The sequence below is a fragment of the Cupriavidus sp. 05L411 genome (assembly GCF_056398045.1).
The window spans coordinates 331,751-389,421 of the sequence record NZ_JBFTOQ010000001.1; the positions used below are offsets into that span (position 1 = coordinate 331,751).

The window sequence follows — 57,671 nt, forward strand, 5'->3', positions numbered from 1 at the left end:
CCGGGCGCATCCGTGGCCGCTACTACGCCTACGGGTTGCGAGCGCACAAGTCAATCACGCCCAACCCAGTGAGCGGCCACGCGCAGATGCCGCAGGAGTTGCGCGAGATGTTTGACAGCGCCTTCGCCGGCTCGCCGGACAGCCGGCCAGCGCCTGCCGAGTGGGCGCGTGTGCTGCGCGAATACGCGCTGCGCAGCAGCCAGCGCCTGGCGGTCTGCACCGCCGATCCCTCACACCAGCACTTTGCAGGGCTGGCTTGCGCGGCCTGCGCACGCAGTGCGATGATCGCTGGCGCCGCCACGCAGGCCGGCGGCAAGCGCAAGTCCGGGCGGGGCAAGCGCGCGCGCCAGGCAGCCGCGCGGCCACCCTTGCAGCAGCCATTCCAGCGACCGCTGGCTCAGGCCGCCGCCGTCAGTGCATCGATCTCCACCACCATGCCGGCGAGCGGCGGCAAGAGCGGGACCTTCGCGATTGCCGTTGCCGTCGCGCTCACGCTGGTCGTGCTGGTGACGGCATTCATGTCGTCCGGCGGTGGCGACAGCGATAGCGCGGCTGCGACGCCGGCCATGGCAAACGGCACGGCCGGCGGGCAAGCGCAACCGCTCGAATGGAAGCGTGGTGCGGCTCCCGCGCCGTCCCCGACGCTGGCAAGCACCCGCCCCGAGATCCGGGCAACCATCGCTGCCGTCGCCGCAGGGCAGTTCGACACTTACCGCTACAACCTGTTGCGGCTAAAGCGGATGGCGCGCCCCAGCGTCTACAGCAGCATGCGGGAGTTCAACCGCATCCAGCGCGCCTACGGCGATACGCTGCGCCAGGCTCGCACGGCGGCGGCCAAGCCGGAGGGCGGGGCGCGCGCCGCCGAGGCGGAACTCGAAGCCCACTATGACCAGCACCGTGAATTGCTGGCGCGTGACGCCGGCGCCTATTACTCCGCCAACGAACTGGGCGAATATCACCTGCGGCTCAAGGAGCCGGTGACCGCGCGCCTGCTGTTCGAGCAGGCGATCTGGGCAAGCGCGGACGATCCCAACGCCTGGTACGGCCTGGGCGCGGTCGCGCTGCGCGAGCAGCGCGACAAGGACGCGGTTGCCAGTTTCGCCATTGCCCAGCAGCTGCAGGCGCAGATCACCGACAAGTCCGGCGAGCTGAGCGCCATCCTTGCCACCCTTCGTCTTCGTATGGTTTCGGACCCAAAGCGCTGGGAGACGTTCAGCCAGGCCGGCAAGGCGCTGGGCACCCGGCTGGCTGAACTGCCGCTCCTTGCCGATCAGCCAGCCAGTGTGGATCCGGCCTCGCAGCAGCGTCATCCAGCCATCTACCCGGCCACGCTGGATCCGGGAGCGGGCGGCAAGGTCGATCTGCAGGTCATGGTGGATGCCAGCGGCGATCCAAGCCAGATCGCGGTGGTCCGGCTGGCCGGACCCGGTGAATTAGGACGGGCCGCCATCGAGGCCGCCCGGAAATGGCGCTACCAGCCGGCCGTGAGGAAGGGCGAGCTGATCGGCGAAACCGTCATGATTCCCGTGACCTTCGCCCCGGAACGACGCGTCGAGCAGCCATGATGCCGACCCTATTCCCAATCCGATGAACGCAGCGCCGCCATCCCGATCCTTGCTGGAAGCCATGCAAGCCTACTACGGCCTCAGGCCCATGCCGCTGCCGTGGCTGGGCCCCAAAGGCCCGTAGGCAGCGCCCGGAGCTTAGTCGGAAGACAGCGATTGCGAAGCCGCGCCCTGTGGCTGGCATTGCGCGGCCTGGCTGGCCGCCTGGTACAGCACGGGTTCGAGAATGCCCAGCCGCGCGCGCGCCGCCTCGAGCGGCTCATGCAGCAGCGTCTCGTAGTCCTCGGCCATCAGCCACTTCGCCTTGCGTCCATGCCGATATCCCTCGACGACGGCGCGCAAGTACGCGGTGTTGCCAGTCTTGCGCAGGCTCTGCAAGGCGGTAGCAACGGCGATGAATGCCCAGCCGAGGGCGCCGGTCTGTGCGTAGCTGAACGCCACCAGCGCCGCTTCGCCCATGGTCTCGTTGGCCTTGTAGCCGGTCAGCACATGCCAGATGTCGTGGATGTCACGGGTTCGCCTGCCGAACCAGGCGTAGGGATCCTCGACCAGCGGCTCGCTGTTGAGGTTTGAAATCGCGGCAAGTCCGGCGGCGCTGTAGCCCGTTTGCTCCAGGAACGCGCGGTAGGCGGCGCCGAGCGTGCCGGGCGCGAAGCTGGCGATGAACGCCGGGTCGGAGAAGCGCTCCGTCAGTTCAACGCGAAGATAAGCCAGCCGCCGCCCGCTCGTGGTCCTCAGGAGCCGCGCGTAGTTCTTTGGCGCGGACGGGCCGTTGAGGGCGCGCATGATGAGAAACACTTGCGTGGTGTCGTCTCCGTTTGCCAGCAGCTTGCGGATCGCACGGAATGCGGCTGGAAAGTCACGCTTATAGAGAGCGGGGGAGGTCGCTACGTCCATTGCCTCGTTCCTCTTATCGGGGTTGTTGCCGGGGTTGTTGCCGGGATGGCGAAGTCGCCGGTGCTTCGGGTCTTCAGGGTTTCCAGGGTTTTCATTCAGGTCCCTGATCGCAATGAGCGATCTTTGCAGGGAATGGCCGACTACAATGTCGTCTTCCTGACATAAGACTACGATTGGCGCTGTGTCAAAGTCATCCACCCCCGAAGACCACCTCGCTGCCCTGCGATCCAGCGTATGGTTCGCCGGTCTTGCCGCTGATTTTCAACGGTGGATCGTGGCGCACGCCAAGCTCAGGTCGCTAGCTGCGGGCCAGCGACTGTTCGCGCACGGGGACCCGGCGGATGGCCTGTACTTTGTAGTGGCTGGCGCCATCCGCATGACCAGTTCCTCCGCCGATGGCAAGGAGGCACTGCTGGCTTTTGCGGAAACGCCGCAATGGTTCGGCGAGGTTGCCTTGTTTGACGCCTTGCCGCGCGCCCACGATGCCTGGATCGAGTCCGACGTGGTGCTGCTGCATATCGACCAGCAGGATGCGGTGCGGTTTCTCGACGAAAATCCGGTGCACTGGAAAGCGGTGGGCCTGCTGATGGCCCCAAAGCTCAGGCTGGCGTTTGAAGCGATTGAGTCGTCCGTGCTGATGCCTGTGCCGGTCCGGCTGGCGCGCCGCTTGCTGGCCATCGCAGGCGGCTATGGCGAGCGCCATGGCCTGAGCAAGCGGGTGATCAACGTGCAGCAAGAGCAACTCGGCTTGATGCTGTCGGTTTCCCGGCAAACGGTGAACCAGATTCTCCGGGATTTCGAGGCGCAGGGCCTGGTGCAGCGCACGCGCGGGTCCATCGAGATCCTGGATCTCGCGTCGCTGCGAAGATTCGCGGAGGTCGGCTAGGCCATTTGCCGGCCCGCCGCGATTGCACTCAGGCCACGATCAGCGTCAACCCCGCTGGCAGCGACTCGCCAAAAACTCGTCCTTCATCGGCCTCATCGAGTTCCACCGTTGCGCGCACCATGTCGATCCAGCTACGTGGCGCGTTGGCGGCCTCGAGCCGGCTGACCACGCGCATGCGGATCTCCAGCGGCAGGTCCCGCGACCGGTCCCCTGTCATGCGGGCGATCTGCACGGCGGCGAACGCGGCCGGCTCGACCTTCTTCCAGTCGAGCGCAAGAATCGCCTCCAGCCATTGCGAGCCAACCTCTGGCGGCACGACACTGTGCGCGCTGCCGTAGAACGGCCGGCGCGCGCCGATGCGGCCCACGGCCCACCAGCTTTGAAGGTTCTCCGAGGGCTTCTTGAGCCGGGCGAGCAGCCACTCGGCGACTTCGATCTTGCGCTCGACGGGCACGCGTTCCAGCGATCCCGCGAGTCGCACCATGTCGGCGTAGCCGGCCTTGGCGGCGCCGCCGGGGCGCTTGTAGCGCGCCGTGCCCGGGGGCTGCAGGTAGAAGGCGATGTCGTCCAGCAAACGCAACTGCGCGCTTTCGTCCAGGCCGCCGGCGGTGCGGCGCCACAGCGTCCACCATTCCGACCAGATCTGGCTCTCGTTGACGTACTGGATGCCTTGCTCGAACAACGACCAGAGCTGCCCGGCGCGCCACTCGTCCAGCGGGTAGCCGAACCCCGGCCGCATGCAATAGCCGGCAAGGTTGAGCCAGAGGCGCTCATGGTCTGCCGTGCGGCGGCGCCGGCGCGCGCGTTCCCACAACGTGCCGAACAGGGCACGCAGCAGCGCGCTGTCCCATTGGTCGCGCGCGCCCAGCAGTTGCTCCAGTTGCGCGCGCAGGCGCTTGACTTCCTTGGGGCCAACGTCTTGCGAGCGGGCGCCAAAGGTGCGGTCGATGCATTCGATGGCCTGGGCCAGGGAGGGATGCGGCGCCTGTGTCGCCGTGTCTGCCGCTGGGGCATCGCCGCGCAACTGGAACTCGAGCAGCCAGCGCTGCGAAGGATTGGCGATCTCGCTGCAGTGCACTTCCAGCGTGCCGACTTCGGTGAGCGATGTGGTGAGTTGCACCAGCGTGTCTCGCGCGTCGCTGGCGCCGCGCGGTTGCACCACGGTGGCGATCGGCGGCAGGCGGACGAAATCGCCGCTGGCGAGGTCGGCCAGTTCTCCCGGCTGATAGGGCGTGTCGGCGACGGAGGAGACCAGGTGGAAGCGTACCGGATGCCCGAGGCGCAGGGAGAAGGTGCGATCCTTGAGATGGATCTCCTGGCCGTCTTCGGTGCCGCGCGGCAACAGGCAAATGCCGCGCTGTGCCTGCGCGGCATCACCGTTGTCCAGCACGAGGAAATAGCTGCGCGGCGAGCCCCCGCCGATGCGCGGCGCATGCCCGGCGCGGGCCAGCGCGAACGCCACCGCGCCACGGGCGACCGCCACGTCGGGGTTGTCGTTGTGCAGCACATGCAATGGCGCCCGGCGCCAGGCGCCAAGCGTGCACGACAAACGCCCCGTCAGCGCCGCGGCGCGGAACACGCCGCCGTTGAGCAGCAAGGTGTCGGGCATCGGTGGCGCGTCGTCTGGCGCTTCTGTTGCATCCTGTGCGTTCGCGATGCGCGACTGGGCCGCGTGCTGGCCCAGGAAGGCCGCAACGTGCCGGGTGATCGCCGGGTCGGCCGCATAGGGCAGGCCAAATTCGACGATGCCACCCCGTGAGCGCCCCGGTCTTTCGCCGGCCGAAACGGCTGGGAAAAACCCCTCGACAATGATCTGCTCGATCTCCTGCCGGGTAACTTCGACGGAGCGCGCGCCGCCGATCAGCCGGGAGCCCGAACCGAGCAGTGTGATCGTGACCGCGTCCGGCGCCTGCGTGCTGAGTAGTTGCTCCTTGGCGGCACGGCATCGCTCGACCAACTGCGACAGGCTGCCCGCCGACAAGCGCGAGTGCGCCGTGGCGATGCGCGACTCGACCAGATGCGCGAGGGCGAGGTCCATGTTGTCGCCGCCGAGCATCAGGTGATTGCCAACCCCGATCCGGGTCAATTGCGGCTGGCCGTCCTGCACCTCCACCTTGATCAGGGTCAGGTCGGTGGTGCCGCCGCCCACATCGCAGATCAACACCAGCCGCGTTTGCGCCAGGTCGGCCGCTAGCGTTTCGCGATGATGGAACACCCAGTCGTAGAATGCCGCCTGGGGCTCCTCCAGCATGCGCAGCGCGGGCAGTCCGGCCATGCGCGCGGCTTCCAGCGTGAGGGCGCGCGCGCCTTCATCGAACGAGGCGGGCACGGTGAGCACCACGTCCTGGTTCTCGAGCCGGGCATCGGGGAAACGGTGGTTCCATGCCGCGCGCACATGCGCCAGGTAGCTGGCGCTGGCCGCCACCGGCGACACCTTGCCGACTTCGTCGGCGGCGCCCCACGGCAGGATCGGCGCCACGCGGTCGACCGACGCATGCGACAGCCAGCTTTTGGCGCTGGCGACCAGCCTGCCGGGCACTTGCGCGCCCAGCGTGCGCGCAAGGCGGCCCACCACGACCTGGCCCGATGCAGTCCCGTCCGTCCCCTCGGCCCCATCGGCCCCATCGGCCCCATCGGCAACTTGCCACGGCAACTGCAGATCGCTGGCATTCAGCTCCCCCGGCGCCGCGTGGTACCGCACGGACGGCAGGAGTGGCCGCGTGGCCACCTCGCCCAGGCTCACCAGTTGATCGATGTCGAAGACGCGGATGTCCTCCACCCCTGCCTCGCCATAGGCGACGACCGTGTTGCTCGTGCCCAGGTCAATGCCGACGCTATACCGCTTCATGCATGGCACTCAGGCATTCGCGCTGCCGCGCACGTCGAACTCGACCTTCCAGCGCTCGCCCGTGCCACGGGGCACGGCTTCCAGCTCCAGCGTGCCGGCCTCCGTGATGCGGGCATGCAGCTTCACCGGCACGACTTCGCCAGGCGTGCGGCCTTCGGGCGGCAGCGTGGCCTGGATTTCATCGAGCTCTTGCAGGTCTTCGGGCCCCCAGAAGTCGAGCAGGGTGCCTACCTGGTCCTGGCGGCGCACCGACGAGCCGAAGAAGCGGAAGTGCACGGGTTCGCCGACCACGAGCCCGAATTCCTGCTCCGGCAACGGCGCCTCGGTGCCTTCCTCCATGCCGAAGGGCGCCACGCACAGCGCCTGGATGGGCGGCTCGAAGCCCGGGATGGCGGGCATTGCCGATTCCACCGCAATGTAGTAGGCCCGCGCGGTGCCGCCGCGAATGCGCACGCCCTTGCCGCGGCGCACGTAGCCGTAGTAGGCGGCGCCACGCGCGACAGCCAGGTCCAGGTCGGCGCCCCCCAGCAGGCGCGCGGGGGCCGAGCCTTCCGCGGCGAGCCAGCCGTTGAGCGTCTGCAGGATGCGCTCGACCAGCAGGGCGGACTTGAACACGCCGCCGTTGAACAGCACCGCCGTGGGATGCAGGAAGGTCGCGCCCGGCGCCGCCTTGCCTGCCAGGCCTTCCATCTCGGCCAGCGCTGCCACCTGGCGGCCCAGGAACGCCGCCAGATGTCGTGTGATGGCCGGGTCCTGCGCGTACGGCAGGCCCAGTTGCGTCAGCCCGGCGCGTGCCCGGCTGACCGGGCGGGCAGAGCCATCCACCTGCGGGAAAAAGCCTTCCAGGATGATCTGGGTGAGCTCGGCGCGGGTCAGCTCCGTGCGGATCGAGCCGCCGATGAGCTTGGAGCCGCGGCTCGGCACGACCAGCGGCACCGCGTCCGTGGTTGGGTCGCTGAGCAGGGTTTCCTTGGCGCTGCGGCAGGCATAGGTGAGCGCGCGCAGTTGCCACGGGTCGGCCTGCGTGCCTTGGGCCGCGAGCTTGCGCGCCACCACGTGGGCCAGCGCCAGGTCCATGTTGTCGCCGCCAAGCAGGATGTGCTCGCCGACGGCGACGCGGTGCAGCTCCAGGTTGCCCTCGCGCTCGATCACGGCGATCAGCGAGAGATCGGTGGTGCCGCCACCCACGTCGACGACCAGGATGATGTCGCCCACCTTGACCTCTTTGCGCCACTGGCCGCCGCTCTTCTGAATCCAGCTATAGAGCGCGGCCTGAGGCTCCTCCAGCAGGGTCATGCGGGCATAGCCCGCGGATTCGGCGGCTTCTGCCGTCAGTTCCCGCGCGGCCGGATCGAACGACGCCGGAATGGTGACGGTGATGTCCTGCTCACCGAACGGGGCATCGGGATGCGCGTGGTCCCACGCTTCGCGCAGGTGCGAGAGATAACGCACGGAAGTCTCGAGCGGCGACACGCGCGGCACTTCCGCCGGCGCGTCGTTCGGCAGGATCGCCGCGCGGCGGTCTACTCCGGGGTGGCACAGCCAGCTCTTCGCGCTCGATACCAGCCGGATCGGCGTGGCCGCGCCACGGCTGCGCGCCAGCTCGCCCACGGCGAAGTCCCGCGCGGCGTTCCACGGCAAGGCCAGGTCGCCCGGAGCCAGCTCGCTCGGATGCGGCAGGTACAAGAACGACGGCAGCAGGTCGCTGTCTTCGATAGCGCCTGGTGCGGTGAGCTGCGTGATGGGCAGGACGCCCTGGGTGGTCTTCTCGCCGTCACTGGCGGTGAGGTCGACGTAGGAGAGGGCGCAATGCGTCGTGCCCAGGTCGATGCCGATCGAGTAGCGCGGGTCGCTCATAGCTCCACCTCGGCCGGGGCAATCACGGTGGCGTCGTGGCGCTCGGCCAGCCGGGGCAGGCGGACTTCCGCCACGCGCCAGCCACGGTGGCTGATGTTGCCGTTGAATGGCGCGCTGCCGACCACGTTGCCGGTCAGCCGGATGGCGGTGGCATCGAACCCGTCGGGCACCGTTACGCGGCTGCCCTCGGCTTCCTCGCGCACCGGCCGGATGGTGAAATGCTCGCGCAGCACGGCGCGGCAACCGTCATGCACCAGCCGGGCGGCGGCACCAATTTCCGTGTCGGAATAGCCGGCGATGTCTTCCTCGACAAAATCGATGAAGCGCGCGTCGCGCTGGAGCAGGCCCAGCAGCTGGAGAGCGGCCTCCGGGCTCGCTTCCTTCAGCGCGCTCGGGGCCGGTGCCGCGGCCACGGGGGCAAGGGTGGGGACCGGTGCAGCGGGCGCTGGACTTGCGCCAGGCCCCGTGCCGTCACGCAGGCGCCGCACGCCCGCGGCAAGCTCGCGGTCGCCCAGGATGTTGAAAAACGTGCCCATGGCAAGAGAAATCCTGCCTAGGAAAGACATGTTCGAGTCGGTCATCAATGGCTCCAGATGTGCTCTGTTGAAGGACGAGCTGTCCCCTGGCGATGCTGTACTGGGCCCGCCCTGCCGCAGCGCAGGCGCTTGCCGGCAGGCAACGGCGTGATGCGCGCAGGTGCGGGCTCGCCCGTCAGCATCTTGTTCTTCGGGCCCGGCCGGGCCGCTCAAGGCGGTATTTTGCCCTAAGGCGCCCATGATCCGGCCAATGCGGCTCACAAAGCGCCAGGACTCTCACCAATACCCTCCCATGATGCCCGCCATGACTCGCCCTTACGCAGGGCGCTGGAGTAGCCTTTAATAGAGCAAAATAGAGTAAATGCCCGTCACGATCTGCATTGGAGCTGGGATGAAAGCGCTTTCCACCAAAGAACGGACGCGCAGGCGCCCGTCCGACAAGGTACTGAACGTTCTCGCGGCGCTCGTAGGCCTGGTTACGCTCGCAGCCGGCATCGCCTGGCTCATCTACAAGTGGCGCGTAGATCTCGAAGTTCCGTACTTTGCCATTCCGCTGGTGCTGACGGTCCCCGTGATCGCTGCCGCCGCGTTCCGCAGTTTTTGGGACTAGCGCAGCGGTTTTGTGCTTGTTAGCTGGCTTTGGGCGCAGATAGGCCCGTTGGCCTGCCAGATGGGCGCAGCGAGGCGGCAAATCCGGCGCGCCGTCCGCCCCCGCACGCGCCACGCGCCGCGCGCCTTGCCCCACGCAAAACTTGCATTTTGCGATTGCGAAGCAAAAACCCCGTGTGGTTCAGACCCCCCTGGAGAAAATTCAGGCAAAATTCGGGCATTCCTGCCGGGCTGTGACCCAGCCGGTGGCGTTCTCCAACCTATTTCTTGATCCTGAGATAAGCAATGAGTACCCAGCAACCCACCATCATCTACACGCTGACCGACGAAGCTCCGCTGCTGGCGACCAGTGCCTTTTTGCCCATCATCCGCACCTTCACCGCCCCGGCCGGCATCAACGTGACGACCAGCGACATCTCGGTGGCGGGTCGTATCCTGGGCGAATTCCCCGAATTCCTGACCGAGGCACAACGCGTGCCCGACAACCTGGCCGAGCTGGGCCGACTGACCCTGCAGCCGGACACCAACATCATCAAGCTGCCCAACATCAGCGCCTCCGTGCACCAGCTGGTCAGCGCGATCAAGGAACTGCAGGCCAAGGGCTACAAGGTTCCGGATTTCCCGGAAGACCCGAAGACCGATGCAGAGAAGGCCATCCGCCAACGCTATTCGAAGTGCCTGGGCAGCGCCGTGAATCCGGTCCTGCGCGAAGGCAACTCGGACCGCCGCGCGCCGGCAGCCGTCAAGAACTACGCACGCAAGAACCCGCACAGCATGGGTGAGTGGAGCATGGCTTCGCGCACCCACGTGGCGCACATGAAGCACGGCGACTTCTATCACGGCGAAAAGTCCATGACCCTGGACCGTGCCCGCGACGTCAAGATGGAGCTGGTCACCAAGAGCGGCAAGACCATCGTGCTCAAGCCGAAGGTGTCGCTGCTGGATGGCGAGATCATCGACAGCATGTTCATGAGCAAGAAGGCGCTGTGCGACTTCTACGAAGAACAGATGGAAGACGCGCGCAAGACCGGCGTGATGCTGTCGCTGCACGTGAAGGCCACCATGATGAAGGTCTCGCACCCCATCGTGTTCGGCCACGCCGTGAAGATTTTCTACAAGGAAGCCTTCGAGAAGCACAGCAAGCTGTTCGACGAACTGGGCGTGAACGTCAACAACGGCCTGGTCAACCTGTACGACAAGCTGGAAAGCCTGCCGAGCTCCAAGCGCGAAGAAATCATCCGCGACATGCACGCTTGCCACGAGCACCGTCCCGAGCTGGCGATGGTGGATTCGGCCAAGGGCATCTCCAACCTGCACGCGCCCAACGACGTGATCGTGGACGCCTCGATGCCGGCCATGATCCGCATCGGCGGCAAGATGTGGGGCGCCGATGGCCGTCCGAAGGACACCAAGGCCGTGATCCCGGAGAGCACGTTTGCCCGTATCTACCAGGAAATCATCAACTTCTGCAAGACCAACGGCAACTTCGACCCGGTCACCATGGGTACCGTGCCCAACGTCGGCCTGATGGCGCAGCAAGCCGAGGAATACGGCTCGCACGACAAGACCTTTGAAGTACCCGAGGCCGGCGAAGCCCGCATCGTTGACATCGCCACCGGCGAAGTGCTGCTGGTGCAGAACGTGGAAGAGGGCGACATCTGGCGCATGTGCCAGGTCAAGGACGCACCGATCCGCGACTGGGTCAAGCTGGCCGTCACGCGTGCGCGCAACTCCGGCATGCCGGCCATTTTCTGGCTGGACCCGTACCGCCCGCACGAAGCCGAGATGATCAAGAAGGTCGAGACCTACCTGAAGGATCACGACACCACCGGCCTGGACATCCAGATCATGTCGCAAGTGCGCGCCATGCGTTACACGCTGGAACGCGTCATCCGCGGCCTGGACACCATCTCGGTGACCGGCAACATCCTGCGCGACTACCTGACCGATCTGTTCCCGATCATGGAACTGGGCACCAGCGCCAAGATGCTCTCCATCGTCCCGCTCATGGCCGGCGGCGGCATGTATGAAACCGGCGCGGGCGGCTCGGCGCCGAAGCACGTCAAGCAACTGGTGGAAGAAAACCACCTGCGCTGGGATTCGCTGGGTGAATTCCTGGCGCTGGCGGTGTCGCTGGAAGAACTCGGCATCAAGACCAGCAACGAAAAGGCCAAGATCCTGGCCAAGACGCTCGACGCCGCCACTGGCAAGCTGCTGGACAACAACAAGAACCCGTCGCCCAAGACCGGCCAGCTGGACAACCGCGGCAGCCAGTTCTACCTGGCCATGTACTGGGCCCAGGAACTGGCGGCACAGACCGACGATGCGGCCCTGGCAGCGCAGTTCGCGCCGCTGGCCAAGCAACTGACCGACAACGAGCAGGTCATCGTTGGCGAGCTGTCGGCCGTGCAAGGCAAGGAAGCCGATATCGGCGGCTACTACAAGCCCGACTTTGCCAAGCTGGACATCGTGATGCGCCCCAGCAAGACGCTGAACGCCGCGCTGGCAGCCGTCAAGGCGTAATCGATGCAAGCCTGGCCGCCCTGTCACGCAGGGCGGCCATCGGCGGCAGGCACGCCTTGGGAAAGGCGAGCCGCCATGGAAGCCCCGGGTACCTGGTAACAGGTACCCGGGGCTTCTGCTATTCGAGATTCACCCTGCCGTCCTTTGCGAGCCGACGATATTGCGTTATCTCGCCCTGCACGCGCCGGCGGAAATCCTCCGCGTTGCCGCGCATGACCCAGATCGACTGCCGCTGGAAGACTGCCTCCACGGAAGGGTCCAGAAGCACCCCCTGCAATTCCTTTTCCAGCCGCTCCACCACCGCTTGCGGCGTGGCGCGCGGCGCGGCAATGCCGAACCAGAATGCATTGCCGGGCATGGCGATGCCGAGTTCGGCAAAGGTTGGCACGCCCGGATACCGCGGGGAGCGCGCCCCGGCACTGATCGCCAGCGGGCGCAACTTGCCAGACTCGAGGTAAGGCTGGGCAACGGCGATGGGGTCGAGGCTCAGGTCGATCTGCCCGCCAATGACGTCGGCGAGGATCTGCGTGCTGCCGCGATATGACACGGGGGTGATGTCCGCATGGAGGTCGGCCTCGATCATGGCGCCCACAATGTATTGCGCGGTGCCCGGGCCGGTGGTGCCGTAGGTGACGGTGCCCGGTTGGGCGCTTGCACGCGCCAGCATGTCCGCAAACGACTTGATGCCGGAGTCCGCGCGGGTGGTGAGCATGACCGGCGCCTGCGCGATGATGCCGATCGGCGCCCAGGCGCCTTCCGCCGGGATGGGCAGGCTGGTGCGCAGCGCGGGGAGCATGCTGAACGTGGTGGAACTGGCGAGTAGCAGCGTGTATCCGTCGGCGGGCGCCTTGGCGACCAGCTCCGCCGCGATCATCGTGGAAGCACCCGGCCGGTTGTCGACTACCACGGGCTGGCCCAGTCGGGTGCGCAGTTTATCGGCAATGACACGGGCAATGATGTCGGTGGTGCCGCCCGCCGTGAAAGGGACCACGAGGTGCACGGTCCGCTGTGGGAATGCTTCGGGGGCGGTCTGTGTCTGCGGGCTGGGCACCGAGGCGGCCACCAGCAGCGAAGTGGTGACCAGCCGGCGCAACGGGTCTAAGGAAAAAAGCAGGTCCATGGGCAGGTCAACTGGCGTCGGGTAGCAGCAGCTGCAGGCTGGCGTGAGCAGATAAAAACACGTTAAGCATCAAAGAATGGCGGGTATGTCGGGACTAGATGGCTTTGCCGGGCTATCGCGTCGATTCTACGTCAGATGCTGCGCTGCAATATGTGCGCCTGGCTGTGCTGTTGGTTGCACTAATCATTTTCAGCATCATATAATGCGAACCATTCTCATTTAAGTTTGGCCGTGCCAGACACTTCACTACGCAAGGGAAGCGATGGCCGCCGCCGAATCCGCGTTACAGCAACATGTCCATGCCCTCTACAGCGATCACCATCGCTGGCTGCAGGGATGGTTGCGGCGTCAGCTTGGCAACGCGTTTGACGCCGCCGACCTGGCGCAGGATGTGTTTCTCCGCTTGCTTCATCGCGAGCCGTGCGATATCAGGGAACCGCGCACCTACCTGAGCACGATCGCGCGCGGCCTTGTCATCGAGCACTGGCGCCGCCGGGAGCTGGAGCTGGCCTGGCTGGAGACGCTGGCGCAACTGCCCGCGCCGCAGGCGCCGTCGCCCGAGAGCCGGCTGCTTTTCCTGGAAACCCTGATCGCCATCGACCGCATCCTGGATGCGCTGAAGCCGCAGGTGCGCAAAGCATTCCTGTGGGCCCAGCTCGAAGGGCTGACCTGCCGGCAGATCGCGGAGCGCCTCGGCGTGTCGCTGGCTACCGCCGAGCGCTATGTCGCGGCGGCGCTGCGCCATTGCTACAGCTTGCGTTTCGGTGGTTGATGCCCGTGCGTGATCCAGCCAGGCCAGGCGAGCCGACGGCGACGGCCGGGCCGCAACCCCCGATCCCCGCGCGCATCGTCGACCAGGCCATCCACTGGATGGTCAAGCTCGACTTCGGCGAGGCCAGCGCCAGCACGCGCAAGGCATTCGCCCAATGGCACGACGCCAACCCGCTGCACGCGGTTGCCTGGCAACGCGTGCAGGCACTGCGCACCGATTTCTCCGGCATGCCGCCGGCACTGGCGCTGCGTACCCTGCAAGCTGCCGACGCCCGGCGTGGCGTGGGCGGGCTAAAGCGCAGGCAGGTGCTCAAGGTGCTGGCATTGGCCGGCATCTCGGTGGCCACGGCGGCAAGCGTGCGCGAACTGGCGCCATGGCAGCGCCTGGTCGCCGACGCGAGCACGGCCACCGGCGAGCAGCGCACCCTGCGCCTGGCCGATGGCAGCACCATCGTGCTCAACACCGATACCGCCATCAGTACCGCGCTGGGCACTGAGCGCCGTTTGGTCACGCTGCGGCGCGGGGAGATCCTGGTGACCACGGGACATGATGATGGCTTCGCGGCCAGCAGCGCAGCGGTGCGGCCGTTCTGGGTACAGACGCCGTTCGGCAGCCTGCGTGCGTTGGGCACGCGCCTTGTGGTGCGCATCGAGGACGAACGCGCCCGCGTTACTGTGCAGGAGGGCGCCGTGGAACTGCACCCGGCTGCGGGCGGGGCGACCGACGTAGCGCGTGCGGGGACGACCTGGTGGCTTGCCAAGGCCGGCAGCATGCTGGCGCCGCCGCAGCCGTTCGAGGCGGACGGCTGGGCCGATGGCGTCATCGCGGGCAAGGACATGCGGCTGGCGGACGTGCTGGCCGAGCTGTCGCGCTACCGCACCGGCCACATCGCCTGCGATCCGCGCGTGGCCGATTTGCGTATCTCGGGCGCGTATCACGTGCGCGACACCGATCGGGTGCTGCGCTTCCTGATGCAGGCGCAGCCGATCACCGTGGTCTATCGCACGCGCTTCTGGGTTTCGGTTGGCCCGGCGGGAGGGCATTGACTCCATGCCAGGCGTGTCCGAAAAAATATGTCAGGAAGATTGAGGGGATTTCGATTCTCGACCGGCCTACAGCGTAGGAACTCAGATTAAACGCTGCCGGAGAAAGGAATCATGTCTGCAACTCGTTATGCCACTGTTATTGCCGCCGCGCGCCCACCCCGACCCAAGCCGTTTGCGCTCGCCGTGCACCACGCTATGGTCTGCCTTGCCATGGGCGCAACCGTGGCGCCGCTTGCCGTGAGCGCACAATCGCAGGTGGCCCTCGCCGCTCCCGCGGATGCCGCGCCGACCCTGCCGGCGGTAACCGTCACCGCCGGCGCCGAGACGCCGGGCGAGCTGCCACAGTCCTACACGGGCGGCCAGGTGGCGCGCGGTGGCCGCCTGGGGCTGCTGGGCAACAAGAGCGTCATGGACACGCCGTTCGCCGTCACCAACTACACCGCGCAGCGCCTGGCGGACCAACAGGCCATCACGCTGGCCGAAGTACTGAACAGCGATCCGTCCACGCGCTTCACGGGCCAGGTTGGCGGCGTGACCGACTCTTTCTATATCCGTGGCTTCCCGATCAATGAGGGCAACCTGTCCGAGATCGCGTTCGACGGCGTGTACGGCGTGTCGCCGAATTACCATCTGTTTACCGAGTACCTGGAGCGGGTCGAAGTGCTGAAGGGGCCGGCCGCCTTGCTGTACGGCATGTCGCCGAACAGCGGTGTCGGCGGCGTGGTCAATGTCGTGCCCAAGCGCGCGCTGGCGACGGACCTGACGCGTTTCACGCTCGACTATGCGTCCGACGCGCAGGTGGGCGGCGCGGTGGACCTGAGCCGCCGTTTCGGCGAGGACCGCGAGTGGGGTATTCGCTTCAACGGCCTGCACCGGCAGGGGCCGACGGCGCTCGACAACCAGAAGTCGCGCGCCGAGGTGGCGGCACTGTCGCTCGACTACCGCGGCGAGCGCCTGCGGGCCTCGCTCGACCTGATCGAGCAATACCAGTGGGTCGATGCGCCCACGCGTCCCTTCCTGATCACAGCCGGCGTGCAGGTGCCGTCGGCGCCGGACGGCAGGCGCAATGTCAGCCAGCCCTGGGGCTGGTGGAAGTCCAACGATGTGTCGACGCTGCTGCACGCGGAATACGACCTCACCGACAACGTGACGGTGTTTGCCGATGCCGGCGGTACCCGCTCGGACGTGGCGCGCTTGTCCGACCAGACGCCAACCATCCTGAATTCGGCCGGCGCGACTTCGTCGGCCGTGCAGAACTGGAAGTTCCAGGTCAACCGCTCGAGCTTCGATACCGGTGTCAGGAGCAAGTTCGAGACCGGGCCGGTCAAGCACGCGCTGGCGCTGCAGGCCAACCTGTATATGGACCGTTTCGCCAGCGCCAACGTGTCCGGCACGCCTGTCACATCCAATATTTACGCCCCGGCCGACCGCCCGGCGCAGAACATTGCCGCGCCGCAAAGCGTGCCGAAGGTGTCCGACTCCACGCTGTCGGGCCTGTCGCTGGCCGATACCTTGAGCGTGCTGGACGACCGCCTGCAGTTCACCCTTGGCCTGCGCTACCAGCAGGTCAAGTCGAGCAACTATGCTGCCACCGGCGCGAAGACAGCTTCGTACGACGAAAGCGCCGTCACGCCGCTGGCCGGCATCGTCTTCAAGCCCTGGCACAACGTCTCGCTCTATGCCAACTACGTGGAGGGGCTGAGCAAGGGAGACATCGCGCCGGCGACCGCGTCGAATGCGGGGCAGGTCTTTGCGCCGTACAAGACCAAGCAGCAGGAGGTGGGCATCAAGCTCGACTCGGGCAAGGTGATGGCGACGCTGGCCGCGTTCCGCATGACCAAGCCCAGCGGCCAGTTGTACGGGACGGTCTATGCCATCGACAGCGAGCAACGCAACCAGGGGCTGGAGCTGACCGTGTCGGGACAGGCCTACAAGGGCGTGCGCCTGCTCGGCGGGCTGACCCTGCTTGACGGCGAGCTGACCAGGACCAACAGCGCAGCCACCCTTGGCAACCGCCCCGTGGGCGTGCCTACCGTCATGGCCAACCTCGGCGGCGAGTGGGACTTGCCGTGGGTTCCGGGCCTGACGCTGACCGGCGCGGTCAACTACACGGGCAGCGAGTACGTCAATCAGGCGAACACGCAGCAGGTGCCGTCGTGGACAACCGTCGACCTCGGCGCGCGCTACAAGACGTCGATGTACGGCAAGTCCACGACGTTCCGGGCGGGTTTGTTCAATGCATTCAACCGGAAGTACTGGTCCGGGGTGGCATCCTACGGCACGATCTCGCTCGGCGCGCCGCGGACCTTCATGGCTTCCATGAGCGTGGATTTCTAAGCATTGGCCGCACGACGCCTCGCGCTTTGCAGCGCCTTCGCTGGTCTTGTCCTGGGCTTGGGCGTGGCGCCGGATGCGGTGTTCGCACAGGCGAGCCCGGCGGTAAGCCAGGTGGTAAGCCCGACGGCGAGCACGGGTCAGGCGCGGATGTTCGCCATCGCGCCCGGCCCGCTTTACGCGGTCCTCAATCGTTTTGCCAGCATCGGCGGCATCGATCTTTCCTATGATGCCGCGCTGCTGGGCAGCGCCCAAAGCCCGGGATTGAATGGCATCTATACCGTGCCGGACGGGCTGAGGGCGCTGTTGGCGGGCAGCGGGCTCGAAGCGCTGGAAGTGCCGGGAGGCGGATTCTCGTTGCGCAAGGCGCAGGCGGTCTCCGGCACCCAGGCTGCGCCGTTGCTGCCCACGGTCACGATCTTCGGGGCGGCCGCAGCCGCGAGCGATCTGCCCCCGGCGCTTGCCGGCGAGCAGGTCGCGCGCGGCGCCAGGCTCGGGCTGCTGGGCAACATCGACATCATGGACGCGCCGTTCAGCATCACCAGCTACACCGCCAAGGCGATCGAGGACCAGCAGGCGCGCACGGTGGGCGATATGGTGGCCGTTGATTCGTCCGTGCGCTATGTCAGCCAGCCTGGTGGCATCCTGGACGCCTTCACGATCCGCGGCTTTCCCGTAGGCAATGGCAACTTCGGCGAGATCGCCTTCGACGGCATGTACGGCGTGGCCTCCAACTACCGGGTATCGACCGGCTACATCGAACGCGTCGAGCTGATCAAGGGCCCGACCGCCATGCTGATCGGCATGGCGCCCAGCGGCAGTGTCGGCGGTGGCATCAATATCGTGCCCAAGCGGGCGAACGGTCCCGACCTGACCCAGGTCACGGCCGACTATGCCGCGTCATCGCAGCTGGGCGGTAACCTTGACGTAAGCCGGCGGTTTGGCGCGCAGCGGCAGTTCGGCATTCGCTTCAATGGCAACTATCGGGCGGGCGACACCAACCTGGACAACCAGTCGCGCCGCGCCGGTGCTGGCGCGCTGGCACTGGACTACCAGGGCGAACGCCTGCGCGCGACGCTGGATTTCATCGACCAGCAGGAGAAGATCACCGCGCCATCGCGCCTCTTGCATATCGTTTCCGGCATCAACGTACCCGATGCGCCCAACGGGCGGCGCAATGTCTCGCAACCCTGGGAACACTCCAGTATCCGCGACCAGTCCCTGCTGGTGCGGGCGGAATACGACATCGGCGGCAAGCTCACCTGGTTCATCGCCGGCGGCGGCGGCCGTACCCGGGTGGCCAGGCTCTTTGCCATCACGCCCACCATCATCAACGAGGCCGGCGATATTGCCGTGCTGGACTCGAACTACAAGTTCAACGTAGCCCGCACCACCGTGGACACGGGCCTGCGGGCCCGCTTCGACACCGGGGCGGTGAGCCATCACCTGAGCATGCTCGTGAGCGACTATCGGGACCAGCTGGAGCGCAGCTTCCACAACGCCACGACCACCTCGCTGACCAACCTCTACCAGCCCGTGTCGCTGCCGGTGCAGTACATCGCAGCGCCCACCAGCGTGCCGAAGGTTTCCCAGACGCGGCTGTCCGGCGCGGCCCTGGCCGATACGCTATCGATGCTGGACAAGCGCGTGCAACTGACGCTGGGGCTGCGCCATCAGCAGGTCACGTCGGACAATTTCAGCGCCGGCGGCGCCATCGCTTCGCACTACGACCAGGGCGCCTGGACGCCGATGCTCGGCCTGGTGGTGAAGCCTTGGCAACACGTCACGCTGTATGCCAACCGCGCGGAAGGGTTGAGCAAGGGCGACACTGCCCCCGGCAGCGCCAGCAATGCTGGCGAGGTATTCGCACCTTACAAGTCAAGGCAGCTTGAGTTCGGCGTGAAGGTCGAGCAGGGCGGGATGATAGCGACCGTCAGCGCATTCCAGATATCCAAGGCAAGCGGCCAGATGTCCGGGACGCTGTTCGCCGCGGACGGCGAGCAGCGCAATCGCGGGCTGGAGTTTGGGCTAGTTGGTGAGGTGGTGGCCGGAGTGCGGCTGCTGGCCAGCGCTACTGTGCTCGATGCCAGGATTGTCCGCAGCAGTCGCCCCGAGTTGGCCGGCAAGGCCGCTGTCGGCGTGCCGACGCTGCAAGCCAACCTGGGCGCCGAATGGGATGCCGGTTTCGCGCCCGGTCTCACTCTGGCCGGCGGGCTGGCCTACACGGGACGGCAATATGTCGACCAGGCCAATACGCAGAGTATCCCGCACTGGACCCGCGTCGACATCGGTGCGCGCTACCAGACTACCGTGGCGCGCAGGCAGACCACCTTCCGCCTCAATGTCCGCAATGTCTTTGACAAGCATGACTGGGCGGCGGTTGATGCCTACGGCGGGCTGGCGCAAGCCGAGCCGCGCACGCTGCTGCTTTCGGCGACGATGCGCTTCTGAGGCAGTTCTACTTGGTGGTGGTGGATTCCGCGGCGCGCTTGTCGGCATCGCGCAGGCGCTTGACGGCCTTGCCCAGCAGCCCGCCTTCGCTATCCGATACGGCTTCTTCCAGCGTGGCAAGAGCGGCCCTGATCTGCGTGCCGTGCGCGTTCGAGTACGCCTGGTCTTCGATCAGCGCGTCGGCTTCCTTGCGCACGCGCTTGCCCAGCTTGCGGGCGAACTCGGGATCGAGCTGGCCTTGCGCCGTGGCATTGGCGATGTGGTCGAGCAGGGCGATCAGGCCCGGCGCGGTCGTGGTGGCCGGGACGGCGTCCTCGGTTTTCCTGAGTTTTTTGGGCATGGTTCTTTTCCTCCGGTTGGGGCTCGATTCTAGCGCTAGGGGGAAACCCGGGCCTGCTTCCCAGTATGAAAGATTTGTGACACGTTGTCGGCGCGACGGGTGATGCCCGGTATCTGGCAGCGGCAGGAAAAAACGCGGGGTGCCGATGATTTGCTGCGGTGCACACAATAGCACATTGCGGGGGGCATAAAAAAGGAGGGACACCGCATGTGTCTCCTCCCTTTCAGCGGGCGCCTTGCGGGCACCCGGCCTGATCCTGTTCGGCCGCTCAGACTACCGTGGCAAGCGCCAGGGTCAGAAGCAGCGCGATCACCGAAATGAGCGTTTCGCACACCGACCAGGTCTTGAAGGTCTGCGCGACGGTCATGTTGAAGTACTCCTTGACCAGCCAGAAGCCGCCGTCGTTCACGTGCGACAGGATCAGCGAGCCGGCGCCGGTGGTCAGCACCAGCAGCTCGGGCCGGGTGCCAGGCACGCTGGCGGCGATCGGCGCGACGATGCCGGCAGCCGTGGTCATGGCCACGGTGGCGGAGCCGGTGGCGATCCGGATCAGCACGGCGACCAGCCAGCCCAGCAGCAGCACCGACACATGCGCGCCGGTGGCCACGTCGACGATGGCGTTGGAGATGCCCGAATCGCGCAGCACGCGGCCAAAGCCGCCGCCCGCGCCGACCACCAGCGTGATGATGGCGGTGGGCGCCACGCACTCGTTGGTGAACTTGAGGATGTTTTCCCGGGTGAAGCCGCGGCGCTTGCCGAAGGTGTAGAAGCTCACCAGCGCGGCGATCAGCAGCGCGATCACCGAGTTGCCGATCAGCTTGAGGAAGTCGTTGGCAAAGGTCTTGGGCGTGGTGATGAGGTCGGCCCAGCTGCCGATCAGCATCAGGATCACGGGCAGCAGGATGGTAAACAGCGTGATGCCGAAACCCGGCAGCTCGTGCGAGGCCTTGACGCCTTCGTCCTCCTCGGTGAACTGCGCGGCCAGCGGATTCACATCCGGCAGCGTCACGTAGCGCGTCATCAGCTTGGCGAACAACGGGCCAGCGATAGCCGCCGTGGGAATGCCCACGATCAGCGCGTACAGGATGGTCTTGCCGATATCCGCCTTGTAGGCGGTCACCGCCAGCAGCGCGGCGGGGTGCGGGGGGATCAGGCCGTGCACCACCGAAAGGCCGGCCACCATCGGGATGCCCACCAGCACCATGGAGGTGCCGGTACGCTTGGCCACGTTGAAGGCGATCGGCACCAGCAGCACGAAGCCCACTTCGAAGAACACGGGCAAGCCGACGATAAAGGCGATGGTCACCATGGCCCAGTGCACGTTCTTCTCGCCGAAGGCGTCGATCAGCGTGCGCGCGATGCGCTCGGCGCCGCCGGACTCCGCCATCATCTTGCCGAGCATGGTGCCCAGGCCTACCACCAGCGCGATGTGGCCGAGCGTGCCGCCTACGCCGGCCTCGAACGATTTGACGATGTCGCCCATCGGCATGCCCACGGCAAAGCCGAGCAGTACCGAGACGACTACCAGGGTGATAAAGGGATTGAGCTTGAATTTCGCGATCAGCACGACCAGTGCGATCACCGCGATCAACGCGTAAAGCAAAAGGGTGGTTCCGGTTACGGCGCCCATGTTGTCTCCTTTAAGCGAGGTCCGCCGGGACTCCGGCGGGGCTCCCTCGCGTCCGCTATGAAAAGGGCCGCGCTGGAGGCGGCCGGTTCAGGTTTTCGTGGCTGGCTGGCCCGGGATCAGGCAGCCGGCTTCTTGTAGGCGATGCAATCCACTTCGACCTTGCAGTCCACCACCATGCTCGACTGCACGCAGGCGCGCGCGGGCGGGTTGGCGCCGAAGTATTCCTTGAAGATCTTGTTGAACGACGCGAAGTCGCGCGCGTCGTCCAGCCACACGCCGCAGCGCACGATGTGCTCGGTGCCATAGCCGGCTTCGGCCAGGATGGCCAGCACGTTCTTGATGGCCTGGTGGGTCTGCGCAACGATGCCGCCGTCGATCACCTCGCCGGCCACCATCGGCACCTGGCCTGACACGTAGAGCCAGCCGTCGGCTTGCACGGCACGGGAAAACGGCATGTGCTGGCCGCCGGTGCCGGCGCCACCCTCGACGCCAAATCGTTTGATATCCATGGGGACTCCTGAAGCAGATTGCAAATTGGGAAATGGGTGGTTACTGTGCCGGCGCCGCGCTGGCCCCGGCAGGCTTTGTGCGCGCGAGGAAGCGGCCGGCCCGCGCGCCGGTGGGCTTGCGCCGCTGCCACGACAGCTCGCCGTTGACCCACACGCAAGCGATGCCCTCGGCGGGCTGCATGGGATCGGTGAAGCTGGCCGCGTCGCGGATGGTGGCGGCGTCGAACAGGACCAGGTCGGCCCAATAGCCTTCGCGCACCAGGCCACGCCCGGCCAGGCCGAAGCGCTCGGCCGACAGGCCCGTCATCTTGTTGATCGCGACCGTCAGCGGGAACAGTTCGCGGTCACGGGCGTAGTGGCCCAGCACGCGCGCAAAGGCGCCCCACAGGCGCGGGTGCGGCAGCGGATCGTTGGGCAGGCCATCGGATCCCACTACCGTGGCGGGATGGCTCAGGATGCGGTCCACGTCCGCGTCTTCCATGCAGTGATAGACCGCGCCGGCGGGTTGCAGGCGGCGCGCGGCGTCTTCGAGCCCAAGGTCCCATTCGGCGGCGATATCGGCCAGCAGGCGCCCGCCCATCTCGGGGTGCGGCTCGGACCAGGTCACCATGATGTCGAAATCGCTGGTGACCTGCTTCAGGTCGAGCGTGGAGGAGCTGGCGGTGTAGGGATAGCAATCGCAGCCCACCGGCTGCCAGCGTTGCGCGCGCTCCAGCGCATCCAGCACTTCCCCGCTGCGCCCCCAGTTATCCAGGCCAGCGCACTTCATATGCGAGATCACCACCGGCACGCGCGCATGGCGCCCGATGCGGAAGGCTTCATCCATCGCCTCCAGGATGTCGGCGAACTCGCTGCGCAGGTGGGTGGCATAGAGCGCGCCCGCGTGCGCCAGCGGCTCGGCCAGCGCCAGCACTTCGTCCGTGGTGGCGGCAAAGGCGTTGGCATAAGCCAGGCCGGTGGACAGGCCAATGGCGCCATGGTCGAGCGCTTCTTGCAGCTGTGCGCGCATCGCCGCGATCTCGGCCGGGGTGGCGGTGCGGTCCAGCCGGTCCATGTGGTTGCTGCGCAGCGCCGTATGGCCGACCAGCGCGGCCACGTTCACGGCGGGCCGGGCAGCCTGCACGGCCGCGGCATAGGCGGCGAAGTCCGGGTAGCAAAAGGCGTCGGCGGTGCCCAGCAGGTTCATCGGGTCGGGCGGCTCGCCGCGCAGTGTGACGGGCGCCGCGCTGATGCCGCAGTTGCCGACGATCACCGTGGTGACGCCTTGCGATAGCTTGGGGGTCATCTCGGGCTGGCGAACCACGTTGGTGTCGTCGTGCGTGTGCACGTCGATAAAGCCCGGCGCCAGCACCAGGCCCGCGCCTTGCACCACATGCGCGGCGAGGCCGGGATCGATGGCATCGGCGCCATCCTCCAGCATGGCGATGCGCGCGATGCGCCCGGCGCGCAGCGCCACGTCGGCTGCGCGCGCCTCGGCGCCGGAGCCGTCGAGCAGGGTTACGCCGCGGATGAGGGTATCGAACAGTTCAGGCATGGTCAGTCTCCGAGCGGCTGGCGGCTATCGGTGGCGCCAGTGCCGCGGTGCGCGTCGAGCACGTACTTGAGCCGGCGCAGGTTGTCCTGGCTCTGGTCTTGCTGCAGCAGGGCGAGCTGGGTGGCCAGCACGTCCATGACCAGCAGCATCGCGTAGCGCGAGGCCGAGGGCTTGAAAATAAAATCCGTTTCCAGCGTGCGCACCGGCAGCAGCACGTCCGCGCGCGCCGCCAGCGGCGAGCCCAGCGCGGTCACGGCCACCAGTTTCGCGCCGTATTCGCGGGCGATATCGCAACTGGCCAGCATCTCGGGCACGTTGCCCGTGGCGGAGAACGCAAGCACGACATCGTCCTTGTGCAAGGTGGCTGCCACCATCTTCTGCAGCAGCGCGTCCTGGTAGCTGGCCACGGGACGGCCCAGGCGGGCCAGCCGGTAACGCGCTTCGTCGGCCATGAAGGACGAGCCGCCACCCATGCCAAAAGCGTAGACCATGCGCGCCTCCAGCAACAGGCGCGCCGCACGCTCCATATGGTCGGGATCGATCAGCTTGCGATTGACCTCAAGAGAGTCCAGGATATCCGCATGAATGCTGTCGGCCAGCGTGGCAGGGGACGGCTCCGCCGCGCGGGCGACCTCCGCCTGCAGGAAGCGCTGGCCCACGGCCGTGGCTTGCGCCAGGCGCAGCTTGAGGTCGCGCACGTCGCGGCAGCCGATGGCCTTGGCAAAACGGGTCACGCTGGCTTCGCTCACCCCGGCCTGCCGCGCCAGCTCGTTGATGCTGGTGGCGGCGGCGCCCGCCAGGTCCTGCAGGATCACTTGGGCGACCTTCTGCTCGGCCAGGCGCAGCGTGGGGCCACGCTCGGCGATGCGGGTCAGGATGTCGAAGGGCGCGGACATGGTTGGCGGGTCAATGGTGGGGGCGAGCCGTCCCGGGGGCGCGATGTCGCCTCGGAGCCAGCTTTGAATGTTACTTTATAACAAGGGTGAAATATCGTAATTTCAAGGCTATCATTACGTCAATCGGAATTTTGCAGGATGATGACAGCATGCGTGAAATAAAGTACCAAACCGGCACGATCGATCCGCTCAACAAGGCGCTGGGCAAGCTCGACGCCCCGCTGGCGCCCGATGCGGCCGGCCAGGTGGGCTGGCAATTGCTGGCGGAAGACCTCAGCCTGCCAGCCGCTGTGCTGTATGAAGAGCGCCTTGCGCATAACCTGGATTGGATGCGCCGCTTCATGGGTGAGTATGGTGTGCAGTTGGCGCCGCATGGTAAAACCACCATGGCACCTAAGCTGTTCGCGCGCCAGCTGGCCGCTGGCGCCTGGGGTATCACGCTGGCCACCGCGCACCAGACTGCCGCCGCGTACGCGCACGGCGTGCGGCGCGTCTTGATGGCCAACCAGCTGGTGGGCCGGCGCAATATGGAAATCGTGGCCGACCTGCTGCGCGATCCGGATTTCGAGTTCTTTACGCTGGTGGATTCGGCTGCGCTGGTGGACCAGCTGGGCAAGTATTTCAGCGCACGCGGCCAGAAGCTGCAGGTGCTGCTGGAACTGGGCGTGCCAGGCGGGCGCACCGGCGTGCGCGGTGCGCAGCAGCAAGAAGCGGTGCTGGCGGCGCTGGCGCGCTGGCCCGGCGTGCTGTCGCTGGCCGGCGTGGAAATCTACGAGGGTGTGCTCCAGGAAGAGGCCGATATCCGCGACTTCCTGCGGCGCACCGTGGCGGTGACGCGCGAGCTGTTCGCGGCAGGCCGCTTTGGCCGCAGCCCGGTGATGATGTCCGGCGCGGGCTCGGCCTGGTACGACGTGGTGGCGGAGGAGTTCGCCCGCACCGACATCGGCGCGCCGATCGACATCGTGCTGCGCCCGGGCTGCTACCTCACGCACGACGTGGGCATCTACCGCGCCGCGCAAAAGCGCATTCTGGCCAGCAATCCGGTCGCGCAGAAGATGCGCGAGGGCCTGTTGCCGGCCTTGCAGTTGTGGGCCTATGTGCAGTCGATTCCCGAGCCGGAGCGCGCCATCATTGGCATGGGCAAGCGCGACGCCGCCTTCGATGCGGGCATGCCGATCCCGGCGCAGGTCTACCGGCCCGGTGCAAGCGCGCCGGTGGCGGTGCCTGCGCATTGGGAGGTGACGGGCATGATGGACCAGCACGCTTATCTGGCGATCCGCCCCGGCGACGATGTCCAGGTCGGAGACATGGTGGCCTTTGATATTTCCCATCCCTGTCTTACCTTCGACAAGTGGCGCCACATTCCGGTGCTCGACGGCGACCTGCGCGTGATCGACCTTGTGCAGACGTTCTTCTGAACGGCCGCACGCAGCAGCAAAGACAGCGATAACAGCAACGACAGCAACGACAGCTACATCAGGGGACGCTTGCACCATGAGCATCGATATTCTCGCCTTCGGCGAAGCGCTGGTTGAGTTCAACCAGCAGCCCGACGATCCCGCCCGCTACCTGCAGGGCTTTGGCGGCGACACTTCCAATTTCTGCATCGCCGCGGCGCGCCAGGGCGCCCGCGCCGGCTATATCAGCGCGGTGGGCGAGGACACCTTCGGCGAGCGGCTGCTGGCGCTGTGGACGCAGGAGCGGGTGGATACCCGCCACGTGCGCATCGACGCGGGCGCGCCCACCGGCGTGTACTTCGTCACCCACGACGCGCACGGGCACCGTTTTGACTACCTGCGCAGCGGCTCGGCGGCCAGCCACTACAGCCACGAGAACCTGCCGCACCACGCCATTGCCGAAGCGCGCTACCTGCATGTGTCAGGCATCAGCCTGGCCATCAGCACCAGTGCCTGCGATGCCGGTCTGGCGGCAATGGAACATGCGCGCAAGGCCGGTTGCCAGGTCACGCTCGACACCAACCTGCGCCTGCGGCTGTGGACCCTGGCGCGCGCGCGCGGCATCATGCGCGAGGCCTTCGCGCTGACCGATGTATGCCTGCCGAGCTGGGACGACATCACCGTGCTGACGGGCCTCGATGACCGCGACGCCATCGTCGACTACCTGCTGGGATGCGGCATCGGGCTGGTCGCGCTGAAGCTGGGCGAGGAGGGCGCGTACGTGGCCACGCCCGAGGCGCGCACGCTTGTGCCGCCGTACACGGTGCGCCCGGTGGATGCTACCGGGGCCGGCGATTGCTTCGGAGGCAGCTTTGTCGCGCGCCTTGCCGCCGGCGACGATCCGTTCGACGCTGCGCGCTACGCCAATGTGGCGGCCGCGCTGTCCACCACTGGCTATGGCGCGGTAGCGCCGATCCCATCCACCGAAACCGTGCTGGCGCGAATGGCGCAGTCGGTTTCCGTGATCGCCTGATTCCCAAGCCATCAAGCCCTAGCTCTAAGCTCTAAGCTCAATCGTCCGACCTGACCGAAGATCCACTGCCATGCAAACCCAATCTCCCTCGCTGATCGAACGCCTCGTTAACGTGCCGGTGATCCCGGTGCTCGAGTTCTCCTCCGTGGACGAAGCCCTGCATGTGTCCGAAGCCTTGATCGGCGGCGGCCTGCCGGTGCTGGAGATCACGCTGCGCACGCCGGTGGCGCTGGACGCCATCAAGGCGGTGGCGGCAGCTTTCCCGCAAGCCTGCGTAGGCGCGGGCACGGTGTTGACGGCGGCCGACCTGAAGGCCGTGAGCGAGGCCGGCGCGCAGTTCGCGGTCTCACCCGGGCTCACGCCGGCGCTGGCCGTAGCCGCGCAGGGTGCGGGCGTGGCGCTATTGCCTGGCGTAGCCACCGCCAGCGAGGCGATGGCCGCGATGGAAGCCGGTTTCAAGTTCCTGAAGTTCTTTCCGGCGGAAGCGTCGGGCGGCGTGCCGATGCTCAAGTCGCTTTACGGGCCGTTCGCGCAACTGCGCTTCTGCCCGACGGGCGGCATCGACCTTGCCCGCGCGCCGACCTATCTCGCGCTGCCCAATGTGGTCTGCGTTGGCGGATCCTGGGTGGTGCCCAAGGATGCGGTGGCCAAGGGCGACTGGGCGCGGGTGCGCACACTGGCGCAGGAGGCTGCTGCGCTGCGCAAGTCCGCCTGAAGCCCCCAAGGCGTCGGACAAAGGCGGATAGCGGGCCGCCGCGCCAGGTTATAAGCTTGGCATATCCCGACTGCTGGAGGCAGCATGGCTGTGCAACTGGCGGGTCCGGCCCCGGGTGGCATGGCAGCTTCCCGCCGCCGCGGGGCGATACTGGCCCAGCGGCTTGGCCGCGTGTTGATTTGCGCGTGCGTCCTGTTTGCCGAGGGTTGCGCCAGCCTGCCCAAGGAAGCGCCGCGCGAGCAGAGCGCAGCCTTGGCAGATCCGGCGACCACCGCCCTCGGGCGGCTGGTTGCGCAGAGCTCGCCCGATCAGGCGCTGTCCGGCTTTCACGTGATCGCCTCTGGCGAAGAAGCCTACGGCACGCTGATTTCGCTGGCCGACCATGCCACGCGCACCCTGGATCTCCAGTACTACGTCATCGAGGCCGACGAATCATCCCGCGAGATCTTGCGGCACGTGCGGGCGGCGGCCGAGCGGGGCGTGCGCGTGCGCGTGCTGGTGGACGACCTGCATAGCGACGGCAAGGATCGCGCCTTCCTGCGCTTCGCGGGCCATCGCAATATCGAAGTACGCATGTTCAACCCGTTTCCTGCGGGGCGATTCTCCAAGCTGACGCGCATGCTCTCGTCCGCCACCGATGTCCGCCGGCTCAACCGCCGCATGCACAACAAGGCCTTTATCGCCGACAACGCGCTGGCCATGACAGGGGGGCGCAATATCGGCAACGCCTATTTCCTGCGCGCTCCCGACACAAATTTCGTCGACCTGGACGTGATCGCTGCCGGTCCCGCGGTACGTCGGCTGTCCGCCGCATTCGACCGGTACTGGAACAACCCGCTGGCCGTGCCGGTAGAAGTCCTGGCAACCCCGGCGGAGGCGGTGGACGCGGCGTCCGCCTCCGGCGCTAGCGCGGCGCGGCCCGAGCAGGCCCTCGTCGACACGCAGACGGATAGCAAGCGCATCGAAGCACTGGGCATGACGCCTCCCGGCAAGATCGATGCACGGGAGAGCTTCCTGGGCCGCCAGTTCACCGCCGGCGGCAAGCTGGCTCTCGAATGGGCTTCGGCAAGCGTGATGGTCGACGCGCCGAGCAAAGCCGCGCCGGACCAGGCGCCGGCCGCCGGCGAGACCATGAGCGAGGAACTGGGGCACATGCTGAGCGGGGCGAGCCAGGAGGTCATCCTGATCTCGCCCTATTTCATCCCGGGCGACCGCGGCGTCGCGTGGATGGCGGGTCTGGTCAAGCGGGGCGTCAAGGTGCGGGTCTTGACGAACTCACTGGCTGCCACCGATGCGCCCATCGTCCATGTGGGCTACCGGCGCTATCGGCCCGACCTGCTGCGCGCGGGGGTGGAGCTGCATGAGCTCAAGTCGCGCCCCGGCCGGCCGCAGCAGATCATCGGGGATTACACGTCTTCGCAGGCTAGCCTGCATGTGAAGGCGGCCGTCGCCGACCGGACCAACCTGTTCGTGGGATCGATGAACTTCGATCCACGCTCGGCCAGCCAAAACACGGAGACGGGTCTGATCATCCATAGCGCCAAGCTCGCGCAGCAAGTCGCGCAGTTGTTCGCCGGGGCGATCGACGACAACAGCTACCTGCTGCGCTTGTCCGATCAGGGCGCGGTGCAGTGGGTGGATGGCAAGGGGGATAAGGCCGTGGTGTTCGATACCGAGCCGGATACAAGCTGGCAGAAGCGCTTGTGGATCGACGTACTCGCGCCGTTCACGCCTGAGCAGTTGTTGTGATGCCGCGGAGCGCCATGCCTGGCGCTCCGGTGCCGTCAGCGCATCTTACTTGCTGCGATCGGCTGCGCCTTCAAGCTTTTGGCCACCCTTTTGTATATCCTGGCCCAGGCCGGCCATGGTGTTGCAGCCAGCCAGCAGGGTGGCAAACAGAACGCAGAAGATCCATCCTTTTTTCACGCCAGACTCCTTTCGGTCATTGAATTCGCCGCAATTTTACCGTTGCCGCGGGACTCTATTGAAGCACGATGCGTGCCATTTTGTAACCGATCGTGCCAAGACTGTGACGCGGCGCAGGCACGCGCTGCGCCCTAGGTCAGCAATTCACGCGCGCGTGCGCAGATCGCAGCATGTGTCTGCGCCAGCCAGTGCGCCGGGAAGGGCTGCGCCAGCAAGTATCCCTGTATGGCGCAGCAGCCCCAACGTCGCACTTCGGCCAGTTGGTGCCGTGTTTCGATGCCTTTGGCACAGACTGGCAGGCCAAGGCGCAGCGCCTGCTCGCAGGCGGCTTGCAGCCGGGCGGCGGCGCCGGCCTGCCCTGGCTGCTCGCTGCTGCCGATGCAGCGCGCGTTGAACGTCAGTAAATCGGGCTGCAGGCGCTCCAGCGTTGACGCGCCGCCGGGCGCGTCGGCAAAGTCGCTCAGGGCAAACCGCAGGCCCGCGCCGCGCAACGTGGCGAGCTTGGCCGCGGCAACGTGGTCGCCGGCCAGCAATGCCTCGCCGGGAATCTCGAGACAGATCCTCGCCGGGTCGAGCTTGCGTGCCGCCAGGGTGCGCAACAAGGTGTCGATCAGCGGGGTGCCGTGCAACTGGGCGCTGGAAACCAGCAACGACAGCTCCACCGGATCGGCGACGCCCGGGCAGTCCAGCAAGGGCAAGGCGTTTTCCATCAGCCAGCGTGCCACCTCGTCCATCATGCCAAGAGATTCCAGCGCGGGCAGGAAGTCTTGCGGCGCGACACGCCCCAACTCGGGACTCTGCCAGCGCAGACGGGCCGTGTAGCCAGTCACGCAACCGGTGGCCAGCGATGCCCTTGCCTGCAGGTTCAGCGCGATCTGCCCGCGCGCCAAGGCGAAAGGCAGGGCGGCCAGGAGCGGCGTAAAAAGTGATGCAGGGGTGGCAATGCCGCCGGCAACGCCATCGCCGCCGCGTTTGCGCACGTGCAGCATCGCGTCATAGGCCTCATGGAGGCTGCGCTCCGCGGGCTTGTCGGGTTCGTCCAGCGCCACGCCAATGCTGCTGGACAGGAACAGCTCGAACCCGTTCTGCACGAACGGCCGCGCCAGGCCTGTGGCCACGGCGCGCGCCAGGCGCATCGCCGCTTCCATGGGATCGGCCGCCGACAGTGGCTGCGGAGGCAGCGGCACGACCGCACCGATATCAGCCTGGCCTAGCCAGTTCACTTCGGCCGCCTGGGCCAGCGCGGCTACGCGCGCCGCCGCCTGCGCGCGCAGCCGCGTCGATAGCGCTGCACCAAGTGTTTCGCTAGCGTAGGTAAAGCGATCAAGGTGGATCACCAGCACCGCGAAGCGCCGCTGTGTGGCGAGCGGCATCTGCCGCCGCGCCATCAAGGCAGCCACGAAGTCGCATTTTTCTTGAGGGTCCACCTCCGGCGAGCGGACGGCATCGTCTGCGTCTGGATGCATTGGGGGTCCCTGTGGGCAGCACGATTTCGCCGCACGGTGGCATGAGCGCAGCCCGCCAGAGCTCTGGCCGCGGCAACCGCCGCGCCATTGGCACGCCGGCTCGGGGATCTGGCCCTCGAGCCGGCGTCACGGATGGCACGGCACAGTGGCGATCATACGGCAGAGCAGGCGCGGCCCGAAGCGTGGCGGGCACAGGGATAGTGCGGATTCGCCGGAGCTTGACGGAGGTCAAGTTTCGGCGGCAGGCGGGTCTGGGGTCAGCCGGTGGTCTCGGCGTCGGCGCCGTCGTCGGGCAGCACGCGCGACGCCAGTACCTTGTCGATGCGCTTGCCGTCCATGTCCACGATCTCGAACTTCCAGTCGCCCCAGCGCACGGTGTCGGTGGTCTGCGGAAGGCGGCCCAACAACAGAAGCAACATGCCGGACAGCGTGTGGTAACGCTCCTTGTCCTCTTCCGGCACCTGGCGCAGGCCAATGCGGTCTTTCAGTTCGGGGATGGGAATGAGGCCATCGAGCAGCCAGGAACCGTCCTCGCGCTGCACGGCCCATTCCTCGCCCACGCCATCCTGCTTGAATTCGCCGGTGATGGCCTCGATCAGGTCCTGCAGCGTCACCAGGCCTAGCACCTCGCCGTATTCGTCGATGACAAAGGCGATCTGGCCGCCGGAAATGCGGAAATTCTCCAGCAGTTCCATGCCGGTCACGCTCTCCGGCACGAACACGGGAGGCTGCGCCACGGTGGCGAGGTCGGTCGGCTCGCCGCGCAGGCGGCGCGCCAGCAACTGGCGGGCGCTCACCACGCCCAGCATGTCGTGCATGCCGCCGCGCACCACCGGGAAGCGCGAGTGATCGGACTCCTCGATGCGGCGCAGGTTTTCTTCCAGCGGGACTTCCACGTCCAGGCAGACCACATCGCCGCGCGGCACCATCAGCGAGGTGAGCTGTCGGTCATCCAGGCGGAACACATTACGCACCATGGTGTGCTCGTGCTGCTCGATGACGCCGGCTTCCGAGCCTTCCACCAGGAGGGCATGGATCTCTTCTTCGGTCACCGCCGGGCCGCGCCCGCTTTTCACGCCAAGCATGCGCAGCACCAGCCGGGTTGAGCTGGATAGCAGCTTGACGAACGGGGTGGAGGCCAGCGCCAGGAAGGAAATCGGGCGCGAGACCAGGCGCGCGATGGTTTCGGGGGCCATCTGGCCGAGGCGCTTGGGTACCAGCTCACCCAGCACAATGGAGAAATAGGTCAGGCCGGCCACCACAATGGTGGTCGCCACCCAGCCGGCGGTCGAGGCCTGCATGCCAAAGCCCTGCAGCCAGACGCCTAGCGGCTGCGCCAGGGTGGATTCGCCAACGACGCCGTTCAGCACGCCAATGGAGGTAATGCCGATCTGGACGGTAGACAGAAATCGGGTGGGATCCTCGCCCAGCTTGATCGCTTCGATCGCGCCGCGGTCGCCTTCTTCGATGCGCCGCTGCAGGCGGGCCTTGCGGGCTGTCATCAAGGCGATTTCGGACATCGCGAACAGGCCGTTGATCAGGATCAGCGCCAGTAATATGGCAATTTCCATCAGGGTGCGCGCCCTGTGCGCGCAGGAGTTATCGAGGCCCAAAGCATAACATTGCTGTGTGTCAGGGCCGCTGCGGCCTTGCCTGGATTGCCGTGTCCATCCCCCTTGCGGCACGTTGCGCTGACCGAGCCGTCACCTGGGCGCAGCGTGAAAACCGAACGGTGCCCCCGTTCGAAAACACGACGTTCGAGACGGTGCAAGTCGCTTCCCGCTCTGGCCTTTGCTCGAGGTTATTCGCTATCTCATTGATATAAAACAAAAAATACTTTTCTCCAGCAGTTGGCATAGCCGTTGCGTTACTGCCACCGAACCACCGTGCCATGCGGTGAGTTTGGCAACGGCGCTGCCTGGCAGCCGCCGTGAACGCTGACAAAGCAAGGAGACAAGTATGGAAGTGCAATCACAAGTCCAGGTGATGGGCATCGATGCCGGCGGCACGATGACCGACACCTTCTTTGTGCGCGGCGACGGGCGGTTTGTCGTCGGCAAGGCGCAAAGCAACCCGGAAGACGAATCCCTGGCCATCTTCAACTCCTCGGAGGACGCGCTTGCGCACTGGCAGCGCGGGGTTGACGACGTGTACCCCGAACTGCTGACCTGCGTGTACTCGGGCACCGCGATGCTCAACCGCGTCGTGCAGCGCAAGGGGCTGGACGTGGGCCTGATGGTCAACAAAGGCTTCGAGCACGTCCATTCGATGGGGCGGGCCATCCAGAGCTACCTGGGCTACGCGCTGGAGGAGCGCATCCATCTCAACACGCACCGCTACGACGAACCGCTGGTGCCCCTGTCGCGTACCCGCGGCGTGACCGAACGCACAGACGTGCAGGGAGAAATCGTGATCCCGCTGCGCGAAAATGAAGTGCGTCAGGCGACGCGCGAGTTGGTGGCGGCCGGGTCCAAGGCCGTCGTGATCTGCTTCCTGCAATCGCACAAGAACGGCACCAGCGAGCAGCAGGCCCGAGATATCACGCGTGACGAGCTCAAAAAGCTCGGTGCCGATATCCCGGTGTTCGCCTCGGTGGACTATTACCCGCAGCGCAAGGAAAGCCACCGGATGAACACCACGGTGCTGGAGGCATACGCGGCCGAGCCCTCGCGGCAGACGCTGAAAAAGGTCAGCGACCGTTTCAGGAAGCACGGTGCCAAGTTCGACCTGCGGGTGATGGCCACCCACGGCGGCACCATCAGTTGGAAGGCCAAGGAACTGGCGCGCACCATCGTCTCCGGGCCGATCGGCGGCGTGATCGGGTCCAAGCTGCTGGGCGAGACCCTGGGCTACGACAATATCGCCTGTTCCGACATCGGCGGCACCTCGTTCGACATGGCGCTCATCACCAAGGGCAACTTCGCCATCGCCGCCGATCCCGACATGGCGCGGCTGGTGCTGTCCTTGCCGCTGGTGACGATGGACTCGGTGGGCGCCGGCGCCGGCAGCTTTGTGCGGCTTGATCCCTATAGCGGCGCCATCAAGCTCGGCCCGGACAGCGCGGGCTACCGGGTCGGTACGTGCTGGCCGGAAAGCGGGCTGGACACTGTGTCGGTCTCGGATTGCCACGTGGTGCTGGGCTACCTCAATCCTGACAACTTCCTTGGCGGCGCGATCCGGCTGGATGTGGAGCGGGCGCGCCAGCATATCAAGGCACAGATCGCCGATCCGCTGGGTTTGTCGGTAGAGGACGCCGCGGCCGGCGTGATCGAACTGCTCGACCTGCAATTGCGCGAGTACCTGCGTTCTAACGTAAGTGCCAAGGGCTATAACCCGACCGAGTTCGTCTGCTTCTCCTACGGCGGTGCCGGGCCTGTCCATACTTATGGCTACACCGAAGGGCTGGGCTTCAAGGATGTGATCGTGCCGGCTTGGGCGGCGGGCTTCTCGGCGTTTGGCTGTGCTTGCGCGGACTTCGAGTACCGCTATGACAAGAGCGTTGACCTGGCGCTGCCACAGGATGCTGCGCAGGAGGACAAGGCCCGGGCGGCCCAGACCATCCAGAAGGCGTGGTCGGACCTGGCCGCCAAGGTGATCGAGGAGTTCAAGATCAACGGCTTCAGGGCTGAAGACGTGATCCTGCGGCCCGGCTACCGCATGCAATACATGGGCCAGCTTAACGACCTGGAAATCAGCTCCCCGATCGTCAATGCCGCCACGGCGGGCGATTGGGACCAGATCGTCGATGCCTTCGAGGAAACCTACGGCCGCGTGTACGCCAGTTCGGCGCGCTCGCCCGAGCTGGGTTTCTCCGTTACTGGCGCCATCATGCGCGGCATGGTGATTACCCAGAAGCCGGTGCTGCCGGAAGACCCGGAAGGCGGGCCGAAGCCGCCCGCGCAAGCACGGCTGGGAACGCGTCCGCTGTATCGCCAGAAGCAGTGGCACGACGCGGTGCTGTGGAAGATGGAAGCGCTGCTGCCCGGCAACATCATCACCGGGCCGGCCATCATCGAGTCGGACGCCACCACCTTCGTCGTGCCCGAGGGCTTTGCCACCACGCTCGACAAGCATCACCTCTTCCACCTCAAAGAAGTGAAGTAAGGAGACACGCCATGAACATGATGTCCAGCAAGGAAGTCGGGCTCGCAGACCTGCTCAAGACCGGCGAGACGCTCAAGCAGTTCCGCGACGCCATTCTCGAACGCACCGCCGAGACCGGCCATTACAACGGGCTCACGCGCCTCGCATTTCGCGAGCGGGACCCGATCCGCTACGAAAAGCTCTTCTCCAAGCTGCGCGGCGGCCTGGTGCATGCACGCGAAACCGCCAAGAAGATCGCCGCCAGCCCGATCGTCGAGCAGGAGGGCGAACTGTGCTTCACGCTCTACAACGCCGCGGGCGATTGCGTGCTGACCTCGACCGGGATCATCATCCACGTCGGCACGATGGGGGCCGCGATCAAGTACATGATCGAGAACGGCTGGGAGACCAATCCCGGCATCCATCCCGGGGACATGTTTACCAACAATGATTGCGCGATCGGCAATGTCCATCCCTGCGATATCGCCACCATCGTGCCGATTTTCGCGCATGGCAAGCTGGTGGGCTGGGTGGGAGGCGTGACCCACGTGATCGACACCGGCGCGGTGACGCCCGGATCGATGTCCACCGGGCAGGTGCAGCGCTTTGGCGACGGCTACATGATCACCTGCCGCAAGACCGGGGTGAACGACACCCCGCTGCGCGACTGGCTGCATGAAAGCCAGCGCTCGGTACGCACGCCGAAGTACTGGATTCTCGACGAGCGAACCCGCATCGCCGGCTGCCACATGATCCGCGACCTGATCGAGGAAGTGATCGAGGACGAAGGGCTGCAAGCCTACGAAGAGTTCTCCTACGAGGTGATCGAGGAAGGGCGCCGCGGCCTGCAGACGCGCATCAAGGCGATGACGCTGCCGGGCAAGTACCGCAAGGTGGCGTTTGTCGACGTGCCGTACAACCACCCGGATGTGCAGACCTCGTCGGCCTTCGCCAAGCTCGATTCGATCATGCACTCGCCGGTGGAAATGGAAATCCGCAAGGATGGATCGTGGCGCCTGGATTTCGAGGGCGCGAGCCGCTGGGGCTGGCATTCCTACAACGCGCATCACGTGGCCTTTACCAGCGGCATCTGGGTGATGATGACGCAAACGCTGGTGCCCACGCAGCGCATTAACGATGGCGCCTACTTCGGCACGGAATTCCATCTGCCCAAGGGCACCTGGATGAATCCGGATGATCGCCGCACCGGCCATGCCTACGCCTGGCACTTCCTGGTCTCGGGCTGGAGCGCGATGTGGCGCGGCCTGTCGCAGGCCTACTTCAGCCGCGGCTACCTGGAAGAGGTCAATGCCGGCAACGCCAACACCTCAAACTGGCTGCAGGGCGGTGGCATCAACCAGGAGGGCGAGATCCACGCGGTCAACAGCTTCGAGGCTTCGTCGTGCGGCACCGGCGCCAGCGCCATCAAGGACGGTCTCAACCATGCCGCGGCGATCTGGAACCCAGAAGGCGATATGGGCGATATCGAGATATGGGAAATGGCCGAGCCCCTGCTTTACCTGGGGCGCAACGCCAAGGCCAATTCCGGCGGCTATGGCAAATACCGGGGCGGCTGCGGCTTCGAGACGCTGCGCATGGTGTGGAAAGCGCAGGACTGGACCATGTTCTTCATGGGCAACGGCTATATGAACAGCGACTGGGGCCTGATGGGCGGCTATCCGGCCGCCACCGGCTACCGCTTCGAAGCCCACAAGACCGGCCTGAAGGAGCGCATCGCCGGCGGCGACAGCCTGCCCCTTGGTGGCGATGCCAATCCGGACCTGCCGGACTACGAGAACCACCTCAACGCCGGCGCGGTCGTCAAGCGCGACCAGCAGTGCATGACGACCGAGGACTGCTACGACAACTACGATTTGTACCTGAACTATCTGCGTGGCGGCCCGGGCTTTGGCGACCCGCTCGACCGCGAGGTCGAGGCCATCGAGCGGGACCTGAACAACGCCTTGCTGCTGCCCGAATATGCGCAGAAGGTATATGGCGCGGTCGCGACCAAGGACGGCAATGGGATATGGACGGTGGATGCCAAGGCGACCGCGTTGCTGCGTATCGAGATCCGCAACCAGCGCCTGGCGCGCTCGCAGCCTGTCCAGGAATGGATGAAGGGCGAGCGCGAGCGGATTCTGGTCAAGCATGCCTCGATCCAGGTGCGGCACATGTTTGCCACCAGCTTTGGCCTTTCGAACAAGTTCGAGCAGCAGTTTCGCACGTTCTGGGGGCTGCCGGACTCGTGGACCTTGACCGAGGACGAGCTGGACGTGCCGACCTATGGCTCGAAGTACCGCATGGACCTGTCCAAGATGCCCGACGTCAACACGGTGGTGCTGGTCGAAGAGTAAGGCCCGGGCGGCACCAACCAATGCACACATTAGTCAATACGCCAGAGAGGATTCAAGATGTCCACTTACACCAGTGAACAGGTCAAGAACCTGGTCGACGGCAAGCTCGACTGGGACACCACCCTGCGCATGCTATCGATGCCCAAGGATGCAGCGCGCTTTCAGCTATACGTGCAAGCGCTGCAGAAAAAGCTCGATTGGGATGATCGCATCGTGCTGCCGCTAAGCCCGCACATGTTTATCGTGCAGCAGGCCAAGACCAAAAAGTGGGTCACGCAATGCGATTGCGGCCATGTCTTCTGCGATTACCGGGAGAACTGGAAGCTCCATGCCAACGTCTACGTGCGCGACACGGATGAAGCCATGGCCGAGGTCTATCCGCACCTGATGGCGCCGGACACGCAATGGCAGGTGTACCGCGAATACTACTGCCCCAAGTGCGGAACCATGCACGACGTGGAAGCCCCCACGCCGTGGTATCCGGTGATCCACGACTTCGAGCCGGATATCGAAGCGTTCTATACAGACTGGGTGAAGCTGCCTCTGCCGGAGCGCGCGGACTGATGTCGATCTCGACATCGAGGTAATTGCTTCTGCACTTCCGGGCCAAGGGATGGATCGTGCATCCCTCCTGGCGGTGGCGTTTCGGCCGTTCGATTTTCGGACGGCCGTTTCGTTTTCGGCCGGTCGGTGACGGCCGCTCAGGCGCCCGTGCGGCCGGGCGGGCCGCGCGGCGGGCGCATGGCGCGTGGCCTGGAACTTGCGGGTAGGCAAGCCCCGGCTGGCTTTGGCGGTACCGTCGGGAGTAGGATGCAACGAGCGGGCGCTAGTCCCGCGAAGCACGCAAGACAAGAGATCGAGCCGGAGAACCGGCCATCCGAGCCCGCATCGGGCGGGCCCCCGCAAGGAGACACGGAATGCAAGAAGCCGGTACACCGATGGACTGGTTTTCCCATCCCGACCATGACGCCAGCGTCATGTCCGCCTGGGAGCACCTGATCGATGGCGGTGAGGCGAGCGCTGGCGAGCTGCGCTGCGTGGTCGACGATTCCTGGCGCCGGTGCCTGGTGGGCCAGGTTGATCCTGGCGCCGGGGCCGCGCCGCCGCCGCTGGACGAAGCCGGCCTGAGAGTCCGGCGGGAGAAGAATGATCGCCTGGTCAGCGCCAGCCTGCCACTGATGCAGCAGACCCGCGAGTTTCTCTCGCAGACGGGCACCATCATGCTGCTGGCCGATCCCGACGGCATGATCCTCCAGCAGGAGGGCGATATGCATATCGTCGAGCCCGCCGGGGAAGTCGGCCTGATTCCGGGCTGCGACTGGACGGAGCTCAACTGCGGGACCAATGCCATCGGTACCGCGCTGGCCTTGCAACAACCTGTGCAAATCCACGGTGCCGAGCATTTTTGTGCCGGCATCAAGCGCTGGACCTGCTCGGCCACCGTCATCCGTGATCCTCTGGACGGCGGCGTGCTTGGCGTGATTGACGTGTCAGGCCTGGCGCAAACCTATAGCAGGCATAGCCTGGCATTGACCGTGTCGCTGGCGGGCCGGATCGAGAGCCGGCTGGCCAAGCTGGTCATGGAGCGCCGCCTGCGGCTGCTGGACCGCTGCATGAGCCATTTTGCGTCGGTGGGCAGCGACGGGGTGCTCGTCCTTGACGAAGGCGGGCGCCTGGTCAAGGCCAATCCGCAGGCGCCTTCAGCGCTGGCGCGGCTGGGCGTGAGCACCATTTTGAACAGCGCGTTTTCCATTCCCGGCCTGGACGCCCGCGTGGCGCGCGCCGGATCCGGGCCGCTCCCCGAATGGCTTCGCCTGACCCGCTTCGAAGTGATTCGCGATCGCGGCGACATGCTGGGTTTCGTGGTGGTGATCCCTGCCGCGCCGCATCACCCTGCATCGGGTACTGCCGGCGCGCCTGCCGCGCGGCTGGGCGCGGCGCCGGCGTTTTCCAGCATCGTAGGCAACGGCACCGCCTTGCGCTCGGCGGTGGAGAAGGCGCAGCACCTGGCGCCGTCCAGGGTACCGGTGCTGCTGCTGGGCGAAACTGGCGTTGGCAAGGAATTGTTCGCGCAGGGGATTCACCAGGCCAGCGCCTGCGCAGACGGCCCGTTCGTGGCGCTCAATTGCGGGGGGCTGTCACGGGACCTGCTTGCGAGCGAGCTCTTTGGCTATGCCGAGGGGGCGTTTACCGGCGCGCGCCGATCGGGCGCGGCCGGCAAGATCGAGGCCGCCAACCGGGGGACGCTGTTTCTCGACGAGATTGGCGAAATGCCGCTCGACATACAGCCGCACCTGCTGCGTGTGCTGGAAGAGGGCGAGATCTACCGGCTGGGCGAGAACACGCCGCGCAAGGTCAGCTTTCGCCTGGTCGCCGCCACCCACCGGAACCTGCGTGACGACGTGGCCGCGGGGAAATTCCGCATGGACCTGTTCTACCGCATCGCCGTGACCAATATCGCGATACCCGCCTTGCGCGAGCGCAAGGACGACATCCCGGCCCTGGTCACGCACTGGCTGGGCCGGCTGTGCGAGCGCTATGGGCTGCCGGTGGCCTCGTTCGACGATGATGCTTACCGATGCCTGCTTGCCTACGGGTGGCCGGGCAATGTCCGCGAGCTGCGCAACGCGCTCGAGGGCGCCTTGCTGATGGCCGAGGGCGGCGTCATCACCCTGGACAAGCTGCCGCTCGAAATCAGCTCGGTGGGGACCCCGGGCGGCGCCAGCCGGTCAAAGGACATTGCCGGCAGTGTGCCCGAGACGGTTTGCTCACTGGAGATGGCCGAATCGGAATCCATCCGCAAGGCCCTGGCGTACAGCGGTGGCAACCTGACCAGGACCGCTTCGCGGCTCGGCATCGCGAAGAGCACCCTGTACCAGAAGATCAGGAAATACGGATTGGGTGCCGCGCTGAGCGAAACACGCGGACGGGTGACATAGGGCGGGTGACATAGGGCGGCGGGACCGACGTCGACGACTGTATTTCAGCCAGGGCTGGTGTCGCGTTGCAGCATGGGGGCGGTGCCCGTATTACTTCGCAGGTAATCGCCAGACGGCCTTCGCCATGCTGTAATGCCGCCATGGATACCCTGACCCCCAGCTCCGAAACCGCCCTCGATTTCCCCGGCCTGCTGCGTTACTGGCGCGGCAAGCGCGGCTATAGCCAGCTTGCGCTGTCGCTGGCCGCCGGGGTATCGCAGCGGCATATCAGTTTCCTTGAATCCGGCCGCGCCCGGCCCAGCCGCGAGATGGTGCTGTCGCTGGCGGACCGCCTTGGCGTGCCGCTGCGCCAGCGCAACCGTCTGCTCCTTGCTGGTGGCTTTGCGCCGGCCTACACCGAGCACGGCCTGGCCGCACCCGCGCTGCAGATGGTGCAGCAGGCCGTGGCGCTGATCCTGTCCAAGCAAGAGCCTTATCCCGCAGTGGTGCTGGACCGATTCTGGAACATGCTCGATGCCAATCAGGCATACCGCAACATGATTGGCGTGCTGCTGGGTGGGCGCGCACCGTCCAAGCTGGAGGAGGGCGGCGGGCGCATCAATCTGATGCTGACCGTCTTCGATCCGGATGGATTGTGGCCGGTCATCGACAACGCGCGCCAGGTCGGGCGCTACCTGCTGCGGCGCGTGTGGCAGGAGTTGCAGACGCAGGCGCAGGACCAGACCGCGCGGGAGATCTTCAACCGCATCGCGGACTGGCATCCCGATATGGTCGGGCCGGCCGGCGTTCCGCTGTTCGACGACGACGCTGCCGAGCGCACGCCGCCTCCAATGCTGCCTGTGGCGCTGGCTGCCGATGGTTTTCGCGCCTCACTGTTCTCGACGCTGACCACGCTGGGCATTCCGCAGGACGTCACGCTGCAGGAGATGCGCATCGAGTGTTTTTTCCCGGCCGATGAGGCTTCACGCCATGCACTCGAGGCGCTGTCCCGGTAGCCGGTGGCCTTGACCGGTGCGCGCGGCAGGACGGGCGCCAGCGTACACGTTGAGCAGATTGCGCAGCATGGTGTGCGACAATGCGCGTTGTCTTTTGGTCTACACGAGGGTCCGTCCATGTCCTTGCGCGCCTTTTTCCACGCTGTCGCCGTGCTGGTTGGCAGCAGTGTCTGTCTTGCCGCGTATGCCGAGCCTGCTGCCACGGTTCGCCCCGCCGCCACGGCGGGTTTGATTGAATGCCAGGCTCCCAGCGGGGGGGCTGCCTTCCGTTCCACGCCGCGCGAAGGTTGCGCCGTGCTGGCCGCGCCCGATTCTTCGGCGCCAGACCCGCAGCGCTGGCTGCCCCTGGCGGGCGCCAACGGGGTGATCTCTTACTTCGACAAGACTTCGGTGCGCCGCCGTGGTCCCGAGGTGGGTGTCGCCGTCATGCGCAACGCGCCGGCCGGGGTGATCCGCACCACCAGCGGCGAGCCGATCCGTTCCTCGCTCAAGCGCATGGTGTTCAATTGCGCCACGTCCATGTATGCGGTGGTGGAGCAGACGCTCTACGCCAAGCGCTATGCGCGCGGCGAGTCGCTTTACACCATCAGCGCCCCTCACACCGGAATGCCGCAGCCTGCCAGTGCAGGCACTGTTCCCGGCGAACTGCTCAGCCGCTTGTGTCCTTGATGCCTGTGCCGGCACGTGTGGCCAGGCTGGATGCTGCGTTGCAGTGTCGATAGGCGAACTGACACGTCAACCCATTCGTTCCCTGCTTCGTTTTGGTAGTCACGAAGCGCAGGTGCCTAGCGCCACCAAGGGCCGCAGGCAGGCTTCTCTTTACGGCTGACCAGGAGGCTGAAATGAAGAAGTGGATCGTGATGTTGACGCTGGCCATGTTTGGTGCGGGTGCTTATGCCCAGGCGTCGGCGCCTGCCGCGCCCGCGGCCGGCGACAAGCCAGCGGCGTCAAGCTCCGGCAAGACGACGAAGAAGCCGGCAAAGAAGAAGAACCACGCGCCTCCTGATGCCGACAAGATGATGAATAAAGGCGCCTGAGCGCCGCTAGTGAAAGGCGACGGGCAGCGGCGCGCCGGTGCGCTCGCTTGCTGCCGAGCTAGTTCGCCACGCCGCCTGTGAGCCCTGCGTCGCGCGTGAAGCGCGCGGTGCCGCGCTTCCGGGTACCGATGTCCAGCGGCGCCATGCGCCATCCGGGGGGACTGGCATCGAGGCGGAACCCGATCGAGAGGCTACGGCCTCTCTTTTTTTGGGCGCGGCGGGCCCCATCCGCATGATTTCAGTGCAGTGCACGATTTTGCAGGTGCGCTATGCGCCGTTCCAGTGCTGCGCACGTGCTCGCCACGCACGTTGACGGCGTGCGATCCGTATTCTAGCGTTGCAGATTCGGGGGTTGCCGCTATGTAGAGGACATGGCGCAGCGGTCTGAGGGCAGGGGGCCGATGTTCGCGTTCCGCCTTGCTCATGCGTGGTGGCGCCGTAGGGGTAATCGCTGAAGAAATGGCTGTGCCCCGAACGTGCCCTGCGAAGCACCAAGCGATGATTCGACGGTATGCCCAATGTGATGCCTGGGCTCGAGCGGCGCGCGCAAAGCGGCGTCCGGATGGCTGGGGTTTCAAATTGTTGCAAACGTTGCGTGATCGAAACGTGACTTCTTAGTCTCGAGTTGTTAAGGTCTTATTGCGCATTGCAGCAAGTCGGATACGTCCCGATACATGCAGGCACAGGTTCAGCACCCAGTCAAAAGCGATGCGCAGCGAGATCCCCTACATTTTCCCCCGGTTCGCGCTGGCCGGCATCCCGCCGTTGCTTCAGTCATTCCGCTCGCATGGTGGCCCGCCTTTTGCTGCGGTGTTTGATTGATCGTAACCGTCCAACTACGCCCGTCACTGGCATTCATGTCCGAAACCGTTACCTTGCCGACCGTCGAATTTATCCAGCGCCGTGCATTGGCGCCAGCGAACACAGGCGCGCTTCGCCTCGGCAGGTGGTTGTGCGGCGGCATGCTGGCGCTGTGTGCAGTGGCGGCGCACGCGTTCGGCTTCGACACCGTGGCGGCGCGCGCGCGCCAGCTGGCCGCAAGTCCTTACAAGGCACCCGCGCAGAATCTGCCGCGTGAATTGCGCGAGCTGCCGTACGAGCGCTACCGCGAGATCGAATACAAGCCTGAGCGTTATCAGTGGCGCAATGCCAAGCTGCCGTTCGAGCTCTCCTTCTTTCATGAAGGCATGGTGTTCGACCAGCCGGTGCGCATCAATGAAGTGGTGAGCGGGAGCGCCCGCGAGATCCGCTTCGATCCGTCCGCGTTCAACTACGGGCCGCACAAGGTCGATGCCAGCAAGCTCAAGACGCTTGGCTTCGCCGGCTTCCGCGTGCTCTATCCGCTTAACAGCACCAAGGGCAAGGACGAAGTCGTTTCCTTCCTGGGCGCCAGCTATTTCCGCGCGTTGGGCAAGGACCAGTGGTATGGCTTGTCGGCGCGGGGCCTGGCCGTGGATACCGGGCTCAACTCCGGCGAAGAGTTCCCGCGCTTCGTGGAGTACTGGATCGAGCGGCCATCGCCGGCGGATAAGCAACTGACCATCTATGCGCTGATGGACTCGCGCCGCGTGAGCGGGGCGTACCGGATCGTGATCCGGCCAGGCACCGAGACGGTCATGGAGGTGAAGTCGCGCTTGTTCATGCGGGAGAACGTCACCAAGCTTGGCTTGGCACCGCTGACCAGCATGTACCTCTTTGGCGAGAACCAACCTTCGTCGGTGCCGGACTACCGGCCCGAGGTGCATGACTCCGATGGCCTCTCGGTGCAGCTCGGCACGGGCGAGTGGCTGTGGCGCCCGCTGAGCAATCCCAAGCGCCTGCTGGTGACCTCGTTTGCCGCGACCAATCCGCAAGGATTTGGCCTGATGCAGCGGGATCGTAATTTCAGCAGTTACCAGGAGATTGGCGCGTGGTACGAGCGTCGGCCGAGCGCCTGGGTGGAGCCCAAAGGAAACTGGGGCTCGGGCCGGGTCGAGCTGGTGCAGATCCCGACCCCGGACGAGACCAACGACAACATCGTGGCGTACTGGGTGCCTGACACCCCGCCCAAGCCCAAGCAACCTTTTGATTTCGAATATCGCCTGCTGTGGCAGAAAGACGGCGAGAAACAGCCGCCGCTGTCGTGGGTGACACAAACACGGCGTGGCCAGGGCCTCAGCCGCAAGCAGGACGACACCAGTTTTTCGCTGGTGGTGGACTTTGAAGGCCCGGCCTTCAAGAAACTGGCCGCCGATACCCGGATCGATCCGGTGATCTCGGCCGACAGCAACGGGGAGCTGCTGAACACTTCGACGCAACGCAATGCGGCCACCGGCGGCTGGCGCATGACCATGGTCGTGCGCCGCAAGGACGAGAACAAACCGGTCGAATTGCGCGGCTATCTTCGCAACGGCAATACAACCCTATCCGAGACGTGGAGCTACATCTTACCCCCAGGCTGAAGCGGCGCGCCGCTCCGGCGGCGGCATGCGAGCGCTATCTCGATCGCGTTCCTGTCTCGCCCGACCAGCGACGCGAGCTGCTTGACAACGTCGCTGGCAGCGACGCCGCCGACACTGAGTCGGCCATCCATCTTCTGCAGCGCACACTCGCAGCCAAAGACGGCGAGCCATCCCCGGCGGGCCCGTCCTACGGCTCGGTGGGGCGCCGCCTCAATCTTGCCTATGGCGCACCGCAGGCGTCGGGCGAACCGCTGGTGCAGCGTCGTGCGGACGGCACCGTGCATATCGACACCGGCCCCGCACCCAAACGCGCGTCCATGGTGCCGCGGGCGTGGCCTCCGCACATCGTCACCGGCTTCCTGCGCAACCTGGGCAGGCGCATGCTGGGCCGCCCGCCAATGCCGGAAACCTGGGACACGCTGCATGACGGTCCCGATGCCGAGGGCAAATGGCACCCGGCGGGCAAGCACCGTCGATGGGTACTGCTTGGCCTGGTAGCCGGGCAGACCGCGCTGGCGACTTACTTCATGACCAAGGTGCTGCCTTATCACGGCACCGATCCGCTCGAGATCGCAGTGCTGGCGCTCTTCGCCATCCTGTTCTCGTGGGTGTCGGCTGGGTTCTGGACTGCCATGATGGGTTTCCTGGTGCTGGCCAAAGGCGGCGACCGCCATCTGATCTCGCGCTCGGCCGCAGTGGATGGGCCCATTGCCGAGGAGGCGCGCACGGCGGTCATCATGCCGATCTGCAACGAGGATGTGACCCGGGTATTTGCCGGGCTGCGCGCGACCTATGAGTCGATGGAGCGCACCGGCGAGCTGGCGCGCTTCGATTTCTTCGTGCTGTCCGACAGCGGCAACCCGGACCTGCGTACCGCCGAGACCGATGCGTGGATGGAAACCTGCCGCGCGGTCAACGGCTTCGGCCGAATCTTCTACCGCTGGCGCCGCCATCGCGTGAAGCGCAAGACCGGCAACGTGGCGGACTTCTGCCGCCGCTGGGGCAGCGCCTATCGCTACATGGTGGTGCTGGACGCAGATAGCGTGATGAGCGGCGAGTGCCTGACCACGCTGGTCAAGCTGATGGAAGGCAATCCGGGTGCTGGCATCATCCAGACCGCGCCGCTGGCCGTGGGCCGCGAGACCATGTATGCGCGCGTGCAGCAGTTTTCCACGCGCGTGTACGGGCCGCTGTTTACTGCTGGTCTGCATTATTGGCAGCTCGGCGAATCGCACTACTGGGGCCACAACGCCATCATCCGCATCCAGCCGTTCATGGAGCATTGCGCGCTGGCGCCGTTGCCCGGCAAGGGTCCGCTGGCAGGGGAAATCCTCTCGCACGATTTCGTCGAGGCCGCCTTGATGCGCAGGGCCGGGTGGGGCGTGTGGATTGCCTATGACCTGGAGGGCTCCTATGAGGAACTCCCGCCGAACCTGCTCGATGAGGTCAAGCGCGATCGCCGCTGGTGCCAGGGCAACCTGATGAACTTCCGCCTGTGGATGAAGCAGGGCTTCCACGCCGTGCACCGCGCGGTATTCCTCACTGGCGTGATGGCTTATCTGTCGGCGCCGCTGTGGTTCCTGTTCCTGGTGTTGTCCACCATCATGCTGGCCAAGCACGCGCTGGTGCCGCCGGAGTACTTCACGCAGCCCTACCAGCTGTTCCCGACCTGGCCGGAATGGCATCCCGAGAAGGCGCTGGCGCTATTCTCGGCGACCGCCACACTGTTGTTCCTGCCCAAGATCGCCAGCGTGGTGCTGCTGATGAAGGACTCGCGCAGTTATGGCGGGCCGTTGCGCCTGGTGCTGTCGATGCTGATCGAAGTCGTGATGTCGGCCTTGCTGGCCCCGGTCCGGATGCTGTTTCACACCAAGTTCGTGGCGGCGGCCTATAGCGGCTGGGGCATTACCTGGAAGTCGCCGCCGCGTGAAGATGCGCAGACCACCTGGGGCGAGGCGTTCCGCCGACACGGCATGCACACCTTGCTGGGCCTGGCCTGGGGCGGGCTGGTGCTATGGCTGGACCCGAATTTTGTCTGGTGGCTGCTGCCGATCGTGGGCTCCCTGGTATGCTCGATTCCGCTTTCGGTCTGGCTGTCGCGGGTTTCGCTGGGCCGCGCGCTGCGCGGGGCCAGGTTGTTCGTGACGCCGGAGGAGGCCACGCCCCCGCGCGAGATGGTGGCCATGCAGAAGCACGTGGAGGCAGCGGGAGAGCCGCCGGCATTTATCGATGCCGTGGTCGACCCGGTGACCAATGCGCTGATGTGCGCGACCGCCTCGTCGCGCGTGGTGCAGCCACAGGCTACGCAAGCCGAGCACGCCGCGCTGGTGCAACAGGCCCTCACCGCCGGCCCGGACGCACTGTCGGCGGCCCAGAAACACCTGTTGCTGGGGGATCCCTTTGCGCTCGCCCAGTTGCATGGACTGGTATGGGGTTCACCGCTGGCGCATGCGCGATGGAAGGAAACCCGCGTGCTGCCCCGGCGCGCGGCCAACGTGGTGCCGTTGCGTCCAAGGCTCGCCTGAGTTGAGTCGTGCCCGGGAGCTGGCGTGCCTGCTCCCGGAGGCAAGGCCCGGTATCCCGGCAGGAATGCCAGATGGGGCTGGAAGGACTTAGCGCAATGCCGAGGCGCAGATGGGCGCGTTGATGTAGACGTCGCCAACGCGGCGCTCGCCGCGCTCGTTGCGCGTCATGTAGCGGAACATCATGCTGATGCCCAGCTTGGTCAGAATTTCAACGTCCCGGTTCGCGCAGATATTGCGCTGCAGCGGCGCGGCGTAGCTGAGCTCGAAGCTGGCGAGGTCCAGCATGGGGCCTCGGTACTTGGTCAGCTCCAGCTGGAACAGGATATGTTTGCCAGGGACCGACTGGCAGCGGCGCAAGCGCGTCTCGCCATCGATCTCGATGGGCAGGGCATCGTTGAGCTGGCGGCAAGCGCGCGACAATATGTTGTCGGGGCGAGCGGTATTGCGCAGCAATTCAGGCACGCCTGCCGCGCCGGTATTCTGGCCCGTGGCAGCGCCCTTGAGCATTTGCGCCAGGGCATCGGCCTCGTCCACCACTACGGGGGCAGGCGCGGAGGCGGCGGCCCTGGCTGGAACCGGTGCCGCATGCGCACGCTGCGCCCACGGCAAACTAGCCGCGCCGGCGGCCAGGGCAAAAAGGACAGAAAGCAGTTTGTATCTTGTTCTCATGCAGGAAAACGTTGCCGGGAACCGCACCATCGGGTGGGTTCCCGCGGTGCGTCGGGCTGCGTGATCGTCCGCCTCGGGCGGCCGACAGGCTGGCATTGTACCCTTGGCGTCGCTGCTGTTGAAAGCCACGCACTCCTCCACTTCGCGGCGAAGCGAGGCCCGAAATCGCCGCAATGCCGCGGGACCGTCAGGCCTGTCATCACAGTTGCGCGCGCCCGGTCGGACGTGCGCCTGCATCATCGCCGCGCGGCATGCCGAGTGCGCGGCTTGTTACGCTATGCAACAATTACGTCTTTAGCCGCTCCCGCGCCGCCACGCCGTTAGCCAGTTTGACGCATTGGGCGCCGGTGGCCATCCCGGCCGCCTAGTTGTTCCTCAGGAAGTTTCGATGACCCGCTCCACCCGCGCCCCGCAATCCGCGCGCTTTCCGCTTTGGCTCCTGGTATGCGCTTCGCTTACCGCACTGGCGCCGCTCTCCATTGACATGTACCTGCCGAGTTTCCCGGCGCTGGCCGGGGATCTCGGGGTCGATATCGGCCGCGTGCAGCTCACGCTGGGGACGTTCCTGGTCGGATTGGCGGTGGGGCAGGCATTCTATGGCCCGATCAGCGACCGCTTTGGCCGCAAGCCGCCGTTGTATGTCGGCCTTCTGGCCTATGCGTTGGCCGCGGCCGGGTGCGCGCTCGCGCGTGACGTCGATGCGCTGATGCTGTGGCGTTTCCTGCAGGCCCTGGGCGGCTGCGCTGGCATGGTGATGGCGCGCGCTGTCATTCGGGACCGGCTGGAGGCCCATGAGTCCGCGCGCGCCTTCTCCTCGCTGATGCTGGTGATGGGCCTGGCGCCGATCCTGGCGCCCATCATCGGGGGCGCCGTGCTGGCGGCATTCGGCTGGCGCGCCATCTTCTGGTTGCTGTGCGGCGCGAGCCTGCTGATCCTGTGGGTGGTCCATCGCTACATGGAGGAATCGCTCGACCACGCCAGCGCCATGCCTTTGCGCCTGGGCCGCGTGCTTTCGAACTACGGCGAGCTGCTGCGAGATCGGGGTTTCGTCGGCTATTCGCTGTCGGCCGGCTGCGCGCAGGCGGGCATGTTTGCGTACATCGCGGGGTCGCCGTTCGTGCTGATCGAGTTGCATGGCATCGATCCCTCCCATTACGGCTTCGTGTTTGGCGCCAACGCATTGGGCCTGATCGGCATGTCGCAGCTCAACGCGCGCCTGGTGCGCAACCGCACGCTGGACCACGTCCTGCGCGGCGCGCTGCTTGCGCCGTGCCTGGCCGGCCTTGTCCTGGCTGCGGCTGTGCTCGCCGGCATGGCGCCGCTGCCGGTGCTGCTAACGGGCTTCTTTGTGTTTATCGCCAGCCTCGGCTGCATCCTGCCGAACGCCTCGGCACTGGCCATGGACCAGCAGGGCCATCGTGCCGGCACGGCTTCCGCATTAATGGGAACGCTGCAATTCTCCCTCGGCACGCTGGCCGGCGCCGCCGTCAGCTTTTGGCGGGACGGCAGCGCGCTGCCGCTGGCGGTGGTCATGGGCGTTTGCGGTACCGGCGCCGTGCTGATGCGGGCCTTTGGCCGTTCAGGCGTGACGGTGCAGGGCGCCGAATGATCCGGGCGCCGATGGTGCTGCGTTAGCGGGGCGGCCTGGCTCAGCGTGGCCGCGCCATCCCATCGATACACGGTTAAGCGGCTGCGCCGTTTTGCAGCACCACCAGTTGAGCTGGCATTGGGGCGGCGAAGCCGGCCTCGCCAAAGCTCTCGCGGATCACCCCGTTGCTATCGAAATACACCTGCCAGTAATGGTCGGTATGGCAGTACGGACGCACCGCGAGCACCGGGCCCACCAGGGTGAACTCGAGAATCTCGACGTCAGGCGGCGGCTCGGCCAGAACGTTGGGCAGCGCGGCCAGCCGCTCCTTGAGCAGGGTGGCGGCCGCCGCCACGTCGGTGCTGCCGGCCAACTGGGCCTTTAGCTCGACCCGGCGGTACGGGTTGGCGCTGAAGTTCTGGATTGTGTCCGCAAAGATCTTGTTGTTGCCGACCACGGTCAGGACATTGTCTGGCGTGTCCAGCGTGGTGGCAAACAAGCCGATCTCCCTGACGGTGCCGGTGATCCCGCCAACGGTGACGAAATCCCCGACCTTGAAGGGCCGCAGCACCACCAGGAAAGCGCCTGCCGCGAAGTTGGACATCAGCCCCGACCACGCCATGCCGATGGCGATGCCGGCCGCCGCGATCAGCGCGGCAAAGCTGGTGGTCTGGATGCCGAAGTAACCCAGTATCCCGATGATCAGCACGATATTCAGGGTCACCGTGACGATGGAACCAACATAGCGCAGCAAGGTCGGGTCGACCTTCTGCTTGGTCAGGGACCCCTGCACCATGCGCACCACGACGTGGATCAGCCACCGGCCAACCACCCAGAAGACGAGGGCGGCGAGAACTTTGAACCCGACTTCCGTCGCATAGGCGACGACGACATCCTGATACTTCTGCAGCGTTGTAGCATCCATCGCGTTTCTCCCTTGCTGGCTGGGCAGGTATACAGGCAACGAACATCATGCAGCGGATGCCCGGACGCGTTGGGGGCGGGGCGCGAAGGCAGGCAACGCATTATTGCTACGCGGCGAGCGGAAGTTCAAGCACAAAATGGCCGCGCAGGGCGCAGCGCGCCACTCGCGGCCATGGGTCGTGGGAGCGTGGGGTGGGCGTGGCGCAAGGGCGTGAATCCCCTTTGCGCCGTGCCTTACCAGTTGGTTTCGCGTTCCGGCGTGGCGGAGATGCGATGCAGCGACAGGTCCGCGCCGTTGTATTCCGATTCAGCGTCAAGCCGGATGCCCACGACCTTCTTGAGCGTGCCGTAAACCACGGTGCCTCCTACCAGGGCGATCGCGATGCCAAGGAGGGTGCCGATGCACTGCGCGCCGAGCGAAACGCCGCCAATGCCACCGAGCACCTGGCTGCCAAAGATGCCGGCGGCAATGCCGCCCCACGCGCCGCACAGCCCGTGCAGCGGCCAGACGCCCAGCACATCGTCGATATGCCACTTGTTCTGGGCCAGCGTGAACAAGTAGACGAACAGCGCGCCGGCAATGGCGCCGGTGACCAGCGCGCCCAGCGGGTGCATCAGGTCGGAGCCGGCGCAGACCGCCACCAGCCCGGCCAGCGGGCCGTTGTAGGCAAAGCCGGGGTCGTTACGGCCGGCCGCCCAGGCGGCCAGCGTGCCGCCGGCCATGGCCATCAGGGAGTTGATGGCCACCAGCCCGCTGATCTTGTCGACGGTTTGCGCGCTCATGACATTGAAGCCGAACCAGCCTACCGCCAGCACCCATGCGCCCAGCGCCAGGAACGGGATGTTCGAGGGCGGGTGCGCGCTGATGCGGCCGTCTTTCTGGTAGCGGCCGCGGCGCGCGCCCAGCAACAAGATGGCGGGAAGCGCGATCCAGCCGCCCATGGCGTGGACCACGACGGAGCCGGCGAAGTCGTGGAACGGCGCGCCGGCGATCGAGGCGATCCAGTCCTGCACGCCAAAGCGGTTGTTCCAGGCAATGCCCTCGAAGAAGGGGTAGACCAGGCCCACCAGGACAAAGGTGGCCACCAGTTGCGGGTTGAAGCGCGAGCGCTCGGCAATGCCGCCAGAAATAATCGCTGGTATGGCGGCGGCAAACGTCGCCAGGAAAAAGAATTTCACCAGCTCATAGCCACTTCTTTCCGCCAGTGCATGGGCGCTGGTGAAGAACTCGACCCCATAGGCCACGGTGTAGCCAATAAAAAAATAGGCGATCGTGGAAACCGCAAAATCCACCAGTATCTTGACCAGTGCGTTGACCTGGTTCTTCTTGCGCACCGTGCCCAGCTCCAGGAACGCAAAGCCCGCGTGCATGGCGAGCACCATGATCGCCCCTAGCAAGATGAACAGGGCATCGGTGCCGCTCTTCCATTTGTCCATACAATCCTCTATGCGCAAAATGGGAGCACACGTATGCAAAAAACGTACCAGTCTGGGGCATCGCAGGCCGGGATCTGCACCGTGTTGGTGGGATTTGCACCGATTTGTCGCGCTCGAAGGGGGCGGCGCACGGATTGAGAAGCCATAACCTGCAGCCGAATAGCATGCGCCGGGTATGCCCGCCATATGGAGGCTGCGCCAAAATGAGGCAATGCCCCTATTTGGGGCGCACGTCCAGGGATTTCATGCACCATGATGGACTGTGGCGGGGCGTCCATCCAAAGCCATTGGCATACCGCCGACCAAGCCGTCTGGGCGGTCTCGGCGGCAGCAAGGCGCACACAGCGCAGGTCTGACCTTGTCAAGCGATGCCTGTCATCACGTACGGGGGTTTGAATGACCATTACCCTCGCTGGCCGCATTTGAAAGCACGGAAAAGGAGGGGTAAATTCCCCGCAAAGGCGCTTGACTCAAGGATTTGCGGCTTTTTTCGTTGCATTGGTGCCACTGGGGATTGCCCAATGCGTAAAGCGCGGATTAGACTGCGCCGATCGGTAATTTGCCGCGTGGCAGACACTCCGATCAAGACGACCAACAAGGGAAATCAGCCATGAATAAAGGTGAACTGGTATCTGCCATCGCCGCTGACGCGGAACTGAGCAATGCTGCAGCAGAGCGCGCGCTGAATGCCGCTCTGGACAACATTAAGAAGGCGGTTGCCAAGGGTGATTCGGTAACGCTGGTGGGCTTCGGCAGCTTCAGCTCCGGCAAGCGCGCCGCACGTACCGGACGCAATCCGCGTACTGGCGAGACCATCAAGATTCCGGCCGCCAAGACGGTCAAGTTCTCTGCCGGCCAAGGGTTCAAGGACGCTGTGAACAAGAAGAAATAAGTAGTCCGCGCCCAGGCGCAAACAGGAAGGCGGCCCGTCGGGCCGCTTTTTTATTGGTGCCTGGGTGCCCTTCGACGTTCTCGGGGGCAGGGCAGGGCGATCGTTCCGGGTTAAACTGCCGATCGTCGGCGCCAGCCTTTCGACCTGCACCGCGGGTCGGCCCGGCCGCTTCCAGACTCCGGATTTTCATCATGAATGACCTGTCCCACCAGCTTTCCATGACCGTGCTGATGACGCCGGACATGGCAAATTTCTCCGGCAATGTGCACGGCGGCACCATCCTCAAGTACCTCGACATGGTGGCCTACGCCTGTGCCAGCCGCTATGCCGGGCGCTACGTGGTCACGCTGTCGGTCGACCAGGTCGTGTTTCGCCAGCCCATCCACGTGGGTGAGCTGGTGACGTTCCTGGCGGCAGTCAACTTCACCGGCCGCAGCTCCATGGAAATCGGCATCAAGGTGATCACGGAGAATATCCGCAGCAAGCTGGTTCGCCATACCAACAGCTGCTACTTCACCATGGTCGCTGTGGACGACAGCGGCGCGCCCGCCGAAGTGCCGCCGCTGGTGCCCCGCGACGAAGTCGAGCGCCAGCGCTTTGCCGCAGCCCAGCTGCGCCGCCAGCTGCGCCAGGAAATGGAAAAACGGCACGATGAAATTACCGGCACGGTGTCCTGAGGTGGGGGGCACGGCCATGCAATCCGGGCGTTCCCATCGCGTTTCCCGTGGGCCGCGGTGGCCCCTGACCGGCCTTCTGGCGGCGCTTGCGCTGCTGGCGCCGGCCGCGCATGCCGAGGAGATCGGCAGCGTGAGCACCAATTTCCGCATGACCGGCTCCGACAAAGTCGTGATCGAAGCCTATGACGATCCGCAGGTCGAAGGCGTGACCTGCTACGTGTCGCGTGCCCGCACCGGGGGCATCAAGGGCTCGCTAGGCATGGCCGAAGACCCGCCGGAAAGCTCCATCGCCTGCCGCCAGGTAGGGCCGATCACGTTCAAGGGGCCGCTGCGCCAGCAGGACAATGTGTTCTCCGAGCGCATGTCGATCCTGTTCAAGACCCTGCACGTGGTGCGCACGGTCGACCGCAAGCGCAATACCCTGGTCTACCTGACCTACTCGGACCGCATCGTGTCCGGCAGCCCGCAGAATAGTGTGACCGCCGTGCCGGTGGCGGCGGCCACGCCGATTCCGGTCAAGTAGGCATCCGCTTCCCGATCCACGTTCCACGATCCATTCAATAATCCAGTCCGGAGAAGACAGCATGAGTGAGCAAGGCAAGGTTGCGCTGGTAACGGGCGCGGCCCGCGGCATCGGCAAGGCGGTGGCACAGGCGCTGCTAGTGGCAGGCTATCGGGTGGTGTTTGCCGGGCGTACCGCCGAGCCGCTCGAGGCGCTGGCCGCGCAAGCCAAGGCCGAGGGCCATATGGCGCTGGCGGTGCAATGCGACGTCAGCGATCCGGATTCGGTGGAGCGGCTCTTCGCTCAGGTTCGCGAGCATTTCGGCCGGCTCGACGTGCTGTTCAACAACGCCGGCATCAATGCGCCGGCGGTGTCGATCGATGAGCTCTCCGTGGCGCAATGGAAGGCCGTGCTGGACACCAACCTGACGGGCGTGTTCCTGTGCTCGCGCGCGGCCTTCGCGCTGATGAAGTCGCAGAGCCCGCGCGGCGGCCGCATCATCAACAACGGCTCGATCTCGGCGCACGCGCCGCGTCCCAACACGGTGCCGTACACGGCCACCAAGCACGCCATTACCGGGCTGACCAAGAGCCTCTCGCTGGATGGCCGCGCCTTTGACATCGCCTGCGGGCAGATCGATATCGGCAACGCCGCCACCGATATGGCTTCGCGCATGGCACGCGGCGTGCCGCAAGCCAACGGTGAGATCGCGCCGGAGCCGCTGATGGACGTGGCGCATGTGGCCAGCTCGGTGGTGCACATGGCCAACCTGCCGCTGGACGCCAATGTGCAGTTCATGACCGTGATGGCCACCAAGATGCCCTTCGTCGGGCGCGGCTGAACCTGGCGCAAGCGCCTGGCCGGCATCGCGCCGGCCAGGCGTCTCCCGCTACTTGATCGCCAGTGCCTCGCTTTCGGCGCGGCAGTCGCCGGCCGGCCGCAGGCCGTTGGCACGGGCTTGCGCAACTTCCGCTTTGGCTGCCGCAAGATCTGCGAGGAAGGTGGGGTCTGCATGCAGCCGCGCCACGGTAGCTGCGCCCATGATGCGGCCCTGTGTCGCATCGGTTTGCCAATGCACATTGCAGACCAGCCGGCTTTGTCCATAGGCCAGCCCGCGCGCCAGGATCATATTGGACTGTTGCGGCGCGATTTCCGCCAGGATCAACGCCCACGCCCAGCCAATGGCGTTATGCCCCGAGGGGTAGGAGCCGTCCTTGGAAAGCATGGCTTCCTCGGCGGGCGTGCAACTCGGCTGCTGGTTGACCACGAACGGCCGGGCGCGCGCAAATTTGTCCTTCACGCCGTACGTCGATAGTCCCGCATCGGCCAGGGTCCGGCGCAGCAGCAGGTAGAGCCGGGGTGTTTGTTCCTGCGATATCGGCGCATCCAGCGCGCACGAGAATACCCCCGCGGCCTGCGGGAATTTCAGGTTGGCATCGACTGCTGCCTGGCGGTAGCGTGCCGTGCCTCGCAGGGCCTGGTTGCCGCGCGCGATCTCGTCGTCCAGGGCTTGCGCCGCGGAGCCGGGCGCGGGCGGCGGTGGCACCAGGGCGAGGCTATCGGGCCGTGCGTCCGGCGGCAGGTAGCCGGCGAGAATGCCAGGCCGTATCTCCGGCACCGGCGCAGCGGCGCTGCCCTGGCCCTGGCCGGCACAGCCCGCGAGGAGCAAGGCAGTGCCCAGCACGGACAAGCCCGCGAGCCGGTTGCCGGAGGGCAGGAAAGGTCTGGTGAATGAATTTGCTTGCATCTGCATCCGCATCTGTTATCTGTTGGTTGTTCCCGTCATCGCCGTCGGACCGGCGTGGTAACGGTAAGCAAGCGGCCGTGCTCCCGTTCACTGCCGCCTGGGTGATCCTGATCTTGTCCAGCGCCCGGGTTCAGGCTTCGAACATCTTGCGCAGTGTCGACTTCAGGATCTTGCCGTTGGCATTGCGCGGCAGCATGTCGGGGCAGAACACGATCCGCACCGGCACCTTGAAGGCCGCCAGCCGCTCGCCCACGAACGCCTGCAACTCCGCCTCGGTGGTTTGCGCACCGGGCTTCAGGCTGACCACGGCCGCGGGCTCTTCGCCCAGCGTGCGGTGGGGGATGCCGACCAGTGCCGCATCCATGATGGCGGGGTGATCGTACAGCGCGCTTTCCACCTCGATGCTGTAGATGTTCTCGCCGCCGCGGATCAACATATCCTTCATGCGGTCGACAATATAGACAAAGCCCTCCTCGTCCAGCCGCGCGATGTCGCCGGTCTTGAGCCAGCCGTCGATGAATGTTTGCGCGGTGGCTTCCGGCTTGTTCCAGTAGCCGCGCACCACATTGGCGCCGCGCACCATGAGTTCGCCGGTCTCGCCGGTGGGCAGGCTGTGTCCGCGCCCGTCCACCACCTTCATTTCGCCGATGGGCAAGGCCGGGCCGCCGCTTTCGGGACGCTCCACATACTCCTCTGCACTGTGGCTGGTGAAGGTGGCCGAGGTCTCGGTCATGCCCCAGCCAATGCCCGGGGCCGAATGCGGGAACACTTCCTTGATGCGGCGCACCAGTTCGGCCGAAGCGGGGGCGCCACCGTAGTTGACGTTTTCCAGCGACGACAGGTCGAAGCGCTCGCGCTCCGGGTGCTCGATGATCTGCCAGGCGATGGTGGGCACGCCGCCGGCGGCCGTGCAACGCTCGCGCTCGATCAGGCCCATGGCACGCACGGCGTCCCAGCGCCGCATCAACACGATCTTGGTGCCGCTCGCCAGCGCGCCGTTGAGCACCGCCATGCAACCGGTAACGTGGAAGAACGGCACCGACAGCAGCATGCCTTTTTGCGGTGCGCTCGGATCGGGCGCGGGGATCGCCTCGCCGCGGCGCAGGCAATTGCGCATCGGGCTGAACGCGGCGGCCACGGCCACATTGGTGGCGTTGCGGTGGGTGCCGAGCGCGCCCTTGGGCTTGCCGGTGGTACCTGACGTATAGAAGATGGTGGCGTCGTCGTCGGCGTCGATGGCGACATCGGGTACCGGCAGTTCCGGCAGCGAAGCCCATTGGTCCGGCGTGCCGATCAGGCTCTCCAGCTGGCTGATGCGCGCGTCGCTGGCTGGCGCATCGGCGCGGCTGACGTAGATTTTCTCCAGCGCGGGGCAGCCTGGCAGGTGCTCGATGATGCGGCCCAGCCGTTCATCGTCAACGATGGCGATCTTGCTGCCGGAGTCGGCCAGGCCGTACTCCAGTTCGGCCCCGGTCCACCAGGCGTTGAGCGGCGTGACAATGGCGCCTGTCAGCAAGGCGCCGTAGAAGACGGCCGGCCATTCCGGCAGGTTGCGCATGGCCAGCGCCACGCGGTCGCCCTTGGTCACGCCATCTCGGATCAGTGCATGCGCGATGGTGAGCGCGGCGCGGGCGAACGCATCGTACGAGACACGTTCATCCTCATAGACGACGAAGGTTTTGTCGCCCAACGTGCGGGCTTGCAGGAACAGATCGCGCAGCGTGGGTGGCGCGTTTTTCCAGACGACGGTGGTAATGCCCCGGATCACGCGCGTTTCGGTTTCGAACGGGGCGCCGGGCGCGGTAAGGCGGGCGTGGGCCTCGGCCAGGCTGATTGCTGGCCAGGTCGTAGCGGATTGCGGGTTGTTCGACATCGGTGCCTCCCTGACTGCATGGCAGGATGGGCAACGCTCTGGCATGCCGGCGCGCAAGCGTGCCCGCGTGCCGTGCCTGCCCGGAAATGCAGCCG

44 protein-coding genes (1 of these 44 cut by a window edge) are annotated in these 57,671 nt (G+C 65.9%); 26 read left to right on the forward strand and 18 right to left on the reverse strand.

Annotation, left to right across the window (positions count from 1 at the left end; genetic code table 11):
* Nucleotides 1–1,565, forward strand: the 3' portion of a protein-coding gene (locus AC1DQR_RS01595; RefSeq protein WP_477132387.1) for a TonB family protein. The gene continues 742 nt to the left of window position 1, outside the view; only the last 1,565 of its 2,307 coding nucleotides appear in the window; its start codon lies off the left edge, out of view; its stop codon occupies nucleotides 1,563–1,565.
* Between the two features lie 138 nt (nucleotides 1,566–1,703).
* Here AC1DQR_RS01595 and AC1DQR_RS01600 read toward each other — a convergent pair whose 3' ends face one another.
* The gene (locus tag AC1DQR_RS01600) at nucleotides 1,704–2,462 is read right to left on the reverse strand and encodes a Coq4 family protein (protein WP_416052486.1); all 759 of its coding nucleotides are present in this window, start codon (nucleotides 2,460–2,462) and stop codon (nucleotides 1,704–1,706) included.
* 181 nt (nucleotides 2,463–2,643) lie between these two features.
* Between AC1DQR_RS01600 and AC1DQR_RS01605 the strand changes: the two genes are divergently transcribed.
* The gene (locus AC1DQR_RS01605) at nucleotides 2,644–3,348 is read left to right on the forward strand and encodes a Crp/Fnr family transcriptional regulator (RefSeq protein ID WP_416052487.1); all 705 of its coding nucleotides are present in this window, start codon (nucleotides 2,644–2,646) and stop codon (nucleotides 3,346–3,348) included.
* Between the two features lie 28 nt (nucleotides 3,349–3,376).
* Here the strand turns inward: AC1DQR_RS01605 and AC1DQR_RS01610 are convergent, their stop codons facing one another.
* Genes AC1DQR_RS01610 through AC1DQR_RS01620 form a run of 3 tightly spaced genes read right to left on the reverse strand, consistent with a single transcriptional unit; the run spans nucleotide 3,377 to nucleotide 8,634 of the window.
* On the reverse strand, nucleotides 3,377–6,196 hold the full coding sequence (locus AC1DQR_RS01610; protein WP_477132388.1) for an Hsp70 family protein: 2,820 nt from the start codon (nucleotides 6,194–6,196) through the stop codon (nucleotides 3,377–3,379).
* A 9-nt stretch (nucleotides 6,197–6,205) separates the two neighbouring features.
* Nucleotides 6,206–8,053: an Hsp70 family protein gene (locus tag AC1DQR_RS01615; protein ID WP_477132389.1), complete on the reverse strand. Its 1,848-nt coding sequence runs from the start codon at nucleotides 8,051–8,053 to the stop codon at nucleotides 6,206–6,208.
* Complete coding sequence (locus AC1DQR_RS01620) at nucleotides 8,050–8,634, reverse strand: DUF2760 domain-containing protein (protein WP_477132390.1); 585 nt, start codon at nucleotides 8,632–8,634, stop codon at nucleotides 8,050–8,052. Before AC1DQR_RS01620 ends, AC1DQR_RS01615 begins: the two co-directional genes overlap by 4 nt.
* A gap of 346 nt (nucleotides 8,635–8,980) precedes the next feature.
* On the opposite strand from AC1DQR_RS01620, the gene AC1DQR_RS01625 reads away from it, so the two are divergent.
* Complete coding sequence (locus AC1DQR_RS01625; RefSeq protein ID WP_043355000.1) at nucleotides 8,981–9,199, forward strand: hypothetical protein; 219 nt, start codon at nucleotides 8,981–8,983, stop codon at nucleotides 9,197–9,199.
* A 284-nt stretch (nucleotides 9,200–9,483) separates the two neighbouring features.
* Nucleotides 9,484–11,721, forward strand: coding sequence for an NADP-dependent isocitrate dehydrogenase (locus tag AC1DQR_RS01630; protein WP_477132391.1), 2,238 nt, complete (start codon nucleotides 9,484–9,486; stop codon nucleotides 11,719–11,721).
* Between the two features lie 118 nt (nucleotides 11,722–11,839).
* Here AC1DQR_RS01630 and AC1DQR_RS01635 read toward each other — a convergent pair whose 3' ends face one another.
* A complete protein-coding gene (locus AC1DQR_RS01635; RefSeq protein WP_416052492.1) occupies nucleotides 11,840–12,841 on the reverse strand; it encodes a Bug family tripartite tricarboxylate transporter substrate binding protein in 1,002 nt (333 codons plus the stop codon).
* Nucleotides 12,842–13,103: 262 nt separating this feature from the next.
* Here AC1DQR_RS01635 and AC1DQR_RS01640 point away from each other — a divergent pair, with 262 nt between their 5' ends.
* The 4 genes from AC1DQR_RS01640 to AC1DQR_RS01655 all read left to right on the forward strand — a co-directional run bounded on the left by AC1DQR_RS01640 (nucleotide 13,104) and on the right by AC1DQR_RS01655 (nucleotide 19,444).
* A complete protein-coding gene (locus AC1DQR_RS01640) occupies nucleotides 13,104–13,613 on the forward strand; it encodes a sigma-70 family RNA polymerase sigma factor (RefSeq protein WP_174423586.1) in 510 nt (169 codons plus the stop codon).
* Complete coding sequence (locus AC1DQR_RS01645; protein ID WP_477132392.1) at nucleotides 13,613–14,659, forward strand: FecR domain-containing protein; 1,047 nt, start codon at nucleotides 13,613–13,615, stop codon at nucleotides 14,657–14,659. Before AC1DQR_RS01640 ends, AC1DQR_RS01645 begins: the two co-directional genes overlap by 1 nt.
* Before the next feature lie 111 nt (nucleotides 14,660–14,770).
* The gene (locus AC1DQR_RS01650) at nucleotides 14,771–16,996 is read left to right on the forward strand and encodes a TonB-dependent receptor (RefSeq protein ID WP_477132393.1); all 2,226 of its coding nucleotides are present in this window, start codon (nucleotides 14,771–14,773) and stop codon (nucleotides 16,994–16,996) included.
* 3 nt (nucleotides 16,997–16,999) lie between these two features.
* On the forward strand, nucleotides 17,000–19,444 hold the full coding sequence (locus AC1DQR_RS01655; protein WP_416052495.1) for a TonB-dependent siderophore receptor: 2,445 nt from the start codon (nucleotides 17,000–17,002) through the stop codon (nucleotides 19,442–19,444).
* A 7-nt stretch (nucleotides 19,445–19,451) separates the two neighbouring features.
* On the opposite strand, the gene AC1DQR_RS01660 is transcribed toward AC1DQR_RS01655, so the two are convergent.
* The 5 genes from AC1DQR_RS01660 to AC1DQR_RS01680 form a co-directional block, all read right to left on the reverse strand.
* Entirely contained in the window at nucleotides 19,452–19,784 is a 333-nt protein-coding gene (locus tag AC1DQR_RS01660) for a hypothetical protein (RefSeq protein WP_416052496.1), read from the reverse strand.
* 268 nt (nucleotides 19,785–20,052) lie between these two features.
* Nucleotides 20,053–21,414: a GntP family permease gene (locus AC1DQR_RS01665; protein ID WP_477132394.1), complete on the reverse strand. Its 1,362-nt coding sequence runs from the start codon at nucleotides 21,412–21,414 to the stop codon at nucleotides 20,053–20,055.
* Nucleotides 21,415–21,530: 116 nt separating this feature from the next.
* On the reverse strand, nucleotides 21,531–21,923 hold the full coding sequence (locus tag AC1DQR_RS01670; RefSeq protein ID WP_006163400.1) for a RidA family protein: 393 nt from the start codon (nucleotides 21,921–21,923) through the stop codon (nucleotides 21,531–21,533).
* Between the two features lie 40 nt (nucleotides 21,924–21,963).
* Nucleotides 21,964–23,457 (reverse strand): N-acyl-D-amino-acid deacylase family protein, encoded by a 1,494-nt coding sequence (locus AC1DQR_RS01675; RefSeq protein WP_477132395.1) that lies wholly within the window; start codon nucleotides 23,455–23,457, stop codon nucleotides 21,964–21,966.
* Nucleotides 23,458–23,459: 2 nt separating this feature from the next.
* Nucleotides 23,460–24,353, reverse strand: a complete 894-nt coding sequence (locus AC1DQR_RS01680) for a MurR/RpiR family transcriptional regulator (RefSeq protein ID WP_150985497.1) — start codon at nucleotides 24,351–24,353, stop codon at nucleotides 23,460–23,462.
* Between the two features lie 149 nt (nucleotides 24,354–24,502).
* Here AC1DQR_RS01680 and AC1DQR_RS01685 point away from each other — a divergent pair, with 149 nt between their 5' ends.
* From AC1DQR_RS01685 to AC1DQR_RS01700, 4 genes are all read left to right on the forward strand, one after another.
* Nucleotides 24,503–25,771: an amino acid deaminase gene (locus tag AC1DQR_RS01685; protein ID WP_416052499.1), complete on the forward strand. Its 1,269-nt coding sequence runs from the start codon at nucleotides 24,503–24,505 to the stop codon at nucleotides 25,769–25,771.
* A 76-nt stretch (nucleotides 25,772–25,847) separates the two neighbouring features.
* Entirely contained in the window at nucleotides 25,848–26,783 is a 936-nt protein-coding gene (locus tag AC1DQR_RS01690; protein ID WP_416052500.1) for a sugar kinase, read from the forward strand.
* Between the two features lie 70 nt (nucleotides 26,784–26,853).
* A complete protein-coding gene (gene eda, locus AC1DQR_RS01695; protein ID WP_174423579.1) occupies nucleotides 26,854–27,498 on the forward strand; it encodes a bifunctional 4-hydroxy-2-oxoglutarate aldolase/2-dehydro-3-deoxy-phosphogluconate aldolase in 645 nt (214 codons plus the stop codon).
* 84 nt (nucleotides 27,499–27,582) lie between these two features.
* On the forward strand, nucleotides 27,583–29,247 hold the full coding sequence (locus tag AC1DQR_RS01700; protein ID WP_416052501.1) for a phospholipase D family protein: 1,665 nt from the start codon (nucleotides 27,583–27,585) through the stop codon (nucleotides 29,245–29,247).
* 45 nt (nucleotides 29,248–29,292) lie between these two features.
* On the opposite strand, the gene AC1DQR_RS01705 is transcribed toward AC1DQR_RS01700, so the two are convergent.
* From AC1DQR_RS01705 to AC1DQR_RS01715, 3 genes are all read right to left on the reverse strand, one after another.
* The gene (locus AC1DQR_RS01705; protein WP_006163387.1) at nucleotides 29,293–29,424 is read right to left on the reverse strand and encodes an entericidin A/B family lipoprotein; all 132 of its coding nucleotides are present in this window, start codon (nucleotides 29,422–29,424) and stop codon (nucleotides 29,293–29,295) included.
* Between the two features lie 131 nt (nucleotides 29,425–29,555).
* The gene (locus AC1DQR_RS01710) at nucleotides 29,556–30,890 is read right to left on the reverse strand and encodes an EAL domain-containing protein (RefSeq protein WP_477132396.1); all 1,335 of its coding nucleotides are present in this window, start codon (nucleotides 30,888–30,890) and stop codon (nucleotides 29,556–29,558) included.
* A 257-nt stretch (nucleotides 30,891–31,147) separates the two neighbouring features.
* Nucleotides 31,148–32,461, reverse strand: coding sequence for a hemolysin family protein (locus AC1DQR_RS01715; RefSeq protein WP_174427124.1), 1,314 nt, complete (start codon nucleotides 32,459–32,461; stop codon nucleotides 31,148–31,150).
* Nucleotides 32,462–32,849: 388 nt separating this feature from the next.
* On the opposite strand from AC1DQR_RS01715, the gene AC1DQR_RS01720 reads away from it, so the two are divergent.
* The 9 genes from AC1DQR_RS01720 (at nucleotide 32,850) to mdoH (ending at nucleotide 47,267) form a co-directional block, all read left to right on the forward strand.
* Nucleotides 32,850–34,994, forward strand: coding sequence for a hydantoinase/oxoprolinase family protein (locus AC1DQR_RS01720; RefSeq protein ID WP_416052503.1), 2,145 nt, complete (start codon nucleotides 32,850–32,852; stop codon nucleotides 34,992–34,994).
* An 11-nt stretch (nucleotides 34,995–35,005) separates the two neighbouring features.
* Nucleotides 35,006–37,330 (forward strand): hydantoinase B/oxoprolinase family protein, encoded by a 2,325-nt coding sequence (locus AC1DQR_RS01725; RefSeq protein WP_477132397.1) that lies wholly within the window; start codon nucleotides 35,006–35,008, stop codon nucleotides 37,328–37,330.
* 57 nt (nucleotides 37,331–37,387) lie between these two features.
* Nucleotides 37,388–37,894, forward strand: a complete 507-nt coding sequence (locus AC1DQR_RS01730; protein ID WP_174427127.1) for an acetone carboxylase subunit gamma — start codon at nucleotides 37,388–37,390, stop codon at nucleotides 37,892–37,894.
* A 353-nt stretch (nucleotides 37,895–38,247) separates the two neighbouring features.
* Complete coding sequence (locus tag AC1DQR_RS01735; RefSeq protein ID WP_477132398.1) at nucleotides 38,248–40,269, forward strand: sigma-54-dependent Fis family transcriptional regulator; 2,022 nt, start codon at nucleotides 38,248–38,250, stop codon at nucleotides 40,267–40,269.
* A gap of 140 nt (nucleotides 40,270–40,409) precedes the next feature.
* Nucleotides 40,410–41,264: a helix-turn-helix domain-containing protein gene (locus tag AC1DQR_RS01740; RefSeq protein ID WP_477132399.1), complete on the forward strand. Its 855-nt coding sequence runs from the start codon at nucleotides 40,410–40,412 to the stop codon at nucleotides 41,262–41,264.
* 117 nt (nucleotides 41,265–41,381) lie between these two features.
* A complete protein-coding gene (locus AC1DQR_RS01745) occupies nucleotides 41,382–41,933 on the forward strand; it encodes a surface-adhesin E family protein (protein ID WP_416052506.1) in 552 nt (183 codons plus the stop codon).
* Nucleotides 41,934–42,106: 173 nt separating this feature from the next.
* On the forward strand, nucleotides 42,107–42,301 hold the full coding sequence (locus AC1DQR_RS01750; protein WP_477132400.1) for a hypothetical protein: 195 nt from the start codon (nucleotides 42,107–42,109) through the stop codon (nucleotides 42,299–42,301).
* An 857-nt stretch (nucleotides 42,302–43,158) separates the two neighbouring features.
* On the forward strand, nucleotides 43,159–44,742 hold the full coding sequence (locus AC1DQR_RS01755; RefSeq protein ID WP_477132401.1) for a glucan biosynthesis protein G: 1,584 nt from the start codon (nucleotides 43,159–43,161) through the stop codon (nucleotides 44,740–44,742).
* On the forward strand, nucleotides 44,739–47,267 hold the full coding sequence (gene mdoH / locus AC1DQR_RS01760) for a glucans biosynthesis glucosyltransferase MdoH (protein WP_416053254.1): 2,529 nt from the start codon (nucleotides 44,739–44,741) through the stop codon (nucleotides 47,265–47,267). Before AC1DQR_RS01755 ends, mdoH begins: the two co-directional genes overlap by 4 nt.
* An 87-nt stretch (nucleotides 47,268–47,354) precedes the next feature.
* Here mdoH and AC1DQR_RS01765 read toward each other — a convergent pair whose 3' ends face one another.
* Nucleotides 47,355–47,936: a hypothetical protein gene (locus AC1DQR_RS01765; RefSeq protein WP_416052508.1), complete on the reverse strand. Its 582-nt coding sequence runs from the start codon at nucleotides 47,934–47,936 to the stop codon at nucleotides 47,355–47,357.
* A 388-nt stretch (nucleotides 47,937–48,324) separates the two neighbouring features.
* Here AC1DQR_RS01765 and AC1DQR_RS01770 point away from each other — a divergent pair, with 388 nt between their 5' ends.
* Nucleotides 48,325–49,545: a Bcr/CflA family multidrug efflux MFS transporter gene (locus AC1DQR_RS01770; RefSeq protein ID WP_477132402.1), complete on the forward strand. Its 1,221-nt coding sequence runs from the start codon at nucleotides 48,325–48,327 to the stop codon at nucleotides 49,543–49,545.
* Nucleotides 49,546–49,618: 73 nt separating this feature from the next.
* Here AC1DQR_RS01770 and AC1DQR_RS01775 read toward each other — a convergent pair whose 3' ends face one another.
* Both AC1DQR_RS01775 and AC1DQR_RS01780 read right to left on the reverse strand, forming a co-directional pair.
* Nucleotides 49,619–50,449, reverse strand: a complete 831-nt coding sequence (locus AC1DQR_RS01775) for a mechanosensitive ion channel family protein (RefSeq protein ID WP_477132403.1) — start codon at nucleotides 50,447–50,449, stop codon at nucleotides 49,619–49,621.
* Between the two features lie 233 nt (nucleotides 50,450–50,682).
* Nucleotides 50,683–51,885, reverse strand: a complete 1,203-nt coding sequence (locus AC1DQR_RS01780; RefSeq protein WP_477132404.1) for an ammonium transporter — start codon at nucleotides 51,883–51,885, stop codon at nucleotides 50,683–50,685.
* A 610-nt stretch (nucleotides 51,886–52,495) separates the two neighbouring features.
* Here AC1DQR_RS01780 and AC1DQR_RS01785 point away from each other — a divergent pair.
* From AC1DQR_RS01785 to AC1DQR_RS01800, 4 genes are all read left to right on the forward strand, one after another.
* The gene (locus tag AC1DQR_RS01785) at nucleotides 52,496–52,777 is read left to right on the forward strand and encodes an HU family DNA-binding protein (RefSeq protein WP_017226623.1); all 282 of its coding nucleotides are present in this window, start codon (nucleotides 52,496–52,498) and stop codon (nucleotides 52,775–52,777) included.
* A gap of 191 nt (nucleotides 52,778–52,968) precedes the next feature.
* Nucleotides 52,969–53,454 (forward strand): acyl-CoA thioesterase, encoded by a 486-nt coding sequence (locus AC1DQR_RS01790; RefSeq protein ID WP_174427135.1) that lies wholly within the window; start codon nucleotides 52,969–52,971, stop codon nucleotides 53,452–53,454.
* A 16-nt stretch (nucleotides 53,455–53,470) separates the two neighbouring features.
* Nucleotides 53,471–53,977 carry a CreA family protein gene (locus AC1DQR_RS01795; RefSeq protein ID WP_416052512.1) on the forward strand — a complete coding sequence of 169 codons (507 nt, stop codon included), beginning with the start codon at nucleotides 53,471–53,473 and terminating at the stop codon, nucleotides 53,975–53,977.
* A gap of 61 nt (nucleotides 53,978–54,038) precedes the next feature.
* Nucleotides 54,039–54,797, forward strand: a complete 759-nt coding sequence (locus AC1DQR_RS01800; RefSeq protein ID WP_477132405.1) for an SDR family oxidoreductase — start codon at nucleotides 54,039–54,041, stop codon at nucleotides 54,795–54,797.
* Nucleotides 54,798–54,845: 48 nt separating this feature from the next.
* Here the strand turns inward: AC1DQR_RS01800 and AC1DQR_RS01805 are convergent, their stop codons facing one another.
* The gene (locus AC1DQR_RS01805; protein ID WP_416052514.1) at nucleotides 54,846–55,703 is read right to left on the reverse strand and encodes an acid phosphatase; all 858 of its coding nucleotides are present in this window, start codon (nucleotides 55,701–55,703) and stop codon (nucleotides 54,846–54,848) included.
* A gap of 130 nt (nucleotides 55,704–55,833) precedes the next feature.
* Nucleotides 55,834–57,576: a class I adenylate-forming enzyme family protein gene (locus tag AC1DQR_RS01810; RefSeq protein ID WP_477132406.1), complete on the reverse strand. Its 1,743-nt coding sequence runs from the start codon at nucleotides 57,574–57,576 to the stop codon at nucleotides 55,834–55,836.
* Between the last annotated feature and the right edge of the window lie 95 nt (nucleotides 57,577–57,671).

Excerpts from the sequence above, each read along its gene's own strand:
- AC1DQR_RS01600 (WP_416052486.1), bottom strand. The coding sequence starts at position 2,462 with ATGGACGTAGCGACCTCCCCCGCTCTCTATAAGCGTGACTTTCCAGCC.
- AC1DQR_RS01610 (WP_477132388.1), bottom strand. The coding sequence starts at position 6,196 with ATGAAGCGGTATAGCGTCGGCATTGACCTGGGCACGAGCAACACGGTC.
- AC1DQR_RS01615 (WP_477132389.1), bottom strand. The coding sequence starts at position 8,053 with ATGAGCGACCCGCGCTACTCGATCGGCATCGACCTGGGCACGACGCAT.
- AC1DQR_RS01620 (WP_477132390.1), bottom strand. The coding sequence starts at position 8,634 with ATGACCGACTCGAACATGTCTTTCCTAGGCAGGATTTCTCTTGCCATG.
- AC1DQR_RS01625 (WP_043355000.1), top strand. The coding sequence starts at position 8,981 with ATGAAAGCGCTTTCCACCAAAGAACGGACGCGCAGGCGCCCGTCCGAC.
- AC1DQR_RS01630 (WP_477132391.1), top strand. The coding sequence starts at position 9,484 with ATGAGTACCCAGCAACCCACCATCATCTACACGCTGACCGACGAAGCT.
- AC1DQR_RS01635 (WP_416052492.1), bottom strand. The coding sequence starts at position 12,841 with ATGGACCTGCTTTTTTCCTTAGACCCGTTGCGCCGGCTGGTCACCACT.
- AC1DQR_RS01640 (WP_174423586.1), top strand. The coding sequence starts at position 13,104 with ATGGCCGCCGCCGAATCCGCGTTACAGCAACATGTCCATGCCCTCTAC.
- AC1DQR_RS01645 (WP_477132392.1), top strand. The coding sequence starts at position 13,613 with ATGCCCGTGCGTGATCCAGCCAGGCCAGGCGAGCCGACGGCGACGGCC.
- AC1DQR_RS01650 (WP_477132393.1), top strand. The coding sequence starts at position 14,771 with ATGTCTGCAACTCGTTATGCCACTGTTATTGCCGCCGCGCGCCCACCC.
- AC1DQR_RS01660 (WP_416052496.1), bottom strand. The coding sequence starts at position 19,784 with ATGCCCAAAAAACTCAGGAAAACCGAGGACGCCGTCCCGGCCACCACG.
- AC1DQR_RS01665 (WP_477132394.1), bottom strand. The coding sequence starts at position 21,414 with ATGGGCGCCGTAACCGGAACCACCCTTTTGCTTTACGCGTTGATCGCG.
- AC1DQR_RS01670 (WP_006163400.1), bottom strand. The coding sequence starts at position 21,923 with ATGGATATCAAACGATTTGGCGTCGAGGGTGGCGCCGGCACCGGCGGC.
- AC1DQR_RS01675 (WP_477132395.1), bottom strand. The coding sequence starts at position 23,457 with ATGCCTGAACTGTTCGATACCCTCATCCGCGGCGTAACCCTGCTCGAC.
- AC1DQR_RS01680 (WP_150985497.1), bottom strand. The coding sequence starts at position 24,353 with ATGTCCGCGCCCTTCGACATCCTGACCCGCATCGCCGAGCGTGGCCCC.
- AC1DQR_RS01685 (WP_416052499.1), top strand. The coding sequence starts at position 24,503 with ATGCGTGAAATAAAGTACCAAACCGGCACGATCGATCCGCTCAACAAG.
- AC1DQR_RS01690 (WP_416052500.1), top strand. The coding sequence starts at position 25,848 with ATGAGCATCGATATTCTCGCCTTCGGCGAAGCGCTGGTTGAGTTCAAC.
- eda (WP_174423579.1), top strand. The coding sequence starts at position 26,854 with ATGCAAACCCAATCTCCCTCGCTGATCGAACGCCTCGTTAACGTGCCG.
- AC1DQR_RS01700 (WP_416052501.1), top strand. The coding sequence starts at position 27,583 with ATGGCTGTGCAACTGGCGGGTCCGGCCCCGGGTGGCATGGCAGCTTCC.
- AC1DQR_RS01710 (WP_477132396.1), bottom strand. The coding sequence starts at position 30,890 with ATGCATCCAGACGCAGACGATGCCGTCCGCTCGCCGGAGGTGGACCCT.
- AC1DQR_RS01715 (WP_174427124.1), bottom strand. The coding sequence starts at position 32,461 with ATGGAAATTGCCATATTACTGGCGCTGATCCTGATCAACGGCCTGTTC.
- AC1DQR_RS01720 (WP_416052503.1), top strand. The coding sequence starts at position 32,850 with ATGGAAGTGCAATCACAAGTCCAGGTGATGGGCATCGATGCCGGCGGC.
- AC1DQR_RS01725 (WP_477132397.1), top strand. The coding sequence starts at position 35,006 with ATGAACATGATGTCCAGCAAGGAAGTCGGGCTCGCAGACCTGCTCAAG.
- AC1DQR_RS01730 (WP_174427127.1), top strand. The coding sequence starts at position 37,388 with ATGTCCACTTACACCAGTGAACAGGTCAAGAACCTGGTCGACGGCAAG.
- AC1DQR_RS01735 (WP_477132398.1), top strand. The coding sequence starts at position 38,248 with ATGCAAGAAGCCGGTACACCGATGGACTGGTTTTCCCATCCCGACCAT.
- AC1DQR_RS01740 (WP_477132399.1), top strand. The coding sequence starts at position 40,410 with ATGGATACCCTGACCCCCAGCTCCGAAACCGCCCTCGATTTCCCCGGC.
- AC1DQR_RS01745 (WP_416052506.1), top strand. The coding sequence starts at position 41,382 with ATGTCCTTGCGCGCCTTTTTCCACGCTGTCGCCGTGCTGGTTGGCAGC.
- AC1DQR_RS01750 (WP_477132400.1), top strand. The coding sequence starts at position 42,107 with ATGAAGAAGTGGATCGTGATGTTGACGCTGGCCATGTTTGGTGCGGGT.
- AC1DQR_RS01755 (WP_477132401.1), top strand. The coding sequence starts at position 43,159 with ATGTCCGAAACCGTTACCTTGCCGACCGTCGAATTTATCCAGCGCCGT.
- AC1DQR_RS01765 (WP_416052508.1), bottom strand. The coding sequence starts at position 47,936 with ATGAGAACAAGATACAAACTGCTTTCTGTCCTTTTTGCCCTGGCCGCC.
- AC1DQR_RS01770 (WP_477132402.1), top strand. The coding sequence starts at position 48,325 with ATGACCCGCTCCACCCGCGCCCCGCAATCCGCGCGCTTTCCGCTTTGG.
- AC1DQR_RS01775 (WP_477132403.1), bottom strand. The coding sequence starts at position 50,449 with ATGGATGCTACAACGCTGCAGAAGTATCAGGATGTCGTCGTCGCCTAT.
- AC1DQR_RS01780 (WP_477132404.1), bottom strand. The coding sequence starts at position 51,885 with ATGGACAAATGGAAGAGCGGCACCGATGCCCTGTTCATCTTGCTAGGG.
- AC1DQR_RS01785 (WP_017226623.1), top strand. The coding sequence starts at position 52,496 with ATGAATAAAGGTGAACTGGTATCTGCCATCGCCGCTGACGCGGAACTG.
- AC1DQR_RS01790 (WP_174427135.1), top strand. The coding sequence starts at position 52,969 with ATGAATGACCTGTCCCACCAGCTTTCCATGACCGTGCTGATGACGCCG.
- AC1DQR_RS01795 (WP_416052512.1), top strand. The coding sequence starts at position 53,471 with ATGCAATCCGGGCGTTCCCATCGCGTTTCCCGTGGGCCGCGGTGGCCC.
- AC1DQR_RS01800 (WP_477132405.1), top strand. The coding sequence starts at position 54,039 with ATGAGTGAGCAAGGCAAGGTTGCGCTGGTAACGGGCGCGGCCCGCGGC.
- AC1DQR_RS01805 (WP_416052514.1), bottom strand. The coding sequence starts at position 55,703 with ATGCAAGCAAATTCATTCACCAGACCTTTCCTGCCCTCCGGCAACCGG.
- AC1DQR_RS01810 (WP_477132406.1), bottom strand. The coding sequence starts at position 57,576 with ATGTCGAACAACCCGCAATCCGCTACGACCTGGCCAGCAATCAGCCTG.